The sequence below is a fragment of the Paenarthrobacter sp. YIM B13468 genome, from assembly GCF_042788025.1.
GTDB lineage: Bacteria > Actinomycetota > Actinomycetes > Actinomycetales > Micrococcaceae > Arthrobacter > Arthrobacter aromaticivorans.
In genome coordinates, this window is sequence record NZ_JBHZPI010000008.1 from 57,672 (window position 1) to 114,459 (window position 56,788).

At 62.4% G+C, this 56,788-nt stretch carries 53 protein-coding genes and 1 tRNA gene (2 of these 54 only partly in view); 18 read left to right on the plus strand and 36 right to left on the minus strand.

Annotated elements, in window-relative coordinates:
* Positions 1–1,177, minus strand: partial view of a hydantoinase/oxoprolinase family protein gene (locus tag ACFX4T_RS09570; protein ID WP_216924921.1) — the 5' portion only. It extends 875 nt beyond the left edge of the window; the window shows 1,177 of its 2,052 coding nt (coding positions 1–1,177); it begins with the start codon at positions 1,175–1,177; its stop codon lies beyond the left edge, outside the window.
* A gap of 351 nt (positions 1,178–1,528) precedes the next feature.
* On the opposite strand from ACFX4T_RS09570, the gene ACFX4T_RS09575 reads away from it, so the two are divergent.
* The 3 genes from ACFX4T_RS09575 to ACFX4T_RS09585 all read left to right on the plus strand — a co-directional run bounded on the left by ACFX4T_RS09575 (position 1,529) and on the right by ACFX4T_RS09585 (position 4,946).
* Positions 1,529–2,881 carry an MFS transporter gene (locus ACFX4T_RS09575; RefSeq protein ID WP_223948375.1) on the plus strand — a complete coding sequence of 451 codons (1,353 nt, stop codon included), beginning with the start codon at positions 1,529–1,531 and terminating at the stop codon, positions 2,879–2,881.
* Positions 2,878–3,702 carry an aspartate/glutamate racemase family protein gene (locus ACFX4T_RS09580; protein ID WP_223948374.1) on the plus strand — a complete coding sequence of 275 codons (825 nt, stop codon included), beginning with the start codon at positions 2,878–2,880 and terminating at the stop codon, positions 3,700–3,702. The genes ACFX4T_RS09575 and ACFX4T_RS09580 overlap by 4 nt, the downstream gene beginning before the upstream one ends.
* Positions 3,703–3,947: 245 nt before the next feature.
* The gene (locus ACFX4T_RS09585; protein ID WP_216924920.1) at positions 3,948–4,946 is read left to right on the plus strand and encodes a zinc-dependent alcohol dehydrogenase family protein; all 999 of its coding nucleotides are present in this window, start codon (positions 3,948–3,950) and stop codon (positions 4,944–4,946) included.
* A 108-nt stretch (positions 4,947–5,054) separates the two neighbouring features.
* Here the strand turns inward: ACFX4T_RS09585 and ACFX4T_RS09590 are convergent, their stop codons facing one another.
* The 3 genes from ACFX4T_RS09590 to ACFX4T_RS09600 are packed head-to-tail and all read right to left on the minus strand — an operon-like array spanning position 5,055 to position 8,873.
* A complete protein-coding gene (locus ACFX4T_RS09590; protein ID WP_223948372.1) occupies positions 5,055–6,581 on the minus strand; it encodes a CdaR family transcriptional regulator in 1,527 nt (508 codons plus the stop codon).
* Positions 6,574–7,656, minus strand: a complete 1,083-nt coding sequence (locus tag ACFX4T_RS09595; protein WP_216924919.1) for a DUF917 domain-containing protein — start codon at positions 7,654–7,656, stop codon at positions 6,574–6,576. Before ACFX4T_RS09595 ends, ACFX4T_RS09590 begins: the two co-directional genes overlap by 8 nt.
* Complete coding sequence (locus ACFX4T_RS09600; RefSeq protein WP_223948371.1) at positions 7,653–8,873, minus strand: methylhydantoinase; 1,221 nt, start codon at positions 8,871–8,873, stop codon at positions 7,653–7,655. The genes ACFX4T_RS09595 and ACFX4T_RS09600 overlap by 4 nt, the downstream gene beginning before the upstream one ends.
* Before the next feature lie 320 nt (positions 8,874–9,193).
* Between ACFX4T_RS09600 and ACFX4T_RS09605 the strand changes: the two genes are divergently transcribed.
* Positions 9,194–9,565 carry a hypothetical protein gene (locus ACFX4T_RS09605; protein WP_216924917.1) on the plus strand — a complete coding sequence of 124 codons (372 nt, stop codon included), beginning with the start codon at positions 9,194–9,196 and terminating at the stop codon, positions 9,563–9,565.
* Positions 9,566–9,607: 42 nt separating this feature from the next.
* On the opposite strand, the gene ACFX4T_RS09610 is transcribed toward ACFX4T_RS09605, so the two are convergent.
* Positions 9,608–9,907 carry a hypothetical protein gene (locus ACFX4T_RS09610; RefSeq protein WP_216924916.1) on the minus strand — a complete coding sequence of 100 codons (300 nt, stop codon included), beginning with the start codon at positions 9,905–9,907 and terminating at the stop codon, positions 9,608–9,610.
* Positions 9,908–10,017: 110 nt separating this feature from the next.
* Positions 10,018–10,923 carry a mycothiol conjugate amidase Mca gene (gene mca / locus ACFX4T_RS09615; RefSeq protein WP_223948370.1) on the minus strand — a complete coding sequence of 302 codons (906 nt, stop codon included), beginning with the start codon at positions 10,921–10,923 and terminating at the stop codon, positions 10,018–10,020.
* A gap of 77 nt (positions 10,924–11,000) precedes the next feature.
* Here mca and ACFX4T_RS09620 point away from each other — a divergent pair, with 77 nt between their 5' ends.
* Both ACFX4T_RS09620 and greA read left to right on the plus strand, forming a co-directional pair.
* Positions 11,001–11,459 (plus strand): DUF4307 domain-containing protein, encoded by a 459-nt coding sequence (locus tag ACFX4T_RS09620; protein ID WP_223948369.1) that lies wholly within the window; start codon positions 11,001–11,003, stop codon positions 11,457–11,459.
* A gap of 151 nt (positions 11,460–11,610) precedes the next feature.
* Entirely contained in the window at positions 11,611–12,105 is a 495-nt protein-coding gene (gene greA, locus ACFX4T_RS09625) for a transcription elongation factor GreA (RefSeq protein WP_216924913.1), read from the plus strand.
* A gap of 67 nt (positions 12,106–12,172) precedes the next feature.
* Here greA and ACFX4T_RS09630 read toward each other — a convergent pair whose 3' ends face one another.
* The 4 genes from ACFX4T_RS09630 to ACFX4T_RS09645 are packed head-to-tail and all read right to left on the minus strand — an operon-like array spanning position 12,173 to position 16,365.
* On the minus strand, positions 12,173–12,787 hold the full coding sequence (locus ACFX4T_RS09630) for a rhomboid family intramembrane serine protease (protein WP_223948368.1): 615 nt from the start codon (positions 12,785–12,787) through the stop codon (positions 12,173–12,175).
* 14 nt (positions 12,788–12,801) lie between these two features.
* A complete protein-coding gene (ilvA, locus tag ACFX4T_RS09635) occupies positions 12,802–14,040 on the minus strand; it encodes a threonine ammonia-lyase (protein ID WP_216924911.1) in 1,239 nt (412 codons plus the stop codon).
* Positions 14,041–14,043: 3 nt separating this feature from the next.
* Positions 14,044–15,324: an AI-2E family transporter gene (locus ACFX4T_RS09640; RefSeq protein WP_223948367.1), complete on the minus strand. Its 1,281-nt coding sequence runs from the start codon at positions 15,322–15,324 to the stop codon at positions 14,044–14,046.
* Between the two features lie 57 nt (positions 15,325–15,381).
* On the minus strand, positions 15,382–16,365 hold the full coding sequence (locus ACFX4T_RS09645) for an aldose 1-epimerase family protein (protein WP_377651593.1): 984 nt from the start codon (positions 16,363–16,365) through the stop codon (positions 15,382–15,384).
* A gap of 80 nt (positions 16,366–16,445) precedes the next feature.
* Here ACFX4T_RS09645 and galT point away from each other — a divergent pair, with 80 nt between their 5' ends.
* The 3 genes from galT to ACFX4T_RS09660 are packed head-to-tail and all read left to right on the plus strand — an operon-like array spanning position 16,446 to position 20,055.
* Entirely contained in the window at positions 16,446–17,606 is a 1,161-nt protein-coding gene (gene galT / locus ACFX4T_RS09650; RefSeq protein ID WP_377651595.1) for a galactose-1-phosphate uridylyltransferase, read from the plus strand.
* Positions 17,603–18,763 carry a galactokinase gene (galK, locus tag ACFX4T_RS09655; RefSeq protein ID WP_377651597.1) on the plus strand — a complete coding sequence of 387 codons (1,161 nt, stop codon included), beginning with the start codon at positions 17,603–17,605 and terminating at the stop codon, positions 18,761–18,763. The genes galT and galK overlap by 4 nt, the downstream gene beginning before the upstream one ends.
* A 53-nt stretch (positions 18,764–18,816) precedes the next feature.
* Positions 18,817–20,055, plus strand: a complete 1,239-nt coding sequence (locus ACFX4T_RS09660; RefSeq protein ID WP_377651599.1) for an acetyl-CoA C-acetyltransferase — start codon at positions 18,817–18,819, stop codon at positions 20,053–20,055.
* A 100-nt stretch (positions 20,056–20,155) separates the two neighbouring features.
* Here ACFX4T_RS09660 and ACFX4T_RS09665 read toward each other — a convergent pair whose 3' ends face one another.
* Complete coding sequence (locus ACFX4T_RS09665; protein WP_216924905.1) at positions 20,156–21,079, minus strand: Bax inhibitor-1/YccA family protein; 924 nt, start codon at positions 21,077–21,079, stop codon at positions 20,156–20,158.
* A gap of 278 nt (positions 21,080–21,357) precedes the next feature.
* Here ACFX4T_RS09665 and ACFX4T_RS09670 point away from each other — a divergent pair, with 278 nt between their 5' ends.
* The 4 genes from ACFX4T_RS09670 to ACFX4T_RS09685 are packed head-to-tail and all read left to right on the plus strand — an operon-like array spanning position 21,358 to position 25,567.
* Positions 21,358–22,755 (plus strand): branched-chain amino acid ABC transporter permease, encoded by a 1,398-nt coding sequence (locus ACFX4T_RS09670; protein ID WP_223948361.1) that lies wholly within the window; start codon positions 21,358–21,360, stop codon positions 22,753–22,755.
* Between the two features lie 9 nt (positions 22,756–22,764).
* Complete coding sequence (locus ACFX4T_RS09675; RefSeq protein ID WP_216924904.1) at positions 22,765–23,733, plus strand: branched-chain amino acid ABC transporter permease; 969 nt, start codon at positions 22,765–22,767, stop codon at positions 23,731–23,733.
* On the plus strand, positions 23,730–24,800 hold the full coding sequence (locus ACFX4T_RS09680; RefSeq protein ID WP_377651602.1) for an ABC transporter ATP-binding protein: 1,071 nt from the start codon (positions 23,730–23,732) through the stop codon (positions 24,798–24,800). The genes ACFX4T_RS09675 and ACFX4T_RS09680 overlap by 4 nt, the downstream gene beginning before the upstream one ends.
* Positions 24,797–25,567: an ABC transporter ATP-binding protein gene (locus ACFX4T_RS09685; RefSeq protein ID WP_216924903.1), complete on the plus strand. Its 771-nt coding sequence runs from the start codon at positions 24,797–24,799 to the stop codon at positions 25,565–25,567. Before ACFX4T_RS09680 ends, ACFX4T_RS09685 begins: the two co-directional genes overlap by 4 nt.
* Before the next feature lie 210 nt (positions 25,568–25,777).
* On the opposite strand, the gene ACFX4T_RS09690 is transcribed toward ACFX4T_RS09685, so the two are convergent.
* From ACFX4T_RS09690 to ACFX4T_RS09805, 24 genes are all read right to left on the minus strand, one after another.
* Positions 25,778–27,133: an ABC transporter substrate-binding protein gene (locus tag ACFX4T_RS09690; protein WP_216924902.1), complete on the minus strand. Its 1,356-nt coding sequence runs from the start codon at positions 27,131–27,133 to the stop codon at positions 25,778–25,780.
* A 224-nt stretch (positions 27,134–27,357) separates the two neighbouring features.
* Positions 27,358–27,431, minus strand: a tRNA-Leu gene (locus ACFX4T_RS09695).
* Between the two features lie 21 nt (positions 27,432–27,452).
* On the minus strand, positions 27,453–28,373 hold the full coding sequence (locus ACFX4T_RS09700; protein ID WP_216924901.1) for an N-acetyltransferase: 921 nt from the start codon (positions 28,371–28,373) through the stop codon (positions 27,453–27,455).
* A 63-nt stretch (positions 28,374–28,436) separates the two neighbouring features.
* Entirely contained in the window at positions 28,437–29,894 is a 1,458-nt protein-coding gene (locus ACFX4T_RS09705) for an NAD(P)/FAD-dependent oxidoreductase (protein ID WP_216924900.1), read from the minus strand.
* A 38-nt stretch (positions 29,895–29,932) separates the two neighbouring features.
* Entirely contained in the window at positions 29,933–31,306 is a 1,374-nt protein-coding gene (locus ACFX4T_RS09710; protein WP_377651605.1) for a S8 family serine peptidase, read from the minus strand.
* A complete protein-coding gene (locus ACFX4T_RS09715) occupies positions 31,303–32,259 on the minus strand; it encodes an exopolyphosphatase (protein WP_377651608.1) in 957 nt (318 codons plus the stop codon). Before ACFX4T_RS09715 ends, ACFX4T_RS09710 begins: the two co-directional genes overlap by 4 nt.
* Positions 32,256–32,939 (minus strand): DUF501 domain-containing protein, encoded by a 684-nt coding sequence (locus ACFX4T_RS09720; protein WP_377651610.1) that lies wholly within the window; start codon positions 32,937–32,939, stop codon positions 32,256–32,258. The genes ACFX4T_RS09715 and ACFX4T_RS09720 overlap by 4 nt, the downstream gene beginning before the upstream one ends.
* A 67-nt stretch (positions 32,940–33,006) precedes the next feature.
* A complete protein-coding gene (locus ACFX4T_RS09725; protein WP_377651697.1) occupies positions 33,007–33,867 on the minus strand; it encodes a septum formation initiator family protein in 861 nt (286 codons plus the stop codon).
* Positions 33,868–34,047: 180 nt separating this feature from the next.
* Positions 34,048–35,328, minus strand: a complete 1,281-nt coding sequence (eno, locus tag ACFX4T_RS09730) for a phosphopyruvate hydratase (protein ID WP_216924896.1) — start codon at positions 35,326–35,328, stop codon at positions 34,048–34,050.
* A 116-nt stretch (positions 35,329–35,444) separates the two neighbouring features.
* Positions 35,445–36,143, minus strand: coding sequence for a MazG nucleotide pyrophosphohydrolase domain-containing protein (locus ACFX4T_RS09735; protein WP_377651611.1), 699 nt, complete (start codon positions 36,141–36,143; stop codon positions 35,445–35,447).
* Complete coding sequence (locus ACFX4T_RS09740) at positions 36,121–37,263, minus strand: adenosine deaminase (protein ID WP_223948353.1); 1,143 nt, start codon at positions 37,261–37,263, stop codon at positions 36,121–36,123. The genes ACFX4T_RS09735 and ACFX4T_RS09740 overlap by 23 nt, the downstream gene beginning before the upstream one ends.
* 28 nt (positions 37,264–37,291) lie before the next feature.
* Entirely contained in the window at positions 37,292–37,990 is a 699-nt protein-coding gene (locus ACFX4T_RS09745) for a DedA family protein (protein ID WP_216924978.1), read from the minus strand.
* 193 nt (positions 37,991–38,183) lie between these two features.
* Positions 38,184–38,852 (minus strand): DedA family protein, encoded by a 669-nt coding sequence (locus ACFX4T_RS09750; RefSeq protein ID WP_377651612.1) that lies wholly within the window; start codon positions 38,850–38,852, stop codon positions 38,184–38,186.
* Positions 38,853–38,863: 11 nt separating this feature from the next.
* Positions 38,864–40,174 carry a thymidine phosphorylase gene (locus ACFX4T_RS09755; protein WP_377651613.1) on the minus strand — a complete coding sequence of 437 codons (1,311 nt, stop codon included), beginning with the start codon at positions 40,172–40,174 and terminating at the stop codon, positions 38,864–38,866.
* Positions 40,171–40,584 carry a cytidine deaminase gene (locus ACFX4T_RS09760; RefSeq protein WP_377651614.1) on the minus strand — a complete coding sequence of 138 codons (414 nt, stop codon included), beginning with the start codon at positions 40,582–40,584 and terminating at the stop codon, positions 40,171–40,173. The genes ACFX4T_RS09755 and ACFX4T_RS09760 overlap by 4 nt, the downstream gene beginning before the upstream one ends.
* Before the next feature lie 2 nt (positions 40,585–40,586).
* The gene (locus tag ACFX4T_RS09765) at positions 40,587–41,876 is read right to left on the minus strand and encodes an ABC transporter permease (protein WP_377651615.1); all 1,290 of its coding nucleotides are present in this window, start codon (positions 41,874–41,876) and stop codon (positions 40,587–40,589) included.
* Positions 41,873–43,252 (minus strand): ABC transporter permease, encoded by a 1,380-nt coding sequence (locus tag ACFX4T_RS09770; RefSeq protein WP_377651617.1) that lies wholly within the window; start codon positions 43,250–43,252, stop codon positions 41,873–41,875. The genes ACFX4T_RS09765 and ACFX4T_RS09770 overlap by 4 nt, the downstream gene beginning before the upstream one ends.
* Complete coding sequence (locus ACFX4T_RS09775) at positions 43,242–44,762, minus strand: ABC transporter ATP-binding protein (RefSeq protein ID WP_216924888.1); 1,521 nt, start codon at positions 44,760–44,762, stop codon at positions 43,242–43,244. Before ACFX4T_RS09775 ends, ACFX4T_RS09770 begins: the two co-directional genes overlap by 11 nt.
* Before the next feature lie 165 nt (positions 44,763–44,927).
* Positions 44,928–45,995: a BMP family protein gene (locus ACFX4T_RS09780; protein ID WP_223949249.1), complete on the minus strand. Its 1,068-nt coding sequence runs from the start codon at positions 45,993–45,995 to the stop codon at positions 44,928–44,930.
* A gap of 286 nt (positions 45,996–46,281) precedes the next feature.
* Positions 46,282–47,307, minus strand: a complete 1,026-nt coding sequence (locus ACFX4T_RS09785; RefSeq protein WP_377651619.1) for an NADP-dependent oxidoreductase — start codon at positions 47,305–47,307, stop codon at positions 46,282–46,284.
* On the minus strand, positions 47,304–47,735 hold the full coding sequence (locus ACFX4T_RS09790; protein WP_216924886.1) for an organic hydroperoxide resistance protein: 432 nt from the start codon (positions 47,733–47,735) through the stop codon (positions 47,304–47,306). The genes ACFX4T_RS09785 and ACFX4T_RS09790 overlap by 4 nt, the downstream gene beginning before the upstream one ends.
* Before the next feature lie 55 nt (positions 47,736–47,790).
* Positions 47,791–48,225: a MarR family winged helix-turn-helix transcriptional regulator gene (locus ACFX4T_RS09795; protein WP_216924885.1), complete on the minus strand. Its 435-nt coding sequence runs from the start codon at positions 48,223–48,225 to the stop codon at positions 47,791–47,793.
* Between the two features lie 123 nt (positions 48,226–48,348).
* Positions 48,349–49,554 carry an amidohydrolase gene (locus ACFX4T_RS09800; RefSeq protein WP_216924884.1) on the minus strand — a complete coding sequence of 402 codons (1,206 nt, stop codon included), beginning with the start codon at positions 49,552–49,554 and terminating at the stop codon, positions 48,349–48,351.
* Between the two features lie 108 nt (positions 49,555–49,662).
* Positions 49,663–50,796: a mannose-1-phosphate guanylyltransferase gene (locus ACFX4T_RS09805; protein WP_216924883.1), complete on the minus strand. Its 1,134-nt coding sequence runs from the start codon at positions 50,794–50,796 to the stop codon at positions 49,663–49,665.
* A gap of 264 nt (positions 50,797–51,060) precedes the next feature.
* Here ACFX4T_RS09805 and sdhC point away from each other — a divergent pair, with 264 nt between their 5' ends.
* The 5 genes from sdhC to ACFX4T_RS09830 all read left to right on the plus strand — a co-directional run bounded on the left by sdhC (position 51,061) and on the right by ACFX4T_RS09830 (position 55,521).
* Positions 51,061–51,441: a succinate dehydrogenase, cytochrome b556 subunit gene (gene sdhC / locus ACFX4T_RS09810; protein WP_089594138.1), complete on the plus strand. Its 381-nt coding sequence runs from the start codon at positions 51,061–51,063 to the stop codon at positions 51,439–51,441.
* Between the two features lie 3 nt (positions 51,442–51,444).
* Positions 51,445–51,921 (plus strand): succinate dehydrogenase hydrophobic membrane anchor subunit, encoded by a 477-nt coding sequence (locus ACFX4T_RS09815; RefSeq protein WP_216924882.1) that lies wholly within the window; start codon positions 51,445–51,447, stop codon positions 51,919–51,921.
* 106 nt (positions 51,922–52,027) lie between these two features.
* Complete coding sequence (gene sdhA / locus ACFX4T_RS09820) at positions 52,028–53,827, plus strand: succinate dehydrogenase flavoprotein subunit (protein ID WP_216924881.1); 1,800 nt, start codon at positions 52,028–52,030, stop codon at positions 53,825–53,827.
* Positions 53,827–54,609: a succinate dehydrogenase iron-sulfur subunit gene (locus tag ACFX4T_RS09825; RefSeq protein WP_011773975.1), complete on the plus strand. Its 783-nt coding sequence runs from the start codon at positions 53,827–53,829 to the stop codon at positions 54,607–54,609. Before sdhA ends, ACFX4T_RS09825 begins: the two co-directional genes overlap by 1 nt.
* 135 nt (positions 54,610–54,744) lie before the next feature.
* A complete protein-coding gene (locus tag ACFX4T_RS09830; protein WP_377651621.1) occupies positions 54,745–55,521 on the plus strand; it encodes an alpha/beta hydrolase in 777 nt (258 codons plus the stop codon).
* A gap of 73 nt (positions 55,522–55,594) precedes the next feature.
* Here ACFX4T_RS09830 and ACFX4T_RS09835 read toward each other — a convergent pair whose 3' ends face one another.
* A protein-coding gene (locus ACFX4T_RS09835) for an ABC transporter substrate-binding protein (RefSeq protein ID WP_377651622.1) crosses the window boundary here: on the minus strand, positions 55,595–56,788 show its 3' portion. Its footprint extends 108 nt past the window's final position; 1,194 of the gene's 1,302 nt are visible here — the last part of the coding sequence; its start codon lies beyond the right edge, outside the window — the gene reads right to left on this strand; the stop codon is at positions 55,595–55,597.

A 56,788-nucleotide genomic window follows, 5' to 3' on the forward strand; every position in this document is an offset into this window, starting at 1 on the left:
TGATTGCGGCTTCACGGTCCAAGGCGACCTGTCCGCCGGCGAACCAGTCGGGGTCCACGCGGCCGAGCACCAGGTTGGCATCGGTAACGGTGGGTTCTGTGCCGCCGCGGCCGTAGCAAGCCGGTCCGGGGTTGGCTCCGGCGGAACGCGGTCCGACCCGCAGGCCGCCGGCTTCGAGCCAAGCGACGGAGCCGCCGCCGGCGCCGACGGTGTGGATGTTAACAACGCTCATGAGCATCGGCAGGCCTTCCAGGTGCGCCTCCGTTGAGACGTCCGGCTTGCCGTCAACTACCAAGGAAACGTCAAAGGAAGTGCCGCCCATATCCACACCGATGAGGTTGCGGTTTCCCGAGACACCCGCCAGTTCGACATCGCCCATGGCCCCCCCGACCGGGCCGGAAAGCAGCGTCTGCAGCGGCCGCTTACGAGCGGACTCGGCGGTGAGGACGCCGCCGGAGGACTGCATGATGTGCAGCGGTGCTTCCACGCCCCGGTCGGCGAGTTTCTCTTCCAGGTCCAAAAGGTAGTTGCGTACCACCGGCCCCGTGTAGGCCTCGACGACGGCGGAGGAGGTCCGCTCGTATTCGCGCCATTCCTTGGCTGCTTCGTGCGAAAGGGAGACTGTGAAATCCTCCCCGAGTTCCTCGATCAGGATTTCACGGGCCCTGAGTTCGTGCGAGGGGTTCTTGTAGCTGAACAGGAACCCGACGGCGACGGCGCCGTAGCCCTCCTCCGCTGCCCTGCGCGCTGCTTGACGGACTGCCGCTTCGTCCAACGGCACGAGTTCCTGGCCTTGACTGTCCAGCCTGCCACCGACGCCAATGACGTCCTTACGCTCGACCAACGGGGCGGGCTTGCGGTACTGAGCATTGTAGAGCTCAAGTCGGGGGCCGCGGGCAATGTGATAGGTGTCCTCGATGCCGGCCGTGGCCAGCAGTAGTACGCGAACTCCGCGGCGTTCCAGGAACGCATTCAGGCCCTGGGTGGTGCCGTGGACCAGGAATTCGATGTCCGAGAGTTCATCAACTATCGACTCAAGGCCTGCAATGACACCGGCACTCAGGTTGCCCGGTGTGGTGGAGGCTTTCGTAGCCGCGTAGGTTCCGGCGTCCTGGTCGTACGCCACAATGTCCGTAAAGGTTCCGCCGATATCCATCGACACCCTGTAGTTCGGCATGTGTATCTCCTCATGGTTTGGAATGGCACTTTGTGCGTGGAAACACGCTATATACCGGGCCAACCAAGAGGGTGGGCATACTGCACGATTCTGCTGGCGTTGGAAGGGCAGAGTGCATAAAAGTGCTGAGCGCCCAAATGCTCCTATCGGAAAAGTGCAAAGTGAACACCTCCTGAGCACACCTCGTTCGTAGTGTGAGTGCAATCACTCGGCGGGATGCTTGGATGCGCTCTCCGAGTGGAGGCTTGGATGAGCTGCTCCGAGGTGCATTCCTTGATATCCGGACGGTTCTCCGTGCACAGAAGCGCTACGTGCACTTCTTATCCTGTCCAAAATATCGGAGGTCAAGACATGTCCAATATCGACCCACTCATTTCAGAGCCATGGCCCGGGACGGTGAGTCCACCGCGCTCCATGGCCGTCGGGCACGCGTTCCGCGACATGCCTTTCGGGTCTGTCCACGTCAAGATATGCGCGGTCCTCTTCTTCGCCTTCGCAATCGAAGCCTGGGAAATGCTCATGCTCACCTACGTTGCTGGTGATCTGGCTACTAGCCTGCAGGTCGGTATGACGGAGGTGGGAATCGCCATCTCGGCGCTCTTCCTGGGCATGATCCCCGGGTCATTGGTTTGGGGGCCCATCTCTGACCGGATCGGCCGGAAAGCCACGTGTGCGTGGAGCTTCGCCGGTTATGGTGTCTTCACGCTCCTGAGTTGCTTCGCACCGAACTTTGAGACCCTCTCGGTGGCTCGCTTCCTCTCCGGGGTTTTGTTCAGCGGCGTGTTCACTGTGACTTTTCCCTATTTTGAAGAACTGCTCCCGGTTAAGGTCCGCGGAAAGGCCACGGTCTATCTTGCTGCAGGGTGGCCGATTGGCATCCTGGCCGCCCTCGGCACCGCCGCTCTGATCGGAGGGCACGGCTGGCGTTGGGTCATTGCTGTCAGTGCACTTGCCAGCCTATGGGGCATCGTTCTGTACAAGGTCGTCCCGGAATCCCCGTACTGGCTCGCCAGGAGGGGCCGGAACGAAGACGCTCACGACGTCCTGGACCTTCTGGGAGCACGGGGCATCTCCCGTGGCACCATTTTCACCGTGTCGGATGGCAAGAAACAGTCCATCTGGAGCCTCTTCAAGCGGAAGATGGGCCGGATTACGGTCATTCAAGTCCTCATCAACTTCACCTTCTCTTGGGGCTACTGGGGACTTCAATCGTGGATGCCAACATTGCTTGAAGGGCGAGGACTGAGCGCCTCATCAAGCTTTTCCTTCATCGCCCTGAGCGCGGTCCTCATGATCCCCGGATACATGACGGCCTCCTACCTGACCGGACGATTCGGCCGCAAATGGATCTTCACGATCTACGTCCTCGCCGCGGCAGCCGGCGGTTTCTTCTTCGGGACAGCCTCAACCGAGACCGAGATGTATATCGGCATGTTCTCCCTGGCCTTCTTCGCCCTTGGCGCCTGGGGGGTCTGGGACACGTGGATGGGCGAGCTTTATCCCTCGGCCCTTCGTGGCTCAGGTTACGGGTTCGGGATTTTCGGCCAGCGCGTCGCAAATACGGTCGCCCCGAGTCTTGTCGGGTTCCTCCTGGCCTCCGCCGCGGGCGCTACCTCGACAATCCTGTTTATCAACATGTTCTTGTTTGCCACGGTCATCCTCGGCCTGTTCTTGCCCGAAACCGAAGGAAGTGAATTGGAATGATTACCCCCACCGACAGCCTCGACGCCATCTCGGAGACTACCCGAATCCTGTGGATCAACCCGCTCTACACCGATGCGTACAACCGTACGATGGCGGAGTCCTTCCGCCAGATCGTCCGCCCCGGCACCGAAGTTGATGTCGTCTCCCTTGATGGAGAGGGCCCCTCACATGTCGAATACAACGCTTTCGAGGCACTTATGCTTCCACGGCTGTTGCGCACGGTGCGCTGGGCGGAAGAAGCAGGCTACGACGCCGCCGTCATCGGGTGCTTTTACGACCCGGCGTTGCGGGCGGCACGCGAAATCACCGATCGCATGGTGGTTGTAGGCCCGGCGCACTCGGCGCTGAGCATCGCCGGGAGTCTGGGCGAGCGATTCTCAATCCTCGTCGGTCGAAAAAAGTGGATTCCTGAGATGGCCGAGAACGTCCACCGTTGTGGCGCATCAGAGCGTCTTGCCTCATGGCGCGTGCTCGAGATGGGCGTCGATGACTTCCAGGCGGACCCCGCGCTTACGGAAAGGCGGATCATGACCGAAGCCCGCAAGGCCGTGGAACAGGACGGCGCGGACGTCGTCATCCTCGGCTGCACGGCCGAATTCGGCTTCTTCCGAACGGTCCAAGAGGAAATTGGCGTCCCCGTGATCGACGCGACTGTGGCCCCGCTCAAACACGCCGAGCAACTCGTCGACTCCGTCCGTCGGTTCGGTTGGACCCACAGCAAGCGCGTCGGCTACGACGGGCCCACGGTCCAAGAACGCGAGCGGTACTTCCCGGCTCTTGAGCCAAAGCACATGGTGTCAATGACTTCGGTGTCCGCGTAATTCATATCACCCGTACCTCGCTTGCCTTGACGTCCTTGGTCGAGGCAGGCGGGGAACCCTCGCGGCTCACCAGCAATGCGTCGACGAGCACCGCATCCTGCCCCTGACCCCGGCGTCACGAACGCCGGCCAACCCAATCGAATTCAAACGTGGCATACAGCACCACGCATCAACGGAGGTACGGCAATGTCCAGACTGTCCCTATGTATCAACCCCATCAAGCCCAACCTTTCGGTGGTCCAGAAATGAGCAGGTCGGAATCCGCAGTTGTCTTCCGTGAGATAGGCGGACCTGAAGTCCTGGCCGTCGAAGCTGCTTCTCCACGTAAAGTCTCCGAAAACGATGTCCGCATCAACGTCGCAGCATTCGCACTCAACCGGGCAGATCTCATGTTCATCCACGGGGAGCACTACACCATCCCGGTGTTCCCCTCGCGCATTGGTTCCGAGGCAGTGGGAACCGTCACCGAGATCGGCGAGAACGTCACCACCTTCAACATTGGCGACCGGGTAACGAGCATTCCCTTCTTCACCACAACCGACGGCGTGCAGGGAACAACGGCCGTCCTACCGGCAGACTACCTAACCCACGCTCCATCGGAACTTTCGGATGCCGAGGCCTGCTCTGTTTGGATGCAGTACCTCACTTCTTACTTCGCATTCGCCGAAGTAGCCAATCTCGGACCCAAGGACACAGTGCTCGTCACGGCTGCTGCCAGTTCGGCCGGGCTGGGCGCAATCGAGATCGCACGCGCACTCGGGGCCAAGGTGGTCGCTACTACACGGTCGGAGACGAAGCGATCGCTCCTCCTCGAGGCGGGCGCAAACGAAGTAGCCCTCGTGGGAACCGACGACCTCGGCGAGGTCATCAACCGGACCACCGATGGCAAAGGCGTACGGGTCGCTTTCGATCCTGTCGGAGGTGAGTCCCTCGGCACCTACGTCGATCACCTGGCACCCAATGCCGTCATTTTCGGCTACGGAACGCTGAGCGATCTGCAGCCCGTCATCCCTATGGCCGCAATGTGCAGGACGCAATCGGTTTTCCACCCGTACTCAATGTTCAACCACGTCGGACGGGCCGATGAGCGGCAGCGAGGCGTCGACTTCATCCTTGAGCGGATTAGCTCCGGCGCCCTGCGGCCCAGAGTCGACAGGGTGTTTGCTTTCGACCAAGTGCTTGACGCCTACCGCTACATGGAGTCGAACGAACAGTCAGGCAAGATTGTCGTCGAAGTAGCTTAGCCCTGCCACGCCTGGATCCGGGTCCGGGTCCGTAGAACAGGACACGGACCCGGGTCGGACTCAGGCATGGACCCCGGCGGCACGCACTTCTGACACGACTCATGGGAGTCATTTCTGGTTTTCCATGGGGTCTTCGGAGGTCGTTTCCTCGGGCATGGATCGTCTCAGAACTTTGGCGATGAGGTGGACGGACAGTAACTCGGAGGGGACATCCAGCGGGACGCCGAGTTCCCGTGCCCGGTTAAGGCGGGCCTGCAAGGTGTTCCGGTGCAGGTTAAGGGATTTCGCAGCGAGGCTGACTGAACCGCGATGATCGAGGAAGGCGGCCACCGACGTAATGATCACATCGCGGTCAGGGGAGGCCATCAGCCGTGGGAGTGCCAGTTCGGCCACCAGTGCGACTGCGTCCACGTCCACGAAGGTCGTGGCCGCGACCACCCCGAGGCTCGCGAAGCTTAGAACCGTACCGGGCCCCGCTGACCGGGCGGATTCAGCAGCCAGCCGGGCCTCACGCACAATCAACGCCAGCGCCGGGACATCCTCCTGCCATCGGGACAATCCCGCCACCAGACCAAGCTCGGCAAGAGCTGGCCCCAGACGTGTCCTGATGCGGGTTTCGAGCTGAGTCGAGGCATCCTGATCCCCGGCCGGAACGAGCGTCAGCCAACCGCCTTGAACCTCGGCCAAGGGACTTCGTACTGCGACCTTCCGCCAGAGCAGGCGCAACACGGCCGTCAGCTCGGGCCGATGCTCTTGCACCGGCGCGCTGCGGAACCACAGAGACATGTAGGGCTCCCCTTCGCGCCAGCCCAACTGGTTCAGCAGATGCCGGTGTTTTTCCTCGAACTCCTCGCCTGACGCATCAGGGTCCTGATCCAACGCGGCGATGGCCGCTGTGGGAACAGCCCGAGCGGTGCTGAGTAGGTCCTCCGACAGCCAGGCAGCCTTCACTGCAGGGGTTGCCACCTCAAGGATTGAGCCCACCAACCGCAGGTTGTGGACGCCGGAAGTGGGCACGCGGGCCGTGAGAGTGAAGCGGACGGCGCTATTGGCCCCATCGACTTCCACGGTGATGACTTCATCAGTCTCCCGCGGAGGCATTCCGGCGGAAGTCACCACCACGCCGTCGTACTCCAGCAAAACTCCTGCCCCGTCCAGTTCCCCGGAAATGGTCTTGAGAACATCTCCCAGGGTGGTGTCCTTTGCGATAGTCCGGGCGACCCGGGCCAGTTCCGCATCGACCACCGACAGGGCCGCTCCGATCTCGGCCGCCAATGCCAAGGCAAGCGCTGCAGGGTCCCCGTCAGCGACCAGCACGGTGATTCCCAACCGCTCCGCCAGTCCGACCGCCGCGCTGGCATAGGCGCTGCCGGCCACGACGACGGCGCTGGCCCGCCGCTCCCACGCGTGTCGCAGTGCCGCGGACACCAGCCAGCCCCCTGATCCCATCTCCGTGGAGAGTACTACCACAGTGTTTGGCCGCACCTGCCGGATCGCCTCGAGCTGGGAGACGAGAACAACGCTTTCTATCACCCCGCTGGCTGGGGCGAGATATAGCGGCGTGGTGCCGCGGAGGGAGCCGTGCGCCAACAGCCCGGCGACATCGAGCCGGGTTTCGTTTTGCGATCTACGCATGTCGCCGCCTTGGGTGCCCAATCGGAATGCCGAAGGCCTTTGGCTCGGTGAGATCAAGCCCCGCCTCCGTGTACCACTGCTCCGCTGCCTTGATCTTCACGATGTCCATGACGTCGCCCACCTGGACGTCGTCGATGTTGACCACCGTGCCGTGCTCAGAATTGAGCAGCGTGACCATGTCCGGTACGGCTGCTGTTATCGCACCATCCACCAGGACCAGCAGGATCTCATTCTGAATTTCAAGACGGATGATGCGTCCGGTGGTTTCGTCGTCGAGCGTCAAGCTGGACGGCTGCGCCGGCAGGCCGAGGTCCGCAGGCCGGGAGAGGCTTTCGATGTGGCTCACGCGGGCTCTGGCGATGCGCGTGGCGCCGAGCAACTCGGTGAGCAACAGCAGCTTTCTCTTAACCGGGGTGCTCGCGTCGAGGATTTGACCGATCCGGATCATCCGGCTGATGGAGCCGTGGACACCATGCTCCTTCAGCTGTTGTGCGGAACACGGGTACATGGCGGTGGCTGCCCAGCCGCCGAGTTCAGTCACCAGTGCACGCACCAGCGTTTCGGCCCGCTGCGGGTTTTCGACCTCAACCACCGCCCGCTCCCCGGTTACTCCCATCAGCGCGATAGGGCCGATCGCGACGTTTCCAACGTTCAGCGTTGTTTGGCTGATCAAGGGGAAAACGCGTCCCATGGGATCGGAATCGATGACGGGCAGCGAGGACTGCAGCCCAACCATGAGGGGGACGATTCCGTTGATATTGGCGGCGGCGAGCGAATAGATCGCCCGCACCGACCGGCCGAGATTGGCCTCGATGGCGCGGATGCAGCCGAGGAACTCATCGCCCACGGGAGGCATGTCGGCGATGAAAAGGCCCTGCGTTACCATTCCGACCGCCACCACCAGATCGTCGGGGGCAAGCTCGTCGACGGTAATGAGCTCCAATGACCGGTCCTCCATCGCCCGCTCGATCATTTCTGCGTAGACGTAGATGGCCGTCGGGTCTATGGTGCAGGCCAGGAAGTGGGCCCCGGTGCGGAGGTTCCGGACGTCTTCGATCGTGAGTACGGTGCTCATGGGGTGGCGCCCCGCGCCGCTATGGGCAGCACATGTTCCTCGTTGGCAGACGTTTCTCCTGCCGCTTGGACCCGGATTCGAACGATTCCGGGGTTGCCGTAAGGCATGGCATAGACGTTCGATTCAATGATCTGGGTTTGCCCCGGGCTGGCACCCAACTGGACCGCCGCTGAATGGGCGTCCTCTACGGCGAGGTTCTGTACGCGTTGCAGGTCAGCCCGGCCACTGACAGTCTCGAGCCTGTCGATCCACGCCGTCAACGGCGCCGCGGCTGATCCTACCAGTGCGGCGTCCTGCGCCGCCGGCAGAGTGGGCACCAGCCCGAAAGGCAGCGCAGTCTCCTGCCACTCGCGGAGGTCGGCAATCACGGAGGGGATGTCTGTGCGAACGGGATGATGGACGGTGTATGGCTCGAGAATGGCGGCATTGCTGGCGAGGCCTGCGCCAAAACCTTGGCGGATGAGGCTTCTGGCGGCAGGCAGGCCTCCGCGGGTGTGGCCCACCGTGGCCCCGGACTCCATGCAGAGAATAACTTCCCCCTCGGGGATGCCCGCCAACGTGGCCGCGCCAAGGATTCCCATCGCGGGCTCGGCGCGCAACCCGTGCACAGGCGCCAAGGCCAGCCGCGACAGAGGTGCGCGACCGCCGTCGTTCTTTGCAAACGACAAGAGGGCGTCCGGGAACTGGCGCCGGCCTGCCTCCTCAAGCATGGCAGCCAACTCTTCCCCCGTCTCCATCAGGGCACTGTTGAGGATGGCCGTGTAGTCGCGGTTCCGGAAAACGCTGGAATAGAAGTCACTGGAAATACTGATCCGCATATCTCGGTCATTGCTGAGGGTGGCATCGGCTATACGCGTTTCATGGTCCTTTGACGCCGTGGAGCCGACGGCGGTGATCGCCACGTTCCGTACGTCGGTGGAGAGGATGCCGGGAAGATCGGCCAGGAACCCCTCCAGGTCCAACCGGGCCAGGGGACGTCCCCGCAAGTCGTGGCCCCCGGCAACGTGCACGGTCCGGGTCACAGCCGGCTCAACAAGGGGTGGCAGCACGGTCGCGTGGAAGGCGTCCGCGGGGGGACGGGGAGAAATGCGGATGGCGACGACGTCGGCCAGTTTCCGCTCCCCCAGAACCCGTCCGACGTCGGCGGTGAGCTCCGTGATGGCCGACCCGAACTCCCGGCGGAGTCCGGACAACGACGAGTCCAATGCTTCCGACAAGCTACCGGCGTGCACCTCAGTGGCGGCGGAAACTACGCTCCGCCCGTCCAAGACAACGGTCCGGCAGCTCGTTCCCTGCAGCCGTAACCCTACTCTCATTGTTCAGCTTCCTGTCTGGTGCCTATAGCCGTCGCAGCCCGCGACTGGGACGGGGCACACAACTTCGCCGGCCACCGGCACCGCGTAGAACGGGTACTCAGCTCCTACGAAGATATCGTCAATGGCCCGGAGATCGAAGGGGTCTGCAACCACGCATCGCTTTCACGAGCCGGCGCCGGCTTGTCGATGCTCCTTACCACGTCGGCGAGAAGTTGATCCGTGTGACGCCAGCCATCCGACCGCTGCGGCCGAACCCGGAAGCACAGCGGCAGGTCGCGCGGAGCACCATCCGGGACCTCGATGTGCTGTCCTTCAGCGTCCTGTCGGTAGACGATATCCGGCCGCCACGGGCCAGCCAGGTCCACCCGCTCGATCCCGGACGACAGCAGCGTCCTTCGGCGACGGTGGTGGGCCCTTCACCCGAAACAATCCACGGTCGTCAGTTCGCTGCTGAGGGATCGGATCCTCACCTCCGAACCGGTCACCGTGCGTTCACGGATATGGAGCGTCAGCCGTATACGGATCGGGACATCCGGGGTGCCGTAGATAGCCTCTCCGTTCGTTGCCAACCACGACCCGACGGCCTCGAGTAGAACCGGACGTTGGCCTCCCCGGGCCAATTGTTTCCGCGTGGGTCAGCGGCTTCCGGGAGCGGCATCGCCGTTCTCATCCGTGGTGCCGGCGTCGCCGCCCGCACTATCGAGGGTTCCGGCTTCCGCGGCCAGACGCGCCTCCTCCACCTGCGCACGGTACCGGACCCGCCGGATGCGGCGAACCATATCCACGATCAGGAACGTGGAAAGGATCACGACGAAGGCGGTGAGGACGAAACCCCAGGTGCCGGGGGTCACCTGGTCCTCGGACAGGCCAGGCCGCAGCGTCCCGGTGGGGTCGGGCGACGGGCTGACGGTCAGGGCGAGGATCAAGTGGTGCACGTTCAAACCTTCTATGGGAGCTAATGCATGTCGGCTGGCCTCAGCGCGGGCCGGGCAGCCGGATGGCGCGCAGCCCAACTTCTACAAACGATAGAAACTGATGGCAATACTTATCTTATCCCCGCAAAGAGATCCTTTTCGGGCAAGTCCGTAGAGACCGTGGACTTGATCAGCGTGTAGTCCTCCCAAGGCCACGCTGTCCGCTGCAATTCAGGAGAAACAGCGAAGAAGAAGCCCATGGGATCGATCTGTGTCCGGTGCGCCCGGAGAGCGTCATCGCGTGCCTCGAAGAAGTCGCCGCAGTCCACCTGCGTGGTGGTCTGGTGTGCCGGGGCAGGAGGAGTGTGGCCCTCGGCGTCTGCTTCAAGCCACGCTGCGAGCCGTTCAGCATAGGGCGACTGCAGCCCGGCCTCTTCCAACGCAAAGTGCAGTGCACGGAAACGTTCGGGGCTGAAGGCACGGTCGTAGTAGAGCTTGCTGGGCGCCCACGGCTCCCCCGTTCCCGGGTAGCGCGCGGCGTCGCCCGCTGCCTCAAACGCCTCCACGGCAACCTTGTGGGCCATGATGTGGTCCGGGTGCGGGTAGCCACCGTTTTCGTCATAGCTGATGATGACGTGCGGCCTGAAGTCCCGGACCAGGCGGACCAGCGGAGCCGTGGCGCGTTCCAACGGCTGCAAGGCAAAGCATCCCGGCGGAAGCGGTGGAAGGGGATCGCCCTCGGGCAGGCCCGAGTCCACAAAACCAAGCCAGCGCTGCCGAATGCCAAGCACGGCAGCCGCATTGGCCATTTCCAACCGGCGGGCACCTGCCATGTCGCGCTTGGGGTGCGGAGCGTCAACCATGCCAGGGTTCTGGATATCCCCCCTGGATCCATCAGTGCAGGTGGCGACCATGACGTCTACTCCCGCAGCGGCATACATCGCCATGGTCGCTGCACCCTTGCTGGATTCATCGTCCGGATGAGCGTGGACGGCGAGCAGCCGCAGCTGCTGCTCGGAACTGCTGGACGCTGTCACTTGACGGCTCCTCTTTCATGGATGGTGCAAAATCAGGACTGTGCAGGAGGCGCCGGGATCCGCACTAAACTGGATAGGTGACTTCAGAGGACCTATCGGCCAACGAACTACCGGCAAGCAACAGCCTAGCCAATCGCTACGGTGGTCAAAAGCGCGGCTTGACCCGTACATCGAAGCGGAACATCGTCATCGTGGCCCTGGTCCTCGGAATTGTGTTCGCAGCATGGGTGGCAACGTCCTCTGCACAAGCCCCGGTGACCTTCAAAGACATCGGCTACAGCACTGTGGATGGCACGCAAGCCGAGGTGGATTACCAGGTCACCAAGTACCCGGGAGCCACGGCCAAATGCGCCGTAAAGGCCATGGATTCCAAGTTCGCGGTGGTGGGCTGGAAAGTGGTTGAGATCGGCCCCAATGAGCCCAAGGACAGTGCAGATGGCGGCAACACAACAGCCCAACGCACCGTGCTGAGAACCGAGTCGCCCGCCGTAGCCGGGGTGGTGGACAATTGCTGGATCGTGGACAGCGGGAAATAACAATCGTGTGACCCACAACTCAACCAGTTTGGGTTCGTCCAGAGGATTTACTACAATGGATGAAACCTTCACCCCGTTAAGTTGGTTACTGAGTTTCACGAGTGGCCACCTCGGCGGGGTCTTTGCTTTGTCAGATCAAAAGGAGAAATCCGTGTCTACCACCAACAGCGCCACAGCAGCTTGGCTTACCCAGGAAGCTTTCGACCGCTTGAAGGCTGAGCTGGACCACCTTTCCGGCGCTGGCCGGGCGGAAATCGTCCAGAAGATCGAAGCCGCCCGCCAGGAAGGCGACCTCAAGGAAAACGGCGGATACCACGCAGCCAAGGAAGAGCAGGGCAAGATTGAAGCCCGCATCCGTCAGCTCACCGCGCTCCTGCGCGATGCCCAGGTTGGCGAAGCTCCTGCCGATGACGGAATCGTAGAGCCCGGCATGTTGGTTGTTGCCCGCATCGCCGGGGACGAAGAGACGTTCCTGCTCGGCTCCCGCGAGATCGCAGGTGACTCCGACCTCGATGTCTTCAGCGAGAAGTCTCCGCTGGGTGCCGCCATCATCGGCCACAAGGAGGGCGACAAGCTCAGCTACACCGCCCCCAACGGCAAGGAAATTCCGGTGGAGATCGTTTCCGCCAAGCCGTACGTCGCCTAAGCAGCACGAAAAAGCCCGACGCCGGTCCACCCCTTTGCAGGGTGGGCCGGCGTTTTTCGTGCTTGCCTCAGATGATGGTCCGGGATTTCGGACGCAACAGGATGGCCGCGATAATCCCTCCAATGGCCCCGCCCAAGTGGGCCTGCCACGAAATAAAGCCCATGACGGTTGGCAGCACCCCAAAGAGGATGCTGCCGTACGCCATGAAGAGGACCACGGACAGAAGAATCTGCCACCAGCTCCTGTTGAAGAAACCCCTGACCAGCAGGAACGCGAAGAACCCAAACACCAGCCCTGACGCCCCCACCGTGATTCCTCCCCCACCAATAAGCCACACCGTCAGGCCCGAACCCAACCAGCTGAAGGCCAGTGCCGTGAGGAACACCCTGATGCCTGCCAGGAAAACCAGGAAGCCGAAGATGATCAGGGGCAGGGTGTTGGACAGCAAATGGTTGAGGTTCGCATGGAGCAGTGGAAACGTCAGGATGTCCAGGACGCCATCCAGGCTCCGTGACCGCAGCCCAAAAGTAGCGTTGAGGCCATGCCTCATCAGCGTGTTCAGGAACTCGATGACGTACAGCAGGATCACGAAGCCGCCCATGAACAGCAGGCCGCCCTTGGCTCGGCCCGCGAGTGTCTCCTTGGCCTCGGCCTTGGATCCGTCAGGCGTTTCGAGCACCATATCTGCGGCTCCCGTCAGTGCACCACGATCGGCTGGAAGCCTTCGGCCCTCAACGCGCCGAGGACCTGCTCGCCGTGTTCGTGGCCCTTCGTTTCCAGGTTGATGGTGATGGAGACATCGCCCATGCTGATGGAACCACCCAGGCGTGTGTGGTCCAGGCCCGTGACGTTGGCGTCGTTTTCGGCAATGATGCGGGCGATCGTCGCCAGTGAGCCTGGGCGGTCGTCCAGCATCATTCGAACCGTCATGAACCGGCCCGCAGCCGAGAGGCCGCGTTGGATGACCTTGAGCATCAGCATCGGATCGATGTTGCCACCGGAAAGCACGACGGCGGTGTTCCCCGGGTTTTCGATTTTGCCATCCATCAGCGCGGCTACTCCCACCGCGCCTGCCGGCTCCACGACCATCTTGGCCCGTTCCAGAAGGAAGATCAGGGCCCGGGCAAGGGAATCCTCGCTCACAGTCACGACATCGTCCACGAGCTCGCGGATGATGCTGAAAGGAAGCTGCCCTGGTCGGCCTACGGCGATGCCATCAGCCATGGTCGAAACCTTTTTGAGCGGTACCAGGGCGTCCGCAGCGAGGGACGGAGGATAGGCGGCCGCGTTTTCCGCCTGCACCCCGATGACCCGAATCTCGCGTCCGAGCTCTTTGGCCTTGGCCTTGATGGCCACTGCGACGCCTGCAAGAAGTCCGCCGCCGCCGACGCCCATGAGAATGGTGTCCACGTTGGGGATCTGCTCCAGGATCTCCAGTCCGATGGTGCCCTGGCCGGCGACGACGTCCACGTTGTCAAAGGGGTGCACAAAGACTGCGCCTGTTTCGTTGGCATAGCGCTGGGCTTCGGCCAATGCCTCATCCACGTTGTGGCCGTGAAGGATGACTTCGGCACCATGGCTGCGTGTTGCTGCAAGCTTGGGAAGCGCGACACCGAGCGGCATATAGATGCGCGCGTTGATGCCAAGGCTCTTTGCGGCTACGGCTACGCCTTGTGCGTGGTTGCCTGCGGAGGCAGCTACCACGCCCCGCTTCTTCTCGGCCTCATTCAGGCGCGCCATCCGCACGTACGCACCGCGGACCTTGAATGATCCCGCCCGCTGCAGGTTCTCGCATTTAAAGAAGACGTTGCCGCCCACGAGGCTCCCCAGCGCACGGGACGACTCCACCGGAGTCTTGGTAATAATGCCCTCGAGCAACTCCTGCGCCTTGAGGACATCGTCCAGCGTGACGGGCAGGGTATCGAGGGTATTCACTGACTATTCTCCTTTGTTGGTGTCAACTGCAGGCTCCTGGACGGAGGTGTTATCTGCGGCCTTGGTCTTGCCGGCAGCGCTGCTGCCGCTGCGGGATCCGGCTCCCGGAAGGTGGACTTCCTTGAAGTTGGAGTCGCTATCAGTTTCCGACGATGCGGCTCCAGGCTGCAGCTCTGCCGCGCCCAATCCTTCATCATGTTCCCACGTCCGGCCGGCAATGTAGCGAACCGCCGTGTTTACTACGGCGAGCAGTGGCACTGCGAAGAGCGCTCCGGGAATGCCTGCGAGATAGGATCCGGCTGCTACCGAAAGGATTACTGCGACGGGATGGAGGGCCACAGCCTTACCCATGACCAGCGGCTGCAGGATATGGCTTTCAAGCTGCTGGACAAGCAGGACGATGGCCAACATAATCAGGGCGTTCACGGGTCCGTTCGCCACAAGGGCCAGCAGGACGGCTATCGCACCAGTAACCAGCGCACCCACCACCGGAATGAACGAACCGATGAACACCAGGACCGCCAGAGGAAGCGCGAGGGGGACCTGGATGATGGCCGCACCAACGCCGATGCCCACGGCGTCGACAAATGCAACGAACATCTGGATCCGTACGTAGCTGACCATGGACGTCCAGCCACGGCGTCCGGCACCATCGGCAGCCCTGCGTGCCCTCTTGGGCAGAAGCCGGACCAGGAAGCCCCAAATCCGGCTGCCTTCCAACAGGAAGAAGATCAGGATAAAGAGGGCAAGGACCAAGCCGGCCGCGAAGTGACCGGCGGTACTGCCAAAGGACAGGGCGCCGCTGAGGATGGTGCTGCTGTTGTTCTGCAGGGCGGTGACGGCGTCAGAGACGTACTGGTCAATCTGGTCAGCCGTCAGGTGCAGGGGCCCGGCTGCCAGCCAGTCCTGGATCTGCTGGATGCCTGTCAGGGCCTCCGTCCACAGCTCGCTGAATCCTGAGACAAGCTGCCTGCCTACCAGGGCAAGGGCGCCTCCGATGACTCCAATGAAAGCCAGCACCGTGATTGCCACGGCCGCCCCGTTGGGCACATTCCGCTTGCGTAGCCAGATCACTACCGGGTAGAGGAGTCCGGCCAGGAGGGCGGCGACCATGACCGGAATGATGAGGAAACTGACCTTGCCGAGCAGCCATACCAGGGCGCCGATCATCAACAGGATCAGGCCCATTCGCCACGACCACGCGGCCGCAATGCGCACCCCATAGGGAATGTCTTGGGCGATTTGTTGGTCAGAACGTGATTTGGCGTCCGGTGTTGGCGTCATGAACCCATAATTCCGCAGGCCGCCCCGTATGGGAAACCGGCCCGCCGCGCACATAGCCTAGATGGAGGCGGTAATCCCCCACGTCATGGTCAACGTCTCCCCTGGCGCAAGCCAGCGCAGACCATCTCCGCTGTTAAACGCGTTGGCTGGACCGGTCATGGGCTCAATGGCGACTACTTTTGATCGGCCTGGGAACGTGTCCGTGACGAACACGTGGACATACTGGCAGTTCTGGTCCTGCACGAGTGACACGCTCCGTCCATCCGGCGCAGTCAGCGTATGGCGGGCCACGCCGCCGTCGAACGTCAGGTCCGTCAAGGCGACGTCAATGTCCAAGCTGCCCACCGCCCGACCCGCGGAAAGGTCAAAGTCTCCCTCCACCGCAGCGGTGCTGCGGGGAATCAATCGCTCGTCCGCTACCAGGCGGGTGGCTGCCTTGACGGTCAGGACCAGATCTTCGACGGCTACCTCACCAAGCCGAAGATAGGGGTGGGCACCCAGGACGACGGGGGCGTCCATCTGGGAATCGTTGACCATCGTCTGTGAGACACGAAGATCCAGGTTTTCGTCGAGCTCATACCGAACGATGTGCCGGACAAGGAAAGGGTAGCCATGCTGGGGGAAGACGGTTGCTTCCAGCGTCACTGAGAACTCAGACTCGTCCACCAGGGTGTAGCCCGCGTTGCGGAGGAGTCCGTGGCTGGCGTTGTTGCGTGAGACCTCGGTGATATCGAGCTGCTGTTTCTTGCCGTTGAGGTACCAGGCGCCATCCTCCACCCGGTTGGCCCACGGGGCTAGCGTGATTCCCGTGGCGCCTGGCGGAATCTCTGCGTCACCGTAACTTTCGGTAAGTTGGACGCCTCCGCGGGAGTACAGCCGAAGACCTGCAGCAAGCTCGGTCACGACGGCGAGCGCATCGTCCCGCCGAAGTTCGAATTGGCGGCCGGTGGCGAAGCGGCGGGGTGCTGCTTCGCCCGGGTTTTGGGCGGCTGGCAAGGATGCAGGGGGCGGAGACGCAGGCATGGCAATACCGTACTGCATGCCTGCCTTTCCCCAAGCAGCCAATGTTAGCTTTTGTTTGAAACTATGCGTTTTTGATTGCTTTGTGGAATGATGGACCCATGAGCCGTATGACCAGCACCCGCCTCGCCGACAACCGTGAGTTGATCTACTTTGACGACCCCGGAACTCCTGAGCGCACCCCGGAATCGCTGGTGGATCACCGCGAGCTTCCAGCAAGGGGCGAGCCTGGCGAGGTCAGGTACGACGCCCTGTCCGGCGAATGGGTAGCAGTGGCCGCCCATCGGCAAAGCCGCACCCACCTCCCCCCGGCCCACCAATGCCCCATTTGCCCCACCACTGCCGATAACCCATCCGAGATCCCCGCGCCGGATTACGACGTCGTGGTTTTCGAAAACCGGTTCCCCTCGCTGGGACCGGTACTGGGCGACATTCCGGAGATCCCAGGTCATGGATTCGCCGGCCACGGCGTCACCGGACCTGCCTACGGCCGCTGCGAAGTTGTGGCCTTCACGCCGCGGCACACAGGGTCCTTCGCCGAACTGGGAGAGACCCGCGCCCGCACCGTCATCGAGGCTTGGGCACAACGCACAGAAGCACTCAGCGCCCTGCCCGGCATCAAGCAGGTCTTCCCGTTCGAGAACCGCGGCGCCGATATCGGAGTCACCCTCCACCACCCCCACGGCCAGATTTACGCGTATCCCTACGTCACGCCCCGGGCCGCCGCCCTGGGCGCGGTAGCCCGCAAATACTACGACGACGTCGACGCGAAAGAAACGCTGGGTGCGTCCCTACTCAAGGCAGAACGCAACGATGGCAGCCGTATGGTTCTCGAAGCCAAGCATTTCAGCGCCTACGTGCCCTTCGCCGCCCGCTGGCCTCTGGAAATCCATCTGGTCCCCCACCGCAGCATCCCCGACCTCGCTGCCCTGACGGGCGAAGAACGCGACGAGCTCTCCCACGTCTACCTGGACCTGCTGAAGCGGCTTGATGCCCTCTACCCCACCCCCATGCCGTACATTTCGGCTTGGCACCAGGCACCACTGGACCCGGTCCTGCGCCCGGCCGGCCAGTTGCACCTCCAGCTGACCTCACCACGCCGCGCTGCCGATAAGCTCAAGTACCTCGCAGGCTCTGAAGCAGCCATGGGCGCGTTCATCAATGACACCACCCCGGAAGCCGTGGCGGAGCGACTCCGCGACGTCGCTGCACCCACCGAGATCACGCGGTTGGCCAACACCCTGGAAGGCACCCGAGCATGACCACCACCACTGACACCAGCGTGCTTTCTGCCCGCTTCCAGGAAACCTTTGGTTCAGTTCCCGACGGCGTGTGGCAGGCACCGGGACGCGTCAACCTGATCGGCGAACACACGGATTACAACGAGGGCTTCGTACTTCCCTTTGCCATTGATAAGACCGCCAAGGTGGCAATTCGCCTCCGCGGGGACTCCACCGTGCGGTTGTTGTCCTTGTTTGGCGGTCACGGCTTGGTAGAGGCGGACCTTTCCGGCATGGAACCAGGATCCGGCGAAGGCTGGTCACGCTATCCACTGGGCGTTGCCTGGGCCTTGAAAGAGCGTGGCATTGACGTTCCCGGTTTTGACCTGCTGCTCGATTCGGACGTTCCGCTGGGTGCCGGGCTCTCATCCTCCCACGCGATCGAATGTGCCGTTATTTCCGCCCTCAATGACCTCACCGGGGCAGGTTTAGGCGCGGAGGATCTGGTGCTCGCCACCCAGCGTGCTGAAAACGTGTTCGTCGGCGCCCCCACCGGCATCATGGACCAATCCGCTTCACTGCGCGGAGCGAAGGGCCATGCTGTGTTCCTGGATTGCCGGGACCAGCACGTTGACCTGGTCCCCTTCGACGCCGAGGCATCTGGCCTGGTCCTGTTGGTCATCGACACAAAGGTGTCGCATTCACATGCCGACGGCGGTTACGCCTCCAGGCGCGCTTCCTGCGAGTTGGGTGCCGAAATTCTCGGCGTCAAAGCACTGCGCGACGTCGGCGTGGATTCCTTGGAGGAAGCTGCTGGCCTACTGGATGAGACAACCCTTCGCAGGGTCCGGCACGTGGTCACCGAAAACGACCGAGTACTCCAGACCGTGGAAATCCTCAACAGCGAAGGCCCGGCCAGTATTGGCCCACTGTTGGACGCCAGCCACGTGTCCATGCGCGACGACTTCGAGATCTCCTGCCCCGAGCTCGACCTCGCCGTGGAGACAGCCAGGGCCAACGGCGCGATCGGAGCCCGCATGACCGGGGGCGGTTTCGGCGGCTCTGCCATCGCCCTGACTCCGGTCGGCCAAGAGCAACAGGTGCGTGACGCCGTCGTGCGTGCGTTCGCTGAAGCCGCTTTCACTGCACCGGACATCTTTACCGTGACTCCAGCTGCAGGTGCCCTTCGCTTGGCCTGAACTCTCAGGCTTACGCCCGTCTTCCTTCCAGATGCCGGGCGTAAGCTGGGGCCATGACTGAGGCTGTCATCGTTTCCACTGCCAGAAGTCCAATCGGGCGGGCCTTCAAAGGCTCCCTCAAGGACGAACGCCCCGACGACCTTGCCACCGCCATGGTGCAGGCCGCACTCGCGAAAGTTCCGGGTTTCGATCCTGCCGCCGAAGATGGAGGCGGCCTTGATGACATCCTGCTGGGATGCGCCGAACCCAGTGGCGAAGCGGGCTCCAACATGGCCCGCGTCGTCGCTGTCCTTGCAGGCCTGGACCGCGTTCCGGCGGCGACCATCAACCGGTTCTGCGCTTCCAGCCTCCAGACTCTTCGTATGGCATTCCACGCCATCAAAGCCGGTGAAGCAAACGCGATCATCTCAGCCGGCGTCGAAAGTGTCTCGAGATACCAGAATTGGGCAGGGGCCGGACAGACCGACGCCGGCAACCACAACCCGCTCTTCGAATCAGCAGGCCAGCGGTCAGCCGCCCGGGCGGCGTCGAACATTCCCTGGACGGATCCGCGGCTTGGCGGGCGACTTCCCGATGTCTATATCGCCATGGGCCAGACAGCCGAGAATGTTGCCACAAGTTACGGAATCGGCCGGGCGGAGCAGGACGAGTGGGGCGTGCTGAGTCAGAATCGCGCCGAAGCGGCCATCGCCTCGGGTTTCTACGCCCGCGAAATCACGCCGTACACGCGCAAGGACGGCACCCTGGTTGAGCGGGATGACTCCCCGAGGGCAGTCGTGACCTTGGAAGCTGTATCCGCCCTGGAACCCGTTTTCCGGCCCCAAGGTACAGTGACCGCGGGCAATGCGTGCCCACTGAACGATGGCGCCGCCGCCGTCCTGGTCATGAGTGACTCCCGTGCGCGGGAGCTTGGACTACAACCGCTGGCGCGCGTTGTCTCCACCGCCGTTTCCGCCCTTTCCCCCGAACTCATGGGCATGGGGCCAGTTGAGTCAACGCGGCGGGCGTTGGCGCTGGCAGGACTGACGATTGACGACATCGACCTCGTGGAGCTCAACGAAGCCTTTGCGGTCCAAGTGGTTGCCAGCGCCCGTGAACTGGGCATCGACCCACAGAAGCTCAACGTCCACGGCGGCGCGATTGCCCTGGGGCACCCCTTTGGCATGACCGGAGCGCGCATGACCACCACGCTCCTCAATGGCCTGAAGGAACGCGACGGAACCCTTGGCCTGGCCACGTTGTGCGTGGGAGGCGGCCAAGGAATGGCTGTTGTTTTCGAACGCCTGAGTTGAGGCCTGATTGGGGCCGCGCCCACTGCTTAAACCAAGCCTGTCGTTTAAAGAAAAATGCCCCCGAAGTAATTCGGGGGCATTTTCCTGAACTCGGGCGGACTTAGTCGTCGCCGCGCAAAATCGCCAGAAGCCGAATGATTTCGACGTAGAGCCAAACCAGGGTGACGGTCAGGCCGAAGGCAGCGATCCACGAGTAGCGCTCAGGGGCGCCGGCACGGACGCCTTCTTCGATGCTGGTGAAGTCCATGATGAGCGAGAAGGCTGCCAGGCCAATCGCCAGGATGCCAATGAAGACACCCAGCGGGATGCCTGCAATCGTGATACTCGTGCGCAGGCCGAACGGTTCCTGGACCGCACCAGTCCACATCATGACGAGGTTGATCAGCGCAAAGACCGCGTAGCCGATGGTGGCGATCATGAAGAAGCGCACCATCTTGGGCGTTGCGCGGACCTTACCGCTCTTGAAGAGCATCAGCGTAACGCCGAAGACGGCCAGAGTGCCGATGACCGCTTGGAGGCCGACGCCGGGGAACATTCCGTCAAGAATCCGGGTCAGGCCACCGAGGAAGAGTCCTTCAAGGCCCGCATACGCCAGAATGAGTGCCGGAGAAGGCTGCTTCTTGAAGGTATTGACCAGTGCCAGGACGAAACCGCCCAGTGCACCGACGATCATGAGCATGGTGGACAGGGCCGGAGCTACAAAGAGCGTGATGCCGGCGCCGACGACCAGGGCAACGAGGCAGGCGACGGTCTTCATGATGACGTCGTCGTAGGTCATCCGCCCGGTGTCGGCGGGTCCTGCTGCAGGCTGGTTGTACATCTGCTGCAGTTGTTCGTTGGTCATGTTCTGCTGCGAGGCGGACCAAGCGGACTGCGCGTCGAGGACCTGTCCAGGCGCGCGGCCAGGTGCCTGGTTAAACTGCTGGCCGTACGGGTTGGAATACGGATTTTGCGGAACAGGCGGTGCCTGTTTGGCTCCACGGAAATTCTTTCCGTTGAAGATAGGGTTTCCGCCAAGTGCCATTGCGGGTGTCCTCCTGAAAAGGGCTGAGTGATAATTCACGGTACCAATTACCACGCGCCCAGGGGACAGAAAGTTCCCTTGTTCACCCAGACGAAACTCAACCGTGACACGAATGTGGGAGATTGCTTGTTGCCTATAGCTTCACAGTTGTTATCCGATCGCTATCTTCTGACCTCTATGCGGTGCATTTTTTAGCCGCACTGAGCGGTAACATAGGCCACACATGGGTGACTTAGATCACAATCGAGGCAGCTAGGCAAGAACTGTTCACAAGCCCCATGACCGTTCGCACCGGCTGCAATGGCGCAGCCGGGACCACCCCCACTGTGGAGGTTTCCATTTTGAGAAGCACACTGCGCGACCCGTCCATGAGACGGTCCAAGGGACTGCAGAGAGCCGTGGGGGCGTTCTTCGCAGCCCTCATTGCCACCCTGTTGATCGCCGCCCCCTCGGCGGAGGCTACCACCCCCTCGCCTTCGCCATCCCCAACGAATTTCCAGAACAATATCAGCGGCTTCCTCCGCGACGATGCCCGCGCCCCCATACCGGGTGTGAAGATCAAGGCCTCGGGCAACGGATTTGAAGGGGAAGCCACCTCCGGAGCAAACGGCGCCTGGAGCATAGGTGTCCCCGTGCAGGGCACGTACAGAGTTGAGCTTGATACCTCCACCTTGCCGGAGGGCATCAAGCTGGCCGATGGCCAGGAGAATCCGCGCGATGTCACGTTCAACCAGACGTCCAACCTGTCGGTGATCTTCGCTTTCGGCAAGGGCATCGTCGTCCAGCAACAGGACTTCGGCCAAAACCTCCTCAACCGCTTGGTTGCGGGACTGAGCTTCGGCCTGCTGCTGGCACTTGCCGCCGTGGGCTTGTCCCTCATCTTCGGCACCACAGGCCTCACCAACTTCGCCCACGGTGAGATGGTGACCTTGGGCGCTGTCCTGGTCTTCATGTTCAACGGATTTGGCTTGCCGTTCTGGCTGGCCATCCTGCTGTCGCTGATCGGCGGCGGACTCTTCGGGTATGTCCAGGATGCCGGACTCTGGCGGCCCCTGCGGCGGCGCGGCTCGGGCCTGGTGCCCATGATGATTGTCAGCATCGGCCTTGCCCTGGCTATCCGCTACGTCATCCAGTTCTTCTTCGGCGGCGCCACCCAACAGCTGCCCGGAGCCCAAAGCGCAGAGGTCCAGATCGGGCCCATCTCCATCTCTCCGAACAACCTCTGGTCCCTGTTGATCAGTGCCGTGGTGATTGCCCTGATCGGCATCGTCCTGCTGAAGACCCGTCTCGGTAAAGCAACCCGCGCGGTGGCAGACAATCCTGCTTTGGCGGCTGCTTCGGGCATCGACGTCGACTCCGTTATCCGGCTGGTATGGATTGTTGGCGGCGTCCTCGCTTCCCTCGGTGGCATCCTGTGGGCCTACTACCGGCCCGGGGTGACCTTCGACATGGGCTCGCAAATCCTGCTGCTCATCTTCGCCGGCGTGACGCTCGGTGGTCTGGGAACCGTCTTCGGTGCCCTGATCGGTTCTATCGTCGTCGGTATCTTCGTGGAGCTGACCACTGTCTTTGGCCTCCCCGCCGACCTCAAGTACGTTGGCGCTTTGTTCATCATGATTGTTGTTCTTCTGTTCCGACCGCAGGGTATCCTCGGCCGGCGTGAGCGTGTGGGTTAGGAGCGGGCCATGGACTTCGGATTTATTCTTTCCAGCGCCCTTGGCGAATTGTTCAGCCCGACGACGGCGGCCTACGCACTTGCTGCTTTGGGCCTCGCCGTCCACTTCGGCTACTCCGGCCTGTTGAACTTCGGCCAGGCCGGATTCATGGCAGTGGGAGCCTACGGTTTCGCCATCTCCACGCTGACCTTCAAGACCCCGTTCTTCATCGGCCTGCTGATCGCGGTCCTGTGTTCGGTGATCTTCGCCTTCATCCTGGGTATTCCGACACTCCGCTTGAGGGCGGACTACCTCGCTATCGTCACGATCGCAGCAGCGGAAATCGTGCGTTACGTCGTCACTACCAACCAGCTCACCAGCGTTACGGGTTCGGCAAACGGCCTGGCCGCGTTCGAGGGTGGTTTCTATTCCATGAACCCCTTCCCCGAGGGGTCATACATGGGCATGAACAACCGTGACTTCTTCATCCGCGTTGTCGGGTGGGGCCTGGTCATCATCTGCTGCCTGCTGGTCTGGCTGCTGATGCGCAGCCCTTGGGGCCGCGTCCTGAAGGGCATCCGTGAAGACGAGAACGCCGTGCGGTCGCTCGGCAAGAATGTGTACTCCTACAAGATGCAGGCCCTCATCATTGGCGGCATCCTGGGTGCACTTGCAGGCATGATCTTCACCCTCCCCCGCGGCGCTGTCCAACCCTCCAACTACGGCACAGAGCTCACGTTCTTCCTCTGGACCTGTCTCCTGCTCGGTGGCATGGCAACCGTCCTGGGCCCGGTGATCGGAGCCATGATCTTCTGGGTAGTGCTCTCGCTGACGCAGAGCCTGCTTTATGGGCTCATCGAATCCGGAGTCATCACCTGGCTGACCACCGTTCAGGCCGGCCAGCTGCGCTACATCCTGGTTGGTGTGGCACTGATGCTCCTGATGATCTTCCGCCCGCAAGGCGTCTTCGGCAATAAGAAGGAGCTTGCTTTCGCATGAGTGAGACCAACGAACCAAACAGCAACAACCCAATCAATCCGGCTGGCCCGTCCAACACAGGCAGCACCGGCAGTTCTGTCTACGGCGCCATCCCGTCCGACGAGGCAGGCATCGACTACATGACCGATTCGCGTCCCATTGCGGTCGGGGAAAACACCCCGGGCTGCAAGAAGCGCGATCCGATCGTCGTAGCCGAAAACGTCACCCGTTCCTTCGGTGGCATCAACGCCGTGGACGTGGAATACCTGGAGATCCCCCGACACAAGATCACGGCATTGATCGGGCCAAACGGTGCCGGCAAGACAACCCTGTTCAACCTGCTCACCGGCTTCGACACGCCAAACACGGGCAAGTGGCAGTTCGAAGGAAACAGCATTGCCGGTGTCTCGTCCTACAAAGTGGCGCGCATGGGCATGGTGCGGACATTCCAGCTGACTAAGGTCATGGGCAAGCTGACAGTCATGGAAAACATGCGGCTTGGTGCCGCCGACCAGCCGGGCGAGCGTCTCTCCAAGGCCCTGTTCAAGGGCATCTGGGGTGGCCGCGAGAAGGAGATCACGGCACAGGCGCACGTGCTCTTGGAGAAGTTCAAGCTGGACGCCAAGAAGGATGACTACGCCGCTTCCCTCTCCGGCGGCCAGCGCAAGCTCCTGGAGATGGCACGTTCCCTCATGGTCCGGCCCAAGCTGGTCATGCTCGACGAGCCCATGGCCGGTGTGAACCCTGCACTGACCCAGTCCCTCCTGGACCACATCAAGAACCTCAAGGCTGAAGGCATGACAGTCCTGTTCGTGGAGCACGACATGAACATGGTGCGCCACATCGCAGACTGGGTGGTCGTCATGGCAGAAGGAAAGATCGTGGCCGAAGGTCCTCCCGGGGAAGTCATGAAGAACCCTGCCGTGATCGATGCTTACCTTGGAGCACACCACGACGTCGACCTCGGCGACGCAGAAGGCATCAAGGAACTCGAGGCAGAACTTGAGGCTGACGAAGAGTCGGTGGTGGGAACAGAAGACGCAGGCATCCTGTCCGAGATCGTAGAAACCAAGGAGGACGGGAAATGAGCAGCACCAGCGCAATGCCCGCCTCAGCGGATGCCCCGGCAAGCGATTCAGTCGTCAAAGTCACCAACCTGGTGGCGGGCTACATTCCTGGCGTCAATATCCTCAACGGTTGCTCCATCGAGGCCCGCAAGGGTGAATTGATCGGAATTATCGGTCCCAACGGCGCCGGTAAGTCCACCCTGCTGAAGGCGATGTTCGGCCTGGTCAAGGTCCACTCCGGAACCGTGGTGGTCAGGGGTCAGGATCTCACCGGTTTGAAGGCCAATAAGCTTGTCACCCAGGGCGTTGGCTTTGTCCCCCAGACCAACAACGTCTTCGCCACCCTCACCATCGAAGAAAACCTCCAGATGGGCATGTTCCAGCGGCCCAAGGCGTTCGCCGAGCGCTTCGACTTCGTTGCCAGCCTCTTCCCTGAACTGGCCAAGCGACGTGCCCAGCGAGCAGGTTCCCTCTCGGGCGGTGAACGCCAGATGGTAGCCATGGGGCGGGCACTCATGATGGACCCCGCGGTGCTCCTGCTCGATGAGCCATCGGCGGGTCTCTCCCCCGTCAAGCAGGACGAGACGTTCCTTCGGGTCCACGAGATCAACCGCGCCGGCGTCTCGGTCATCATGGTGGAACAGAACGCCCGCCGTTGCCTGCAGATCTGCGACCGCGGCTATGTCTTGGACCAAGGGAAGGACGCCTACACGGGCACTGGACGCGAGCTCATGAAGGACCCCAAGGTTATCCAGCTGTACCTCGGAACCCTGGCCGACGAGGTCTAGAAGCCGCATCACGCACGCTCGGAGGGCCTTGGGTATACCCAAGGCCCTCCGTCGTTTTCCGGCAACCCGTTGCCAGGCCCACTCCGCGCCCCAAACCCAGCCCCAGACACGCACACCAGGCCCCACAAAACACCCACGTAAAACAAGAACAGGTCCCCTTCCTGGAGAGGAAGGGGACCTGTTCTGTTTGCGGTCTAGTCAGGATTTGGCTTAGAGCTTGCCGAACTCTTCACGGACCGGCTTGTAGGTGTTGTTGTCCTGGTATTCGTAGATACCGATGTAAGCCTCGGTGGGGTCACCGGCGTCGGAGAACGTTACCGGACCCGACTGGCCGTCATAGTCGATATCCTTGCCCTGGCGAAGCAGGGTCACGCAGGAGGCGAAGTCGGTGCACTTCTCGCCGCCTTCAGAGACGTCCTTCAGCTTGGCTGCAATGTCAGTGCCCTTGGTGCTCTTGGCCGCTTCGGAGGCCAGCGAGATCAGGTTTACGGCGTCGTAGGACTCGCCTGCGTAGCTGTAATCCTTCAGGGCCGGATCGATGGCGAGGAGCTTCTGCTTGAAGGCGTCCTTGGCGAACGTACCGGGGATGGTTCCCTGTGCGCCCTTCAAGGTGCCGGCCTGGAAGTCCTTGCTGTAGTCCGAGGTGTTGCCATCAACCATGAACAGCTGCGTGGGCTTGATTCCCTTGCCGGTGATCAGTGGGACGATGCTCTTTGCCTGGTCGAAGGTGATCAGTGCGATGGCGTCGGGCTTGGCGGCAATGACCTTGTCCACCTGGCTGCTGAACTGCGAGTCACCTTCGTTGAAGAGCTCCTCGGCAACAACCTTGCCGCCAGCGGCCTCGAAGGCCTCCTTGACGTTCTTCTGCAGGCCGGTGCCGTAGGCGTCGTTGAGGACGATCATGCCAACAGTCTGGGCGCCACAGGTAGCCATGTAGTTGCCCAGGACCTTGCCCTGCAGGACGTCAGAGGGGGCGGTACGCCAGTACAGGCCCTTGTCGTCCCAGGTGGTGAAGTCAGGGGACGTGTTCGCAGGTGAGAACTGGATGACTCCAGCGCCGGTGATCTGGTTGATGACCGTCTTGGAAACACCGGACGAGGCTGCACCAATAATTGCGCTTACGCCCTGGCCCAGCAGGGCGGTGGTGGACTGGGTTGCGATGTCGGTCTTGGTATCACCGGAGTCACGGTGCACCACCGAAACCGGAGCACCCAGGACGCCACCAGCATCGTTGACTTCCTTGATACCGAGGTTGACGCCAGCAATTTCGGGTGGGCCGAGGAACGCGAGCGACCCCGTCGTCGGCAGCAGCGATCCAAGTTTCAGAGGAGTGGCGGTAGTGGTGGTCGAGGGAGGTACGGGTCCCGTGTTGGTAGCAGCCTGGCTGTTGCCGGCTCCCGCCCCTGCACTCGGAGCCGGGCAGGAGATGCCTGCGGCGGCGGCGGAACTGGACCCGGTCTGGCTCGGCGTGGAGGACCCACCACAAGCTGTGGCCAGGAGGGCAACCCCAATGCCAAGCGCTGTAAGCTTGGCGGCTCGGGGCGCCGCTTGGGAAAGATCAAACATTCGTTGTCTCCTCGATCGAAAGGTGCGAACTGCCTTTGATGCGATAACTCAGGTGTTCCTGATTAAGACTCAAACTAGTGCAATTGATCCGGGAAGATAAGTGATTCAGGTCACATCCCTATAACACTCGTTGCCTGTGGGGAATCTACGAGCCTGCTGGGAAAAGTCCCTGAAGGATAGCCGACAAATGGAAGGGGAGGAATCCTCCTCCCCTTCCATCCTTGTGCCCCAGGTGGGACTCGAACCCACAACACGCGGATTTTAAGTCCGCTGCCTCTGCCAATTGGGCTACTGGGGCGCCCGCACCATGGTATCCCAGCTACACGCGTTCGAATGGCGCCGCGTAGCGAAAGGTTCCCCGGACGCCGTCGGGCCATGCCGGTAATGGCAGCAACTGGAAGTGATCGCCCCAGGCTGTCTCGGGCGGTTCCACACCCAAGGAAGTGGCCGGCACATAGCCGAAGCGCGGGTAGTAAAGGGGGCTGCCCAACAAAGCAATGGCAGGCACCCCTGCCGCCGTGGCGCGCGAGGCGGTCTCGCGCATGAGGGCCGAGCCGATGCCGCGTCGCTGAAACTGGGGAAGCACGCCGATAGGACCCAACCCCACTAGCTCCAGGTCGCCGATCCAGCCGCGGGTGCTGATGGCGTGGCCAACAATGTCCCCGCCAATCTCAGCTACGATGCTCAACTCGGGAATGTACTCGTCGCACTCGAAGAGCTCACGCAGCAAGCCAACCTCCAAGGGAGTCCCCTCAACCGGCTGACCGGTCACCGGAGACACTGAAAAGGCACGTGCCGTCAGTTCCAGGATTTCAGGACGGTCTTCTAGCCGCTCCGTCCGCAGTACCAGTCCCCGGGCCAGCAAACGCAGAACGTCCAACGCGCGGTCGGCGTCCGCTACCGGGACCAGCAAGTGGTCATGATGAAAGCCCGCCAGAACGTTGCAGCTGATGCCTGCGTGCGTCAGTGCCGCACTCACGGCGGCCGTCAAACCCACCGCTTCCAATGCTGAATGAATCTGGAGCGTGATCCAGGAAGCCACGAAATCGTAGGCGAGGCCAAGCCTGTCCGCCTCGTCCCGCCGCATCACCACAGTCAAACCTTCGGCCTCACGGACGGCGGCCTCGATGTCGCCTTCCAGCGGCCTGCCATGCGGCCAAAGCGCGTACACGTAGTCACCATCCCTAATGACGGGATGCAGGGACTCCAGAAGGGTCTTCAGATCGGTTTCGCCAGGCATGGCAACAGCTTAAGCGACGACGGCCACTCCCCTCAGGGGAGCAGCCATCGTCGGACGTGCGTACTACTTGGCGTCAGCCGATACCGGAGTCTTGTCCTCGGCAGGCTTTTCCGCAACAACAGGCGCGGGAGCAGGTGCAGCAGCCGGCTTGGGGGCCGGGGTTGCAGCCGCAACGAAAGCGCCACGCGGGTTGTCCAGGTCAATCAGCTGCGTGGTGTCGCGGCCTGCGAAGAAGGCCAGGATCCAGCCGAAGATCACGCGGAACTTGCGCTCAACCGTGGGCATGGCCATGCCGTGGTAGCCACGGTGTGCCAGCCAGGCGAGGCCGCCCTTGAGGCCGATGCGGCCCAGCAGGTTGATGTTGGCAACACCCTTCCACTCGCCGAAGCCGGCCACAGCACCAAGGTTCTTGTGCTTGTAGTCGTGCAGCGGCTTGTCCCAGCGGGAAGCCCAGAGGTTCTTGGCGAGCTTCTTCGCCTGGCGGAGCGCGTGCTGGGCGTTGGGGACGCAAGTACCGTCCGGCAAGCCCTTGCCCGTGAGGTCCGGAACAGCGGCGATGTCGCCGGCTGCCCAGGCGTTCTCGACGATGCCTTCGTCGCCGGCAATACGGAGGTCCGGGAGGACGCGGACACGGCCGCGCGGTTCCAGCGGGAAGTCCGTTGAACGGATCATCGGGTTGGCCTGCACACCGGCAGCCCACACGAGGGTGTCAGCTTCAACTTCACCGGCGGACGTCTTGTCCGGGAGGTTGATCAGCTTGAGGTTGCCTTCAGCGCTGTCCAGGGAGGTGTTGAGGAGGACCTCGATATCGCGGCTACGCAGGTGCTCTACGACCCACTCGGCCTGGGATGCGGTGACCTCGGGCATGATGCGGCCCATGGCCTCAACGAGGATGAAGCGGACTTCTTCCTGGCGGACACGCGGGTTGTTCTTGACCGCGGCGCGGGCGAGGTCTTCCATTTCGGTGAGGCATTCGATGCCGGCAAAACCGCCACCGACAACCACGAAAGTGAGGGCCTTGGCGCGCTCTGCGGGGTCCGTCATGGTGGAGGCGGCTTCGATGCGCTCCAGGACCTTGTTGCGCAGGGCTACGGCTTCCTCAATGGTCTTCAGGCCGATGCCCTTGTCAGCGAGGCCCTTGATCGGGAATGTGCGGGTGATGGCACCAGCTGCGATGACGACGTCGAAGTACGGAATCTCGAAGGTAGCTTCACCATTGGCAGGAGCCACAACCGCGGTGCGGTTGGCGTGGTCGATGCTGGTGACGCGGCCCTGGATGAGCTCGGTCTGCTTGAGGTGCTGACGGTGGGAGACGACGGCGTGGCGTGCCTCGATGTTGCCACCAGCGACCTCGGGGAGGAACGGCTGGTAAGTCATGTAGGGCAGTGGATCTACGACGGTGACGATGCCACCTGCGTTCGCGATCTTCTTCTGCAATTTAAGGGCTACGTACAGGCCGACGTAGCCGCCGCCGACGACGAGAACCCGGGGACGGTCAATGAGCTCTGGGGTGGTTGCCATGAAACCAGAGTACAGCACTTTGTGAAAATCTTCACTAGCTACTTCCGGGTGGGTGGATCCACCGCCTCCAGCGTTCCCGCTTCCGCCTCTTCCCCAGAAGTGGAAGGGTTCTTGGCGACCCTGCGCAGCTGAATGAAAGCGCCCACAACGATCACTGCAAAAATGCCGCCGAATCCGAGCACGACGGCGGCCGGAAGGGCGTCATCAACATGTGCAGGAGTGGCGGCGACGGGAACGGTCGGATCTGCCAGGGTGGGTGCCGCGCTCGTAGGACTGGCCACAGGAGCCTCGGAGGGGGTGCTGAAGTCGCCTCGCCGGTGGACGCGGATCCAGTCCGCGATCGATCCGAGCGGGTTGGTGCTTGTGGTCTCTACCTCATCCTTCAGCGCTGCCTCTGCGTTGAGCACACCGTAGCCGTAAAGGGGGTCCTTGCCAGGGGCGCCGGCGTCCTTGGCCGTGCTCACAATCCTGTTGATGACCTGCTTCGCACTCATGTCAGGCCACTTGGACCGGATGAGTGCGGCCACGCCGGAAACGATGGGCGCGGACCCGGAAGTTCCAGCCCATTGCGCGTATCCGCCGCCGGGAAGGCCGCCAAGGAGGTCTTCTGCCGGTGCTGCAACGCCAATGCTGATCCCCTGGGAGGAGGAGTCGACGCTGGCCCGGCCATCGCCGTCGAGCCCTGCCACGGTGAGCACACCGGGAATGGTGGCAGGAGCTCCAACCTGCACGTTGCCACCAACCCGGTTGCCCGCGGCGGCGACGATCACCACATCCTTTTGCTCGGCATACAGGAAGGCCGCATCCCAACTTTGAGGCCAAACCGGTGAGGTGCTGCCCAGGGAAATATTGATGACCTTCGCGCCATTGTCCACGGCCCAGCGCACGGCGTCTGGAATCTGCTCCTGGTCCGTCTTGCCTCCCGGGTTCGGTGACCCCAGCCAAGTGGATACTGCCAGGATCTCCGCCTCAGGCGCGACGCCGATGATCCCGTCCGGTCCTCCGGCAGGAGGGACGGTGGGCGAGGCTGAGGGCGGCGGGGAAGCTGTGGGCGTGGTGTGTCCGCGCCCGGCCAGCATGGTGGCCACAAGGGTTCCGTGCTCCGTCTTTGCCCCTATGCTTTTCTGTCCGTTGGGCGCTCCGGCTCCGGAAACGTCCGTTCCGCCCACCACGACGCCCTTCAGGTCAGGGTGGTTCCCGTCAATTCCGCTATCGATGATAGCGACCTTGACGCCTGCTCCCTTTGAAACCTGCCAGGCATTCGTGATTCCCGATTCCTTGAGCCAGTACTCCTTGTCCCGCCAGGCGTCCGCCACCGCTGCCGGCGCAGTCAACAGCGCACCGGCCAGCGCTCCCCCGGCCAGCATCGTGGCCAGGGCAGCAGAAAACAGGCGGTGGCATCGCAGGGTCATACGGAGTCCCGGATACTCAGGGCAATCCCATCCAGGATGTCGTGCTCGCTGGAAATTGCACCGCTGATGGAACCGTTGCCCACGGCGGCAAGCCTTTCAAGGATTCGCCGCCACACCAGGGCCCCAGCTCCAATGACGTCCACGCGGCCTGGATGCATGTAGGGAAGAACGGCCCGTTCGTCGCGGGTCATCTCCAGCAGGCTGGTGCACGCGTCGCTAATGGTTTCAATATCGAGATAGGCGCCGTGGATCCGGTCCGGCTGGTACTCGCTCAGGCCAAGGGCGTGCGCAGTGATGGTGGTGATGGAACCCGCGACGCCAACCACGGCTGTGGCACGGTCAAGCGGAACTGTCTGCGCAGCAAGGTCAAGTGCGGCGTCGACGTCGGACTCTGCTGCTGCAATCTGCGCCGCCGTAGGTGGGTCGCTGCGAAGGTGCCGCTCGGTCAACCGCACACAGCCGATGTCCACCGAACGCGCAGCAATCACGCCATTGGCGTCGCCGAGCACGAATTCGGTGCTGCCGCCACCCAGGTCAACCACCAGCACCGCGTCGTCCCCTGTGACCGGCAAAACGCTGCTGGCACCTGCGAAGGACAGCGCAGCTTCCTCATCACCTGAGATAACTTCGGGCTCCACACCCAGAAGCTCCCGGATGCCGTCAACGAAAACCTGGCGGTTCCGGGCGTCGCGGGTGGCCGAGGTGGCGGCAAAGCGCACGCGCGCGGCACCGTGTTCACGGATAAGTGCTGCATAGTCCGCGGTGGCGGAGAAGGTGCGTTCCAGGGCCTCCGGAGCAAGTTCTCCGGTAGCGTCTACGCCCTGTCCCAGCCGGACCACGCGCATTTCACGCACGACGTCGGTCAGCGGCCCGGGCGCCCCGTTCGCCGAAGCGTCGGCAATGAGGAGGCGGATGGAGTTGGTTCCGCAGTCAATGGCGGCGACGCGGCTCATGCGTCCTCCACCAATTCGCTGCCGGACCCGGCTTTGGGTTTACGGACCGGCGCCGGGCGCCCTACGATGTCAGGCAATCCTTGAGGACCGTGACGGCTAAGATCCCTCGAGGGAGCCTCGCCTGCAGTGTCCCAGGCGCCATCGCAGTAGCAACGGTCCTTGGTCCACCACTCTGCGATAGCGTCCAAAGCTTCGTCACCCAAGGGGTTGACCCCGGGACCGGCCGCCAAGGAGTGGCCAACCAGGACGTGCAAGCACTTGACGCGGGTGGGCATGCCACCGGCGGAGATCCCATCGATTTCCGGCACGGCCCCCGTCCCGGAACGTCCAGCGATGTCATTGCGTGCCTGCAGGTAGGCCTCGTGGGCGCCAAGATACACGTCCGCAAGTTCCTGATCGGCGGTAAGCCGATCATTCATCTCGTTCATCATTCCGCCCGCTTCCAGCCGCGACACTGCGGAGGTGATGACCGGGTGGGTCAGGTAGAACGTGGTGGGAAATGGAGTCCCGTTGCTGAGCCGGGGTGCCGTGGCCGCCACGAGCGGGTTCCCACATACACAGCGCGCGGGAATCTCCACCACGTCCCGCACCGGCCTGCCCAGCTGGCGGCTGAGGACATCGAGGTCGTGTGCTGATGGCTGGCGGGATTCCTGCGGCACGGCTGCCGTGTTCTCTTCCACTTGCGCTGCCAACCTTCCTGCCCTTTGGCCATGTCCTGGAAGGACACGACGGCGGCGGGCACCGCGTCTAGTCTGTTGCCGATCGTCTGATTGACTCCCAGAGCGCATCCACCCAGGGCAGGTTTGCCGGGTTTGCGGATGAGCCGGAGCCGGTGCGGCCCCCAGGGGTACCGGCGGCTTCTTCCCCGCCAAATACCCAGTAACCCGTTTCACCCGGCATAACCATGTTAATGCGGTCGCGGGCCTGCTGTTTCACGTAGTTGGGATCCTGCCACCGGGAAAGCTGCTTATTCAGCTCCGCCTGCTCTGCCTGCTTGCTCGCGATCTCGGCCTCCAGGGCGGAGATTTCGGCGCGCTTCTCCAGAAAAATCCGGACCGTGGGCGCGAGCATGATGGTGATGGCAATCATGACCACAGCCAACGCCAGCATCCTGCCCGAGAACGCCTTGGCAGGTACAGGATCGAGATCCTGGGCATCACGGGTGCCGTTGCCGGAGGCTTTGCCTGAAGCTTTCGTGGACGCGGCGGGGCTGTACTTGGTTGCGGGGCTCGTCTTGGTTGCAGGGCTGTTCTTGGTGGCCGGGGTCTTGCCGCTGCCTGGAGCCTTGGTGGCTGGGAGCTTGGTATTGCCTGGAGTCTTGGTACCGCCGGAGGACCTCGTGCTGCCCGGGGTTTTGGGAGCCGAGGGCTTCCTGGTGGCCGCTTTCGGCGTCGAGGATTCCGCAGAGCCGCGGGAGGCGCCGAACTCAGCCTCGATGACGTCTCCACCGGCAGGGTCTGCGCTGTTTGGCTTGCCCACCGGGTTGGGCCCAACCGGATCGTTGGCCGTGCCTGCGCTGGTTGACCTTCCGGCGCTGGTTGGCCTTCCTGCGCTGTTCGGCGTTCCGAGGGAGTCGGCCCTGGGAACCTTTGGACGACGGGTGGCCATGACACTCCTGTAATGCCCGGTGCTTGCCTGGCGGGTTGCTGCGCTTGCCCTGCGCGTAACGTACATGTGCGGAACTTGCGTAGGTCCTGCTGTGCCCGCGGCTCCGCAGGCAAGCGTTAAACAGAACCGGTGGCTATGGTCTTTCCACCATAGCCACCGGTCAGCTGTTTTCGCGGAATGCTAGCCCTTGAAACGCGGGAACGCGCTGCGGCCGGCGTAGCGTGCGGCGTCGTCGAGTTCTTCTTCGATGCGCAGGAGCTGGTTGTACTTGGCGACGCGCTCGGAGCGGGCCGGGGCACCGGTCTTGATCTGGCCCGCGTTGGTGGCAACGGCGATGTCAGCAATAGTGGTGTCCTCGGTTTCGCCGGAGCGGTGCGAGGTGATGGTGGTGTAACCGGAACGCTGGGCCAGGGAAACGGCGTCCAGGGTCTCGGTCAGGGAACCGATCTGGTTGACCTTGACCAGCAGGGAGTTGGCCGTGGCGGCGCTGATTCCCTGCTGCAGGCGGACCGGGTTGGTGACGAAGAGGTCATCGCCAACCAGCTGGACTTTGTCACCGATGGTGTCGGTGAGGGTCTTCCAGCCTTCCCAGTCGTTCTCGTCCAGCGGGTCTTCAATGGAGACCAGCGGGTAGTCGGCAACGAGCTCGGCGTAGTAGGCGCTCATTTCCGAGGCGGTCAGTGCCTTGCCTTCGAACTGGTAAGCACCGTCCTTGTAGAACTCGGAAGATGCAACGTCCAGGGCAAGGGCGATGTCCGTACCCGGGGTGTAGCCGGCGTTCTTGATGGCTTCCTGGATCAGGTCCAGCGCAGCGCGGTTGGACGGCAGGTTGGGGGCGAAGCCACCCTCGTCACCGAGGCCCGTGGAGAGGCCCTTTTCCTGGAGGACAGCCTTGAGGTTGTGGTACACCTCAACACCCCAGCGCAGGCCTTCGGAGAAGGTCTCGGCACCGATCGGGGCGATCATGAATTCCTGGATGTCAACATCGGAGTCCGCGTGCGAGCCACCGTTGAGGATGTTCATCAGCGGAACCGGGAGGACGTGTGCGTTCGGGCCACCGAGGTACTTGTACAGCGGCAGGTCCGAGGAAGCAGCGGCTGCGTTGGCAACGGCCAGGGAAACACCCAGGATGGCGTTGGCGCCGAGCTTGCTCTTGTTCGGGGTGCCATCGAGGTCGATCATGGCCTGGTCGATGCTGCGCTGGTCCGTTGCGTCGAAACCAATGAGTGCCGGCGAGATCTCGTCGATGACGGCGTCAACGGCCTTCTGGACACCCTTGCCGAGGTAACGGCCTTTGTCGCCGTCGCGGAGTTCAACAGCTTCGTGCTCGCCGGTGGAGGCGCCGGAGGGAACTGCTGCGCGGCCGATCTGGCCGTCGGAAAGCAGGACCTCAACTTCTACGGTCGGGTTTCCGCGGGAATCAAGGATTTCGCGGGCGTGGATGGCATCGATAAGCGCCATGGATGTGCTCCTTATGGGCAAATTACAGGAATGTGGAGGGAAATTCTCAACGTCCTCGTCGCTACTAGCGTAGTCGAGAGTGGCTTAGGTTACGGAACGGGTTCAAACTCCTCGCGTCATGAAGGCTGGGCCTTCCCGTTCTGAAACGATCGAACTGCTGCGCGCAGGGCACGCTCGGCGTCGAGCCCTTGCTCCCGGGCACCGGCAACGACGGCGAGCAACAGTTCACCCAGCGCCTCTTCGGTGTCTGGAACCGCAGGAAGCCCGACGGCGGTTGCCTGGCTTTGCGCGTCAATCGACAGACCCGCACGGGCAGCACGGTCCAGGGACTTTTGCGCCCCTGCCAAGGCGGGTAGGTGCGGTGGAATTCCCTCGAACGGATCGGCACGGCCGGGCTTCTCGGAACGCTTCACGGCATCCCACTTCAGGACGATTTCCTCGACCGTCGCCGGGAACGTGGCCTGCAGCGAACCGTCCGGCTTGAAGACGTGTGGATTGCGGCGGACCATCTTCGCGTTGATGCCGCGGGCTACGGCATCAAAGTCGAAGCTGCCGCGCTCCTGGGCAAGCCGGGCGTGAAGCACCACTTGAAGCAGCACATCGCCCAGCTCGCCGCGGAGCTCCTCGTCCCTGGTCGGCGAATCCCCGGCCTCAATCGAGTCCACAACCTCGTACGCTTCCTCGATCAAGTACTCCACCAAGGATTCATGCGTGAGCGCCCCCATCCAGGGGCAGTGATCACGCAGCGACGCGATCGTCCGGATCAGCTCCGCAATCCCGGCCCCGGACTCGTTAGCCGAGGTTGGCGTAGGCATCGTTGATGTACTCGACCAACGCTTCACGCTCGTCCAGCGGCAGGAAGGCGGCCTCTGCGGCGTTGAGCGTCAGTTCGAGCAAATCATCGAGGTCGTAGTCGAAGGTTTCCACCAGGAGCTCGAACTCGTCCGTCAGCGTGACACCGCTCATGAGCCTGTTGTCCGTATTGATGGTCACGTTGAAGCCGAGCTGGAAAAGCATGTCCAACGGGTGGCTCTCGATGCCTTCGCCGAAGCTGGAGATGGCACCGGTCTGGAGGTTCGATGACGGGCAGATTTCCAGGGGAATTCCGCGGTCGCGTACCCAGGCGGCCACGCCGCCGAGTGTCACCATGCCGATGGTGTCCTCGCCGTCGTCGTCGGAGTTGTCCTCAAACTCCACCGTGATGTCCTCGGCAATACGCACGCCGTGCCCAAGCCGGAGGGCGCGTCCGTCCACGAGGGCCGACTGGATGCTGTCCAGGCCTGCGGCCTCACCGGCGTGGACCGTGGCCGGGAAGTTGTTCTCGGCAAGGTAGGTGAAGGCGTCCTTGAAGCGGGAGGGCAGGAAGCCGTCTTCGGCGCCTGCAATATCGAAGCCGACAGCGCCGTTGGCGCGGTGTCGAACGGCCAGCTCCGCGATTTCCTGGCCGCGGTCGGCGTGGCGCATCGCAGTGATGAGTTGCCCCACCTGAATCTGCTGGCCGCGTTCTTCCGCCGCATCCACGCCGGCTTCGAGGCCATCCTGGACCGCTTCCACCACTTCATCCAGGGTCAGGCCCTTTTGCAGGTGCTGTTCGGGGGCCCAGCGTACTTCACCGTAAACGACGCCGTCCTCAGCGAGGTCTTCCACGAATTCCTTCGCGACCCGGAACAGGCCCTCCTTGGTCTGCATCACGGCAATCGTGTGGTCAAACGTTTCCAGGTACCGCACCAGCGAACCGGAGTCGGCAGATTCGCGGAACCATTCGCCCAAGGCAACCGGATCAGTGGAAGGCAGCGTGTGGCCGACGGCCTGCGCCAGTTCGATGATGGTTGCAGGCCGCAGTCCTCCGTCCAGGTGGTCGTGGAGGGAAACCTTGGGAAGGCTCTTCAAATCGAAGTCGAGGGCAGGGGCGGCATCAACAATGGGCTCAGTCACGTACTAACTGTAGGGGGACCGCAGGTGCTTAGCCAGCAGGCTTGGAGAGGTCGACGCCGGCGACAGCGTTTCGCTGCGGGTCCGCCTTGGGTGCCTCCGCAGATGCTGCCGCCTCACGGGCGTGGTCCTTCTTCTCCGTGTCCTTCTTCTCCAGGTACTTGTGCCACCAACGAAGAACGTGGTCCACAACAATGCCCAGGATCACCGCGAACGCCACGGCAATGCCCACGCCAAGCAGCGGGTTGTTGTGCACCCATTGGCCGGCGAGAATGCCGATGCCGATGGAGTAGCAAACCCACGTGACGCAGGCAAAGGCATCCAGGAAGAAGAATGTCCTGTGGCGGAACCCCGTCTGTCCGGCAACGTAGTTCACAGCCACACGTCCCCAGGGAATGTAGCGGGCCGTGAAGATCAGGACTGCCCCACGTTTGTCCAGCTCATACTGGGCCCAGGCAAACATCTTCTGGACCTTGGGGCGCCGCATCCATTTCCAGCGGTTCAAGCCAATCTTGCGGCCCAGCATGTAGGCCATGTTGTCGCCGGCCATAGCGCCCACCAGTGCCGTGCCACCGAGGATCCACAGGTTGGGTTCACCGTTGTGGAGGGACAGTGCCGAGAGGCCAACGATGGCTGTTTCGCTGGGAAGGATGGTGGCGAATCCGTCAATGAAGAAAAAGACCAGAAGGACCGGGTAAATCCAAGGCTGCCCAGCTGCATGCTCGAGCATTTGGTTCAAAAACTCCACGCGGCGGTAGCTCCTAGGCGAATATGACTTGACACTGTGACGGAAGTCGCTCTTAGTGTCCCATGGCCGGGACGTCGTTCGCTACGCCCCAGCCTCGGGATCACACACTTAACGGTACGCGTGGAGTACGCGTTCCGTCGTCAACCGCCGGACTGATCTCCCGGCGTCGTTCACGTCATACCGTGGGTGGAGGCGGCGTCTCTTCCTCAGCCGTATTTGTGCCTTCAGCGATGTTCTTGCGGTCCAGCGGGACCGATCCGCGGACCTTGCTGATGATGCGGTCAATGATGATTCCCAGGATCACCGCCACCACAATCGCAATCACTGCGCCCAATAGATGGTTGTGCTCGAACCAGACCCCAAAGAAGTATCCCAGGACCACCGAATAGCTGGCCCACAGGATGGCCGACATTGCGGTCAGCCCAATAAAGCGGCGGTGGTTAAAGTGCGTGGCCCCGGCCGTCAGGTTCACCGCCACCCGACCGATGGGAATGAAGCGCGCCACCATGATGAGTGAGGCTGACCTCCGTCGAAGTTCCTTCCCAGCCCAGCGGAAGGCTCCTTGCATGCGCTGGGTTCGCATCCAGCGCCAACGCTGGATTCCGATCCGGTGCCCTATCAGGTAGGCAATATTGTCGCCGGAGAAAGCGCCAAGGGCTGCCACGACCGCGAGCAGCCACACGTTGGGTGAGCCTCCGCTGCCGGAGACAGCACCCAAGCCCACCACCACGGACTCGCTGGGAATGGGTGGGAAGAAGCCATCGATCAGACAGCAGGCCAAAACCAGGAACAACACCCACGGCTGCTGGGCCGCGGCAAGGATGAAATCGTTGATGGCCTGCACAGGATCTAAGCCTAGGCGATCCTATCGATGATCAGCTGATGGGCTGGTCGTGAGCCCTCCGGTGCAATCACCACGGCGTCCTGAAGCGCTTCCTTGGCCCGCTCAAACTTCTCAGGAGTATCGGACAGGAGCGTCATCAGCGGTTCGCCGGCCCTGACCAGCGCCCCCGGTTTGGCATGAAGGCGCACACCGGCTCCAGCCTGGACTTTGTCCTCCTTGCGGGCGCGGCCAGCTCCTAGGCGCCACGCCGCGACGCCCACGGACAGGGCATCCAGCTCCACCAGCACGCCGTCAGCCGGCGCGTAGACCACCTCGGATTCGTTGGCCACCGGCAACGCCGCGCGCGGATCGCCGCCCTGTGCTTCGATCATCCGGTTCCAGACATCCATGGCGCGCCCATCCTTGAGGGCAGCCGCGGGATCGGCGTCGTGAATGCCGGCACCGGCCAGCATCTCCTCGGCCAATCGGACGGTCAGTTCGACGACGTCTTCCGGACCGCCGCCCGCAAGGACCTCCACGGATTCCTCCACCTCGATGGCGTTGCCTGCTGTCAGGCCCAGCGGCGTGGACATATCGGTCATCAAAGCCACGGTGTGAACGCCCGCGTCCTTCCCCAAGGCCACCATGGTCTCCGCCAGCTCCCGCGCCCGTGCCTCGTCCTTCATGAAGGCACCGGAACCCACCTTCACGTCCAGTACCAAAGAGCCGGTGCCTTCTGCGATCTTCTTACTCATGATCGAGGATGCAATCAGCGGGATCGCTTCGACGGTTCCCGTGACATCGCGCAGGGCGTAGAGCTTCTTGTCAGCCGGCGCCAGACCGGATCCGGCAGCACAAATGACCGCTCCGACGTCCTGGAGCTGCGCCATGATCTCCTCATTGCTCAAGTTCGCGCGCCATCCGGGAATGGCTTCGAGCTTGTCCAAGGTGCCACCAGTGTGGCCGAGTCCGCGGCCGGACAGCTGCGGAACGGCCACGCCAAAAACCGCCACCAGCGGGGCCAACGGGAGCGTGATCTTATCCCCCACCCCACCGGTGGAGTGTTTGTCGCTCGTAGGCTTCCGGCCGCCGTCGGGCGTTGTCAGCGAGGAAAAGTCCATCCGCTCCCCGGATGCGATCATCGCCGAAGTCCAGCGCGAGATTTCCTCACGGTTCATGCCGTTGAGCAGGATCGCCATGTTCAATGCCGCCATCTGCTCCTCGGCGATAACACCGCGTGTATAGGCGTCGATCGTCCAGTCGATCTGTTCCGGTGTCAGCGTGCCTTTGTCGCGTTTGATGGAGATGATCTGAACGGCGTCGAAGGCTTCAGTGCTTCTCACGTGGTTTCCTCCAGGTTTTCGGGACCAAAGGCGTCAGGCAACACTTGGTCCATGGATTTGATTCCCTGCGTTGTCATGAGCTGCATGCCGGGCGCCCGGAACTCGAAGAGCAGCTGACGGCAGCGCCCGCATGGCATGAGGACGTTCCCTTGGCCATCGACGCAGTAGAAAGCCGCGATCTTGCCCCCGCCGGTCATGTGTAGTTGTCCCACCAAGGCGCATTCAGCGCAGAGGGTCAGACCATAGCTGGCGTTCTCCACGTTGCAGCCGCTAACGATCCTGCCGTCCTCGGTGAGGGCCGCAGCCCCCACCGGGAACTTGGAGTACGGGGCATAGGCCCGTTCCATGGCCTGTACTGCAGCTTCTTCCAGTGCATGCCAATCGACGCGCCTTTCGTGAAGAGTCGTCATCGTCAACCCTTCACGTACGGTATGCCGCTGGCGGCAGGTGGCCTCGACCTACCCACCAAACCGGCGACGGCGAAGATGGTCACCAGGTACGGCAGCATGGCCATGAACTGGCTTGGCACAGGGGTACCAATGATGCCCAGAATCGATTGCAGGTTGTACGCAAAGCCGAACAGCAGCGAGGCGAGGAAGGCACCGATCGGATTCCACCGTCCAAAGATCAGGGCCGCCAAGGCGATGAAGCCACGGCCGCCGGAGATTTCCTTGGTGAAGGAGTCGATGGTCACCAGGGTGAACACGGCACCACCGATGCCGGCGATGGCACCACCAAGCGTCACGTTCCAGAAACGGGTGGCGTTGACGTTGATGCCAAGGGTGTCCGCAGCCTGCGGGTGCTCGCCGACAGCGCGGACGCGCAAGCCCCAACGGGTCTTGAACAGGCCGAACCAGACGACGGCTACAGCCACGTACATGAGGTAGCCCGCGATGGATTGCTCAAACAGGATCGGCCCAATGATGGGAATATCCGAAAGGAATGGAATCGGCAGGATATCCAGGCGGCCAGGGGTGTTGAACTGCTCCTTGTTCGGAACCATGACGGTGCCGAACAGGAAGCCCGTGAGGCCGGAGACCAGCACATTCAAGACAACGCCCACAATGATCTGGTTGACGAGGTATTTGATGCTGAAGACCGCCAAAACCATGGACACTACGGCACCAGCTGCTGCGGCAGCGATCAGGCCGACATAGGGGCTGCCAGTCACCGTGGCAACCAAAGCGGCGGTGAAGGCACCTCCGAGCAGCTGGCCTTCGATGGCGATGTTCACCACGCCCACGCGCTCACACAAGACGCCGGAGAGGGAACCAAACACCAGGGGAACTGCCAACGTCACAGAACCCGCAACCAGGCCGGCGAGGGAGATGGACGGCTGGCGTGCACCGGCAACAATCCACACCAGCAGGGCGAAGACGAACACCACGGCGAAGGCGATGGGCAACCACTTCGGCGAGCGCTCCCCCCGTGTCCACAGGAAGATGGAGTAACCCGCCATGGCCAGGAGCAGGATGGCCAGGACAATGCCACCTACTTGCCCGGGAATCATCAGCGCCGGTACCGCGAAAGCGTCGCCTGGATCACTGATCTTCATCTCCGCAGTCTGATCCGGACCCATGAGGCCGAAGAAGATCAGCGCTATGAGTGCCAGGACGCCAAGCGAAACAGGGACCTTCAACGATGGGCGAAGTCCAGGCAGTGCTGTTGCTCCCGCCATGGGGGCGGTGGATGTTGCGCTCACTTGGCACCTCCAGCGGCGTTGGCAAGGGCAGCTTTCCGGGCGGCCTTCGGTGTCTTGTTCTTCTTCTTGGGCTCAAGCCGGAAGATCGACCTGATCAGTGGCGGTGCTGCGATGAACAGGACGATCAGTGATTGGACCACCAACACGATGTCGATCGGCGTGCCCGTTTGGATCTGCATCTGGACTGCACCAGCCCGGAATGCACCAAACAGGAGGCCCGCGAAGAACGTGCCCCACGGAGTGCTTCGGCCAAGCAGCGCAACCGTGATGGCATCGAAGCCGATCTGCGCTGCAATGCCGCCGGTCAGCACCTTTTCCGTACCCGCTACCTGGGCAACTCCGCCAAAGGCTGCGAGCGCGCCGGCAAAGGCCATCACCAGGATGGTGGCCCGGGGTACCTTGACCCCTGCTGTTCGTGCGGCCACAGGGTTGGCTCCGACAGCCCGGAACTCAAAGCCAATGGTGGACCGGTTCAACATCCACCACACGCCGTAAGTCAGTAACACCGCCACCAGGAAGCCCAGGTGGAGCCGGGAACCCGGAATGATCACCGGGTAGGCAGCAGTCTCGTCCAGCCGCGGCGAGATGGGGCTGTTATCCCCCGGGCGCCGGAAGGCAGCGGTGTTCAACAGGAAGTCCAGGAGGAACAGCGCGACGTAGTTGAGCATGATGGTCACGATGACCTCGTGCGCACCCGTCCTGGCTTTGAGGACCCCAACGATCGCACCCCATGCGGCGCCGCCGAGCACGCCCATGATGATGACGAGCAGCAGGTGGAGCCCGAACGGCAAATGCCAGGTGAAGCCCACGTAGGCAGCCAACGTGGCGCTGATGATGATCTGCCCCTGGGCACCGATGTTGAACAGACCGGCGCGGAAGGCCAGGGCAACGCCCAGGCCAGCGCAAATCAGGGGCGTGGCCACCGTCATCGTTTCAAGCAGCGGCATGAGTCCTTGGCGGGGGTTGAATACCGAGCCCTGGAACAATGCGACGTAGCTCTTGGTCATGGCATTCCAGAGCGCCAGCAGGAAATCGGTAGGCCGTGCGAAGAAATAGCCCGCGGTCTCGGCAACCGTCTTGTCCGTACTTGCAATCAGCAAACCGCCCAGGAACAGTGCCACGATGACCGCCAGGACGGACACGAAGCCGTTGCCCATGACGATCCTGCGCATCGTGCTGCCTTCGTGGTGGCCGGTGTCCCCGCTCTGCGAGGACACAGGAACGATTGACGGCTCCAGCGTGCCGCCGGCCGTGTCCAGTGCGACGTCCGCCGCGCGCACTTCCGCGGCGGATTCTTCGGGAGTCTGGTCCTTACTGGGGGTCTGGTCGTTACTGGGGGTCTGGTCCTTGCTGGGGGTCTGGTCCTTACTCGTCATGGGAGCCTCCTTCCGGGCCGACGCCGGCCATCATCAGGCCAAGGGTGTCTCGGGGAGTCCCCGCAGGGACAATACCCACGAGCTTCCCCTTGTAAAGCACGGCGATCCTGTCCGCGAGTTCGATCACTTCATCGAGTTCCGTGGAGATGATCATCACCGGCGTTCCCACGTCCCGTTCGGCAACGATGCGTTTGTGCAGGAATTCGATGGAGCCGACGTCCACGCCACGCGTGGGCTGGCTTGCGATGAACAGCCGCAAGGGCCTGGAGAGCTCACGCGCCATGACCACTTTTTGCTGGTTGCCGCCGGAGAGGGTTCCGGCCGCAGCTCCCGCGGAGGGCGTCCTGATATCGAACTCCTGGATCTTGGCTTCGGCATTTTCTGCAACCTTGGAGGGCTTCATGCTGATGCCGCTGGCAAACGGTGCTTGGTCGTAAAGGTCCAGCACCAGGTTCTCGGCAACAGAGAAGGGACCCACCAGGCCGTCCACTGTGCGGTCTTCCGGGACAAAGCCGACGCCGGAGCGCAGCACGTCCTTGACCGGCAGGCCCAGGAGCTGCTTGCCATCCAGCGTCACGGATCCCGTGACGTGCGGCTGGATACCGAGGATGGCTTCCGTCAGCTCGGTCTGGCCGTTGCCTTGGACACCTGCGACGGCGAGGATCTCGCCTTGGGCGATGTCGAAGCTGATGCCGTCCACCACGTTGGTGCCATTGGGGGCCCGGACTGTCAGGTCCTTCACTACGAACGTTGTTTCCTTGGGCTGAGCGGTTGCCTTGTCCAAGGTCAGGCTGACCGGACGGCCCACCATCATGGAGGCAAGTTCGGAGGCCAGTGCGGTGGGAGGGGCATCCCCTACTACTCTGCCGCGGCGGATTACCGTGATGACGTCAGAGACTGCCTTCACTTCGCGCAGCTTGTGTGAAATGAACACGATGGATGTGCCGCCTGCCTTGAGCTGGCGCATGATATCCAGGAGTTCATCGGTTTCCTGGGGCGTGAGGACTGCCGTGGGTTCATCCAGGATGAGCACTTTGGCCTCGCGGACCAGGGCCTTGATGATCTCGACGCGCTGCTGGACGCCGACTGGCAGGTCCTCCACCAGGGCGTCGGGGTCGACGTGGAAGCCGTACTTCTGCGATATGTCCCGGATTTTCTTTCGGGTTTCGTCAATGCTGAGGACCCCGCCGAAGGACGTTGGCTCAGCCCCGAGGGCCACATTTTCGGCCACTGTGAAGACAGGAACCAGCATGAAGTGCTGGTGCACCATGCCGATACCGGCGGCCATGGCGTCGCCGGGGCCGCGGAAGTTAACGAGCTTGTCATCAACAAGGATTTGCCCGGCCGTCGGTTCGTAGAGTCCGTACAGCACGTTCATGAGGGTTGATTTTCCGGCGCCATTTTCGCCGAGGAGGCAATGGATCTGGCCCGGTTCGACCACGAGGTCGATGTCTTGGTTGGCGTAGAAGGTCCCGAAGGCTTTCGAGATCCCCTTCAATTCGAGTTTCACAACTCCCACCGTTCTTTGAGTCCGAGGGACGGCCGTACTGCTCCAAGCCATTGGCTTTGAGCAGAAGCCTATTCTTGGGAGGGCCCGCAAGATAGGCGCTGGCCAGGGCAAAAAACGAGCCGCCAGTACCGGCACTCGGTACTGGCGGCGCGTCCAGGAATTGTTTTACTTCTTAGGGCTTGCCGCCGATTCAACAACCAGCTTGCCGGACACGATGTCCGCCTTCAGCTTGTCGAGCTCGGACTTGGTGTCCGCGGAAATTGCCGAATCGAGATCGTGGAACGGGGCGATGGCTACGCCCTCATTGGCCAGGGTGCCAACGTAGGCTTCGTTGCTGAACTTGCCATCCTTGTCGTCCTTCACCACGTTTTCCACCGCTTGACCCATCTGCTTGACCACGGAGGTCAGCATGAGGTCCTTGTACTCAGGGGCGGTGAGGTAGCCATCGGAGTCAACCCAGATGAGCTTGACGTCCTTGCCGGCTGCCTTGGCTTCCTTCAGAGCTGCACCTGCACCCTTGCCCACAGGGCCCGCTACGGGCATGATAATGTCCGCGCCCTGGTCCAGGAGGTTCTTGGTGATCTGCTTGCCGGTGTCCTGCTTCTCGAAGTCGCCCGTGAACGAGCCATCCTGGCTGGTCTTGTCCCAGCCGACCACCTGGACGGACTTGCCCTTGGCCTTGTTGTAGGCCTGGACGCCGTCATAGAAGCCGTCCATGAAGATGGTGACCGTGGGAAGCTTGATGCCGCCGAAGGTACCCACCTTGCCGGTCTTTGTTGCTGAGGCAGCCGCGTAGCCAGCCAGGTAAGCGGCCTGCGCGGTGTCGTAGACCACGGGCTTCACGTTCGCGACGGGGGTCGTGTACGAGTAGTCGATGATTGCGAAGTGTTTGTCCGGGTTCTTCTCCGCGGCAGCCTTGGTGGCATCGCCGAGGAGGAAGCCCACCGTAAAGGTCATATTGCAGCCTGCGGAGATCATGCCATTGAGGTTGGTCTCGTAGTCGCTGTTGGCCTTGGACTCAGCCGACTTCATGGTGATGCCGAGGTCCTTTTCGGACTTCTGCAGGCCTTCGAACGAGGACTGGTTGAAGGACTGGTCATCGAATCCGCCGGAGTCGGACACGATGCAGCCGATGTAGTCGCTCTTGGTGGGAGCGCCGGAACCAGCGCTTGGAGCTTGTCCGCAACCGCTGAGCATGAGGGCGGCCGCACCTGCAGTTGCAATGCCGGCCATTGAACCGCGCTTAAGGGTGGCACGCAGTGGGTTCTTCAATTTTCCTCCAGGAAGAAAGTGAGTCGCGCTACGACGGATGGTCAATGAGTGTCCGTTTCGAATACCCGAGGCAGAAATTCTGTTTTCACTGAAGTTCGCAGCACTGCGCCGAAGCGCCTTGATACCCCCAACACTAGTGGCGTGGACCACACGCAGGTAGCACAATTCAGTCCTCAAGGGCAGATCGTTGACTTTTTGTTACCAAGCAGTAGCCGGGTGTGCAAGTCACACCCGGCCCACGCCTACATCACAGTCGGACAAGCATCTTTCCGGTGTTGGCGCCGTCCAGCAGGTCAATGAACGCCTGCGGCGCATTCTCCAGCCCATCCACGATCGTCTCGTCGTAGCGAATCGTTCCGTCCGCGAGCCAACCGGCCATCTTTCCAGCGAACTCTGCGGCGTGCTGGCGCTGTCCGCCCACCAGGAATCCACGCAGGGTCAGCTGCTTGCCGATCGCCAGCGCGAGGTTCCTGGGCGCAACCGGCGGTTCGGTGGAGTTGTATTGGGCAATGGCACCGCACATGGCAACGCGCCCGCCCACAGTCAGCGTAGCCAGGGCGGCTTCAAGGTGTTCGCCGCCGACGTTGTCGAAGTAGACATCGATGCCGCGCTCCCCCGCAGCTTCACGCAACTGCTCAAGTACGGGACCATCGTTGTAGTTGAAGGCTGCGTCAAATCCGAGCTCCAGGAGCCTGGCAACCTTGTCCGCTGATCCGGCGCTGCCGATCACCTTGCTGGCTCCGGACGCCTTGGCAATCTGGCCCACCATGGATCCCACAGCGCCGGCCGCCCCGGACACGAAGACGACGTCGCCTTCTTTGAACTCGGCCACGTTGAGCAGGCCCGCGTATGCCGTCAGACCCGTCATTCCCAAAGCGCCAAGGAACGCCGACGTAGGTGCCAAGCCGCTTGGAACCGGGGTTGTCGCAGCCGCGTCGACCACCGCGAGCTCACGCCACCCCAGTTGATGCACGACGACGTCACCCACCTTGTGCGCATCGGACCTGGACGCTATCACCTCGCCTACCGCACCGCCGTCGAGCGCTGCGTCCAGGCGGAACGGCGCAGAGTAGGACTTGACGTCATTCATCCGTCCGCGCATATAGGGATCTACGGACATGAACTGGTTCCGGACCAGGACCTGCCCGTCCTGAAGGTCCGGCAGCATGGAGGCGGCCAGGCGGAAGTTCTCCGAAGTTGGGCGGCCGACAGGACGCGAGGAGAGCTGGATTTCCCGGGATTCCACTGGCAGGACGGTTGCTTTAGGGCTCATGCTGCAAACTCCACAAGCTTGAGGTCAACGGCCATGTTGCCGCGGGTGGCGTTGGAATAGGGGCAGATCTGGTGTGCTTTGGCCATCAGTTCCTCCGCGGTATCGCGATCCAAGGCCGGCAGGGCGATCTCAAGCTCGGCGGCCAGGCCGTAACCCTCGCGGTCAGTGAGTGCACCGAAGTGGACCTTGGCGGCAACTGCGGAATCGCTGAGGTCAACGCGTTCCTTGCGGCCCACCAGGCGCAGTGCGGAGTGGAAGCATGCCGCGTAGCCGGCGGCGAACAACTGCTCGGGATTGGTGCCCTGGCCGTTGCCGCCAAGCTCGACCGGGCTGGCGAGGGCGACGTCGAGTTTGCCGTCGTTGGTGCGGGCGTTGCCATCGCGGCCTTCGCCGGAGGCCAAAGCCTCGGCAGTGTAAAGAGTCTTCACGAATCTTCCTTTTCTCTTGGAAATCAGTGGGCTTGTGTGTGGCTTGGAAAAATTCTCAGAGTGACTTCTGCAATGCCGCCGTGAGTTTGCCGAGCGTCGCATGCAGTTGCCCAATCTCGTCCGGGGACAGGCCGGCGGCCTCCGCGAGACGCTTGGGGACAGCCTGGGCGCGCGTGCTCAACTCCCTGCCGGCGTCGGTCAGGACAACATCCACCCGACGTTCGTCCTCAACGGAACGGTGGCGCTCTACGAGACCCAGCGCCTCAAGGCGCTTCAGGAGGGGCGACAACGTGCCGGAGTCGAGCCCGAGTTCGGCGCCAAGTTCACGGACGCTGCGCGGTTCCTGCTCCCACAGGACCAGCATGACCAGGTACTGCGGATAGGTAAGGCCCAACTCGTCCAGCACGGGGCGGTAGACCGCCGTCGCGGCCTTGGACGCTGAATACAACGCAAAGCAGACCTGATGGCGGAGGCGGGGTGCATCACTCATGAATAAAACGATAGTGCACAATTCAATTGTGCACAACTTATCTAGCCGTACTGCCACCCAACTGAGTCGCAGTTAAGCGCGTTTTGAGAGCTCAAAACGCGCTTAACTGCTACCCAGTTGGGTTTACTCCTGGAGGTCCCGGATGGTGCGGAGCGCGGCCGCTGTCAGGACACGAATGGCGTAGCCAAGGGCGCGTTCATCCACAATGAAGTCGCCACGATGGAGATCATATTCCTCGCCGCCGGGCGTGTGTGTGCCGAGCCGCATCATGGCGCCCGGGAGGTCGGCGAGGAACCATGCAAAGTCTTCGCCACCCATGGACTGGGGCGTCAGGACGACGGCGTGCTCACCGAGTTCGGCCCGCGCCGCCGCTTCAATGAGGGCCGTCTCGTGCTCCGAGTTGACCACGGGAGGAACGCCGCGGGTGTGCTCCAAGTGCACGTCCACGCCGTAAGGAGCGGCAACCTGCTTCACGACGTCGTCCAGCAACTCCCCGGCACTGTGCCAGGCATCGCGGTCAAGGCAACGCATGGTGCCCGCCATGTAGCCAGTGCCCGGGATGGCGTTGGGTGCAGAACCTGCCGAGATCTGGCCCCACACCACTGACACTCCGCTGCGGACATCCACGCGACGGGAGAGCACTGCGGGTACGTTGACCGCAATTTGTGCCAGGGCAAAGACCAGGTCTTCCGTCAGGTGCGGCCTGGACGTGTGGCCTCCGCGGCCCGTGAGCTCGATCTTGATGGTGTCCGACGCCGAGGTGATGGCCCCGATGCGGGTGCCGATCTTGCCGACGTTGATCCTGGGATCGCAGTGCAACGCAAGGATCCGGGGAACGCCCTCCAGCACACCCTGCTCAATGCAGGACAAAGCACCGCCGGGCATGGTCTCCTCAGCCGGCTGGAAGATGATGCGGACAGTCCCGCCCAGCGGGGTGTTCTTGTGCATCCGCTGCAGCACCAAAGCAATGCCGAGCATGGTGGTGGTGTGGACGTCATGCCCGCAGGCATGGGTGACGCCGTGGTTCTTCGAAGCAAACGGCAGACCCGTTTCCTCGATGATGGGCAAGGCGTCGATGTCACCACGCAGAGCAGTGGCAATAGGACCTTCCCCCACGTCAACCGTAAGTCCGGTTCCTTCAAGGCGGCGCGGCTGCAAGCCGGCAGCTTCGAGCCGCTCCACGAGTTTGTCGGTGGTGCGGAATTCCTTGAAGGAGAGTTCAGGGTGCGCGTGCAGGTCCCGCCTGAAATCGATGAGTCCAGGCAGCAGCTCATCCACCCACGGGCTTACAACGGGTGTCGGCTCGGTTTCAGTCGTGTAATTGCGCACGTCACAACTCTAGCCATCCACGGCCTCCGAAGAACGAAAGCCACCTCTTGGTTACGCTGCGTTCAGGCGCAGGACAACCAAAGAGGTGGCTCACGGTATAAGCGATTGCTACAGGACGTCCGTATCGCCGCTGGCTTTCAGGGCGTCAACAGTGCCCTTGACCAACTGGGCATGTTCCTTGGTAGTCACCAGGAGGGCGTCGGGCGTGTCCACGATGACCACGTCCTTGATGCCGATCAGGGCAATAACGCGCTTGGTATCGGACACCACTACGCCGCTCGCATTCTCGGCAAACACGCGGGCACCTTCGCCAAGAACGGTAACTTCATCGACGTCGCCCGCGTTGTTCAGGCGGCCGATTGCGGCAAAGTCGCCAACGTCGTCCCAACGGAAAGTACCAGGCACGACGGCGACATCGCCGGCTGCCGCTGCCGGCTCGGCAACTGCGTAGTCGATCGCAATCTTGGGCAGTGTCGGCCAAACACGCGCGGTAACTTCAGCGCGCTGGGGGGTGTCCCATGCTTCGGCGATTTCCTGAAGGCCCTTGAACAACTCCGGCTGGTTCGCTTCGAGGTGCTGGAGCATGAGCGCTACGGGAGCCACGAACATGCCTGCGTTCCAGACGTAGTCCCCTGCTTCTACATATTTGTTGGCAACTTCCTGGCTGGGCTTCTCAACAAACTCAGCCACGGCAAGCGCGTTCGGAGCGCCTTCCACGTTCAGCGCTTCACCGGAGCGGATGTAGCCGAAGCCGGTGGACGGGTGCGTCGGCTTGATGCCGATCGTGACGATCTTGCCCGTGGCAGCAGTGTAAATTGCCTCGCGCACGGTGTCCTGGAAGAGGTCGTCAGGGCTGATCACCTGGTCCGCTGCGAACGAACCCATGATGGTCTCCGGGTCGCGGCGGTGGAGAATCGCGGCGGCCAATCCGATGGCAGCACCGGAATCCTTGGGCTCGCTCTCGAGCACCAACTCGTCATCGCCCACCTCGGGGAGCTGTCGGCATACAGCGGCGCGGTGTGCCTCGCCGGTCACAACGAGCACCCGCTCGCCGGCCAGCGGCTCAAGGCGGTCATACGTGGCCCTCAACAACGTGCTGCCGGAGCCGGTCAGGTCGTGGAGGAACTTGGGCGCAGCGGCACGCGAGAGTGGCCACAGCCGGGTCCCCACACCGCCCGCCGGAATAACCGCGTGGAAGCGGTTCAAGGGAGATTCCGGGAATGTCGCGTCTTCTGTACTCACCGCAACACTTTATCCGACGCGGCGGCGAAGCCCCGCAGGCCGCCGCGCATGTGGCCTTCGTCTCACGAAGCACGGAAAATCGCCGAAATATCGCCTAAATAGGGGCAGGAAACATGGAATTAACAACCAGAGAAGCGCGTCCTAAATTGAATAAGCTGGTAGCGAAGCCTAGATTTAGGCGTGAGCTACGAGTGCTCTCGCAGCAGGCGTTCCCCCCGCATGGATCCCATGCCAGCGCCGCTGTGTTGCAGGAAGGTTTAATCAGTGCCGACAAAACCAGCTGGCACCTTGTACCGCGGCCGTGAAGGCATGTGGTCCTGGGTTGGACACCGTATTACCGGTGTAGTGATCTTTTTCTTCTTGTTGGTCCATGTGTTGGACACCTCATTGGTGCGCGTGTCCCCTGAGGCCTACACGGCCGTCATTGGTGCTTACAAGAACCCCCTCATGGCCCTGGGTGAAACGGGCCTGGTCGCTGCGATCATCTTCCACGCCTTCAACGGCCTTCGTGTGATCGCCATCGACTTCTGGAAGAAGGGCGCGAAGTACCAGCGCCAAATGCTGTGGATCGTGCTTGCGCTGTGGCTGGTCACGTTCGCCGGCTTCGCTATCCGCCACCTTTCCCTCGCGCTGGGAGGCCACTAGACCATGACGACGATCGAATCCCCCCGCAGCGGAAAAATCGGTTCGGGCAAGATTGCTCCGAAGTACAACCGCACCGGCTCCAGCCGTGGCAACTTCGAGATGATCGCCTGGCTCTTCATGCGCCTCTCCGGCATCGTCCTGGTGGTGCTGATCTTCGGCCACCTCTTCGTGAACCTGCTGGTGGGTGAGGGTATCCACGCCATCGACTTCGGTTTCGTTGCCGGTAAGTGGGCAGATCCCTTCTGGCAGTTCTGGGACCTCGCCATGCTCTGGCTTGCCATGTTGCACGGAACCAACGGCGTCCGCACCATCATCAACGACTACGCGGAAAAGGACTCCACGCGCTTCTGGCTCAAGGTAGTCCTCTATGCAGCCACGGCTGTCATCATCATTCTCGGCACACTGGTGATCTTCACGTTCAACCCGTGCCCCGTCGTCGACGGCGTTCAGCTGCCTGGCGGCTTCTGCCCGGCCCCGTAGCGGCTTCCTGGCGCAGCCGGCCGGCCCTGCAGGGAACCGGTTGCGCCTGACTTAGCGGAACAGCCTCCGCCGACCATCTGAATTTTTGAAAGAGAGAGCATCTGGTATGCAGGTCCATAAGTACGACGTCGTCATTGTCGGTGCAGGTGGCGCCGGCATGCGCGCCGCGATCGAATCCGGTCAGCGCGCACGCACAGCGGTACTGACCAAGCTCTACCCCACCCGCTCGCACACTGGTGCAGCCCAGGGTGGCATGTGTGCAGCACTGGCCAACGTCGAAGAAGACAACTGGGAGTGGCACACCTTTGACACGATCAAGGGTGGCGACTACCTGGTTGACCAGGACGCAGCCGAGGTCATGGCGAAGGAAGCCATCGACGCCGTGCTGGACCTGGAGAAGATGGGTCTGCCGTTCAACCGCACGCCCGAAGGCCGGATCGACCAGCGCCGCTTTGGTGGCCACACCCGCGACCACGGCAAGGCTCCTGTCCGCCGTGCTTGCTACGCTGCCGACCGCACTGGCCACATGATCCTGCAGACGCTGTACCAAAACTGCGTCAAGCACAACGTTGAGTTCTACAACGAGTACTACGTCCTTGACCTGCTGATCGTCGAAGAAGACGCAGTACGCGAAGACGGTACCCCGTACAAGCAGAAGCGTGTCGCAGGCGTGGTCTCCTACGATCTTGCTTCCGGCGAACTGCACGTTTTCCAGGCCAAGTCCGTAGTGTTCGCTTCCGGTGGTGCCGGCAAGGTCTTCAAGACGACCTCCAACGCCCACACCCTCACGGGCGACGGCATGGGCATCGCCTTCCGCCGCGGCATCCCCCTGGAAGACATGGAATTCTTCCAGTTCCACCCGACCGGCCTCGCAGGCCTCGGCATCCTCCTCACCGAGGGCGCACGTGGTGAGGGTGCCATCCTTCGTAACTCCGAGGGTGAGCGCTTCATGGAGCGTTACGCCCCCACCATCAAGGACCTTGCACCCCGTGACATCGTGGCCCGTGCCATGGCAAACGAAGTGCGTGAAGGCCGTGGTTGTGGTCCAAACAAGGATTATGTCCTCCTGGACCTCACCCACCTTGAACCGGCCCACATCGAGGCCAAGCTTCCGGACATCACGGAGTTCGCACGCACCTACCTGGGTGTTGAGCCGTTCACCGATCCTGTCCCCGTGTTCCCCACCGCGCACTACGCCATGGGCGGCATCCCCACCAACATCACCACCGAGGTGCTGCAGGACAACGACACGATCGTGCCGGGCCTCTACGCAGCCGGTGAAGTTGCCTGTGTTTCCGTGCACGGCTCGAACCGACTCGGCACCAACTCGCTCCTGGACATCAACGTCTTCGGCAAGCGTGCCGGCATCGCCGCTGCGGAGTACTCCAAGACAGCCGACTTCGTCGAGCTGCCGGAGGACCCGGAAGCAATGACCCGCGGCATCCTGGAGGGCCTGCTCAACGGCAACGGCACCGAGCGTGTTGCCCAAATCCGCAAGGAACTCCAGGACACCATGGATGCGAACATGCAGGTGTTCCGTACCAAGGAGTCCCTGGAGCAGGTTCTTAGCGACATCGCTTCCTTCGAAGAGCGCTATAAGAACGTCACGGTCCAGGACAAGGGCAAGCGCTTCAACCTGGACCTCCTGGAAGCCGTGGAGCTCGGCTTCCTGCTGGACATGGCCAAGGTCATGACAGTCGGTGCGCTGCACCGTGAAGAGTCGCGTGGTGGCCACTACCGCGAGGACTTCCCGGACCGCAATGACGAAAAGTTCATGAAGCACTCCATGGCTTACCTGGACAACTCCGTCACCGTCGACTCCTCGGCGGAATCTGTTGCGGGCATCCGTCTCGAGACGAAGCCCGTCATCTTCACCCGTTACGAGCCGATGGAGCGTAAGTACTAATGACGACCGAAATGGCAGAGCCCGCTTCCAAAATCGAGCTCCCGGCAAGCGTTGCGGGCGACGGTGAAATTCCCACCTTCCACATCACGCTCCGCGTTCGCCGCTACGACCCCGAGATCTCGGACGAAGCACGCTGGGACGACTACAAGCTGACCATGTACGGCACGGACCGCGTCCTGGATGCCCTCCACAAGGTCAAGTGGGAGATCGACGGCAGCGTTTCCTTCCGCCGCTCCTGCGCACACGGTGTCTGTGGTTCGGATGCCATGCGCATCAACGGCCGCAACCGCCTCGCCTGCAAGACGCTGCTGAAGGACCTGGACACCACCAAGCCCATCACAGTCGAGCCGATCAAGGGCCTCCCCGTGGAGAAGGACCTGATCGTGGACATGGAACCCTTCTTCCAGTCCTTCCGCGAAGTCATGCCGTTCCTGATCAACAAGGGCCACGAGCCCACCAAGGAACGCCTGCAGTCCGTTGAGGACCGTGAGCGCTTCGACGACACCACCAAGTGCATCCTGTGCGCAGCCTGCACCTCGTCATGCCCGGTCTTCTGGACCGACGGCCAGTACTTTGGTCCGGCCGCAATCGTCAATGCACACCGCTTCATCTTCGATTCCCGTGATGACGCCGGCGACATGCGCTTGGAAATCCTGAACGACAAAGAAGGAGTGTGGCGTTGCCGCACCACCTTCAACTGCTCGGAAGCATGCCCCCGCGGCATCCAGGTGACCCAGGCAATCGCCGAGGTCAAGCAGGCCATCCTGGCCCGCAAGATCTAGTTCACCCAGGATCACTGAGGTACTCAAGGACAGCACGACGACGGCGCCGCTCACCACTGTTGGTGAGTGGCGCCGTCGTCGTTAATCTTCGGCACCGTTCCCTGAACCGGGCCTCGTAAATACAAGGAGACCAACGTGTCACGCCCTGAGAAGATCACTTTCACCGGAAGTACAGGCGACGCCTTGGCCGGCATCGTAGACGTGCCTGAGGGCCCTGTCCGTGGCTGGGGCGTGTACTCGCACGGCCTGACCCTGGGCAAAGACAGCCCCGCTGCTTCACGGATCTGCAAAGGGCTCGCGGAGCAGGGTGTGGGCATGCTCCGGTTCGACAACCTTGGCCTGGGCGGCTCTGCCGGGGAATGGTCCGCAGGTTCATTCAGCGTCAAGGTGGCTGACACAATCCTCGCTGCGGAGTTCATGCGGGAGCAGGGCAGGGAGATCTCCTTGCTGGTGGGCCACTCGTTTGGTGGAGCTGCCGTGCTGGCTGCTGCGCGCGACATCCCCGGACTCAATGCCGTGGTAACCGTGGGCGCGCCTTACGAGCCAAAGCACGTTGAGCACATGTTCGACGCCGAAATCGACTCCATCCTGCGCGAGGGCAGCGCCGTGGTTGACCTGGGCGGCAGGCCCATGGAAATCCGCCGGCACTTTGTGGAGGACGTGGAACGCGCTGACCTGCGCGACTGCATCCGCACCCTCCACAAGCCGTTGATGGTGATGCACTCCCCCACCGACAACACCGTGGGCATCGACAACGCCAGCGAAATCTTCCGTACCGCGCGGCATCCCCGTAGCTTCATTTCGCTGGAGGGCAGTGAGCACCTCCTGACGGGCAAGGGACAAGCCGCACGGGTGGCACGGATCATCAGCGCCTGGGCCGATCCGTATCTGGAGGTCCGCGCCGCCCACTGAAGCAACCCGGGGTCACTTAGGGCCCATGTTTCCCCCTGGTAAGGGCCCTAAGTGACCCCGCGTTGGCGTTCGGCTATTTCCCGATGGCCGCTTTGCTCTCACTAAGCCACTGCTCGGCGGCCTTCTCCGGCGTCAGTCGCTTGAAGAGGACATCCGTGTTGATGCGCGCCGTAATCTCGGAGACTGCCGTGGAGCCCGTGGGGCCAATGTAGGTGGGGGCGAAATCCATCTTGCCGATCTGGTCGATATAGGCGGCCTCAACCTTGCCCTGGGGCGTCAACAGGTCCTGGATGGCCGTGCGCATTCCTGCATTGCTGGGGACCCCGCGGTCGCTCTGGATGATCTTGGCTGCGGACTCATTGTTCACGAGGAAGCTGACCAGCTTGGCAGCGGCATCGGTGTGTTTGCTGCGGGCAGAGATGGTGTAGAACTGCGAGGACTGAAGCCAAATGCCCGGCGTGGGAGTCTCGCCGGGGAGCTTGAGTATTTTCAGGTCTGCTCCGGAGGCCTTGCTCAGCGCGGATAGCGAGTTGCTCCACGTGAGCATCATGCCCGCCTGGCCCATACCCATGAGTGTCTGCTCAGTGCTGACGTTAAGCTTCTCCACCGTCTCGGAAGCACTGGGTGCAGCTCCTGACTCGCTGAGCTTCAGGGAGTAGTCGAAGTAGGCCTGCACCGTGTCCTTATCCAGGCCGAGCTGGCCGTCCTGGGTGTAAAGGGACTTGCCGCGCTGGCGGGCAAAGGCGTCCAGGGAATCGTGCGTGAGGACAGTCGCTGTTCCATAAGTGCCTTTAGGGCTCTTGGCCGTGATGTCGCCTGCGATCCTGGCGAAGTCCTCCCAGGACCATTTACTATCGTCCGGAAGCGCGACGCCGGCAGCTTGGAAGACGGCCGGGTTCACGACGATTGCCAAGGCATTGGCTCCCGTGGAGACCCCGTACTGCTTACCTTGGACTTGGCCATTCTCCAGGGCACCTTGATCCATGGCGGACAGATCCAGTGAGCCCTTGACCTTTGACAGGTCTAGCAGTGCCCCGCGGTTTGCATACTCGGCCGGGTATGCCCCGCCCATGGTGATGACGTCCGGGGCGTCATTGGCCGCCACCTGGGTAGCCAGCTTGTCGAAGTAGCCACCGATGTCCCCATATTCAGGCTTCACCTTGATATTGGGGTTGGCCGCCTCGAACTCCTTGATGGCTTTGGTGGTCAGCTCCGCCCTGCCTGCGTTGCCCCACCAGGAAAACCGGATCTCCACCGGTCCGTCGTC

Excerpts from the sequence above, each read along its gene's own strand:
- ACFX4T_RS09575 (WP_223948375.1), top strand. The coding sequence starts at position 1,529 with ATGTCCAATATCGACCCACTCATTTCAGAGCCATGGCCCGGGACGGTG.
- ACFX4T_RS09580 (WP_223948374.1), top strand. The coding sequence starts at position 2,878 with ATGATTACCCCCACCGACAGCCTCGACGCCATCTCGGAGACTACCCGA.
- ACFX4T_RS09585 (WP_216924920.1), top strand. The coding sequence starts at position 3,948 with ATGAGCAGGTCGGAATCCGCAGTTGTCTTCCGTGAGATAGGCGGACCT.
- ACFX4T_RS09590 (WP_223948372.1), bottom strand. The coding sequence starts at position 6,581 with ATGCGTAGATCGCAAAACGAAACCCGGCTCGATGTCGCCGGGCTGTTG.
- ACFX4T_RS09595 (WP_216924919.1), bottom strand. The coding sequence starts at position 7,656 with ATGAGCACCGTACTCACGATCGAAGACGTCCGGAACCTCCGCACCGGG.
- ACFX4T_RS09630 (WP_223948368.1), bottom strand. The coding sequence starts at position 12,787 with ATGGTGCTCGAAACGCCTGACGGATCCAAGGCCGAGGCCAAGGAGACA.
- ACFX4T_RS09640 (WP_223948367.1), bottom strand. The coding sequence starts at position 15,324 with ATGACGCCAACACCGGACGCCAAATCACGTTCTGACCAACAAATCGCC.
- ACFX4T_RS09645 (WP_377651593.1), bottom strand. The coding sequence starts at position 16,365 with ATGCAGTACGGTATTGCCATGCCTGCGTCTCCGCCCCCTGCATCCTTG.
- galT (WP_377651595.1), top strand. The coding sequence starts at position 16,446 with ATGAGCCGTATGACCAGCACCCGCCTCGCCGACAACCGTGAGTTGATC.
- galK (WP_377651597.1), top strand. The coding sequence starts at position 17,603 with ATGACCACCACCACTGACACCAGCGTGCTTTCTGCCCGCTTCCAGGAA.
- ACFX4T_RS09660 (WP_377651599.1), top strand. The coding sequence starts at position 18,817 with ATGACTGAGGCTGTCATCGTTTCCACTGCCAGAAGTCCAATCGGGCGG.
- ACFX4T_RS09665 (WP_216924905.1), bottom strand. The coding sequence starts at position 21,079 with ATGGCACTTGGCGGAAACCCTATCTTCAACGGAAAGAATTTCCGTGGA.
- ACFX4T_RS09670 (WP_223948361.1), top strand. The coding sequence starts at position 21,358 with ATGACCGTTCGCACCGGCTGCAATGGCGCAGCCGGGACCACCCCCACT.
- ACFX4T_RS09675 (WP_216924904.1), top strand. The coding sequence starts at position 22,765 with ATGGACTTCGGATTTATTCTTTCCAGCGCCCTTGGCGAATTGTTCAGC.
- ACFX4T_RS09680 (WP_377651602.1), top strand. The coding sequence starts at position 23,730 with ATGAGTGAGACCAACGAACCAAACAGCAACAACCCAATCAATCCGGCT.
- ACFX4T_RS09685 (WP_216924903.1), top strand. The coding sequence starts at position 24,797 with ATGAGCAGCACCAGCGCAATGCCCGCCTCAGCGGATGCCCCGGCAAGC.
- ACFX4T_RS09690 (WP_216924902.1), bottom strand. The coding sequence starts at position 27,133 with ATGTTTGATCTTTCCCAAGCGGCGCCCCGAGCCGCCAAGCTTACAGCG.
- ACFX4T_RS09700 (WP_216924901.1), bottom strand. The coding sequence starts at position 28,373 with ATGCCTGGCGAAACCGATCTGAAGACCCTTCTGGAGTCCCTGCATCCC.
- ACFX4T_RS09705 (WP_216924900.1), bottom strand. The coding sequence starts at position 29,894 with ATGGCAACCACCCCAGAGCTCATTGACCGTCCCCGGGTTCTCGTCGTC.
- ACFX4T_RS09710 (WP_377651605.1), bottom strand. The coding sequence starts at position 31,306 with ATGACCCTGCGATGCCACCGCCTGTTTTCTGCTGCCCTGGCCACGATG.
- ACFX4T_RS09715 (WP_377651608.1), bottom strand. The coding sequence starts at position 32,259 with ATGAGCCGCGTCGCCGCCATTGACTGCGGAACCAACTCCATCCGCCTC.
- ACFX4T_RS09725 (WP_377651697.1), bottom strand. The coding sequence starts at position 33,867 with ATGGCCACCCGTCGTCCAAAGGTTCCCAGGGCCGACTCCCTCGGAACG.
- eno (WP_216924896.1), bottom strand. The coding sequence starts at position 35,328 with ATGGCGCTTATCGATGCCATCCACGCCCGCGAAATCCTTGATTCCCGC.
- ACFX4T_RS09735 (WP_377651611.1), bottom strand. The coding sequence starts at position 36,143 with ATGCCTACGCCAACCTCGGCTAACGAGTCCGGGGCCGGGATTGCGGAG.
- ACFX4T_RS09745 (WP_216924978.1), bottom strand. The coding sequence starts at position 37,990 with ATGCTCGAGCATGCAGCTGGGCAGCCTTGGATTTACCCGGTCCTTCTG.
- ACFX4T_RS09760 (WP_377651614.1), bottom strand. The coding sequence starts at position 40,584 with ATGACGACTCTTCACGAAAGGCGCGTCGATTGGCATGCACTGGAAGAA.
- ACFX4T_RS09770 (WP_377651617.1), bottom strand. The coding sequence starts at position 43,252 with ATGACGAGTAAGGACCAGACCCCCAGCAAGGACCAGACCCCCAGTAAC.
- ACFX4T_RS09780 (WP_223949249.1), bottom strand. The coding sequence starts at position 45,995 with ATGGCCGGCATTGCAACTGCAGGTGCGGCCGCCCTCATGCTCAGCGGT.
- ACFX4T_RS09785 (WP_377651619.1), bottom strand. The coding sequence starts at position 47,307 with ATGAGCCCTAAAGCAACCGTCCTGCCAGTGGAATCCCGGGAAATCCAG.
- ACFX4T_RS09795 (WP_216924885.1), bottom strand. The coding sequence starts at position 48,225 with ATGAGTGATGCACCCCGCCTCCGCCATCAGGTCTGCTTTGCGTTGTAT.
- ACFX4T_RS09815 (WP_216924882.1), top strand. The coding sequence starts at position 51,445 with ATGACGACGATCGAATCCCCCCGCAGCGGAAAAATCGGTTCGGGCAAG.
- sdhA (WP_216924881.1), top strand. The coding sequence starts at position 52,028 with ATGCAGGTCCATAAGTACGACGTCGTCATTGTCGGTGCAGGTGGCGCC.
- ACFX4T_RS09825 (WP_011773975.1), top strand. The coding sequence starts at position 53,827 with ATGACGACCGAAATGGCAGAGCCCGCTTCCAAAATCGAGCTCCCGGCA.